General features: G+C 68.8%; 47 protein-coding genes and 1 pseudogene. 35 read left to right on the top strand and 13 right to left on the bottom strand.

The features are described 5' to 3' along the window. The 4 genes from FMQ63_RS22390 to xerD all read left to right on the top strand — a co-directional run. A partial coding sequence (locus FMQ63_RS22390) for a cation:proton antiporter (protein WP_194866443.1) occupies positions 1 to 618 on the top strand: 618 nt, incomplete at its 5' end. A gap of 53 nt (positions 619 to 671) precedes the next feature. Beyond that, the gene (locus tag FMQ63_RS22395; protein ID WP_011553858.1) at positions 672 to 1283 is read left to right on the top strand and encodes an L-threonylcarbamoyladenylate synthase; all 612 of its coding nucleotides are present in this window, start codon (positions 672 to 674) and stop codon (positions 1281 to 1283) included. Between the two features lie 22 nt (positions 1284 to 1305). Then, positions 1306 to 2286, top strand: a complete 981-nt coding sequence (locus tag FMQ63_RS22400) for a hypothetical protein (RefSeq protein ID WP_011553857.1) — start codon at positions 1306 to 1308, stop codon at positions 2284 to 2286. Between the two features lie 45 nt (positions 2287 to 2331). Next, complete coding sequence (gene xerD, locus FMQ63_RS22405; protein ID WP_011553856.1) at positions 2332 to 3264, top strand: site-specific tyrosine recombinase XerD; 933 nt, start codon at positions 2332 to 2334, stop codon at positions 3262 to 3264. A gap of 54 nt (positions 3265 to 3318) precedes the next feature. Here the strand turns inward: xerD and FMQ63_RS22410 are convergent, their stop codons facing one another. After that, a complete protein-coding gene (locus FMQ63_RS22410; RefSeq protein WP_011553855.1) occupies positions 3319 to 4491 on the bottom strand; it encodes a DUF4388 domain-containing protein in 1173 nt (390 codons plus the stop codon). Positions 4492 to 4749: 258 nt separating this feature from the next. Between FMQ63_RS22410 and trpS the strand changes: the two genes are divergently transcribed. From trpS to FMQ63_RS22440, 6 genes are all read left to right on the top strand, one after another. Continuing rightward, positions 4750 to 5793: a tryptophan--tRNA ligase gene (gene trpS, locus FMQ63_RS22415; protein ID WP_011553854.1), complete on the top strand. Its 1044-nt coding sequence runs from the start codon at positions 4750 to 4752 to the stop codon at positions 5791 to 5793. A 163-nt stretch (positions 5794 to 5956) separates the two neighbouring features. Beyond that, complete coding sequence (locus FMQ63_RS22420) at positions 5957 to 6826, top strand: ScpA family protein (protein ID WP_011553853.1); 870 nt, start codon at positions 5957 to 5959, stop codon at positions 6824 to 6826. Next, positions 6813 to 7802 (top strand): SMC-Scp complex subunit ScpB, encoded by a 990-nt coding sequence (scpB, locus tag FMQ63_RS22425; protein WP_011553852.1) that lies wholly within the window; start codon positions 6813 to 6815, stop codon positions 7800 to 7802. Before FMQ63_RS22420 ends, scpB begins: the two co-directional genes overlap by 14 nt. A 24-nt stretch (positions 7803 to 7826) precedes the next feature. Beyond that, entirely contained in the window at positions 7827 to 10064 is a 2238-nt protein-coding gene (locus FMQ63_RS38590) for a pseudouridine synthase (RefSeq protein WP_011553851.1), read from the top strand. A gap of 74 nt (positions 10065 to 10138) precedes the next feature. Continuing rightward, entirely contained in the window at positions 10139 to 12259 is a 2121-nt protein-coding gene (locus tag FMQ63_RS22435; protein ID WP_011553850.1) for a HEAT repeat domain-containing protein, read from the top strand. Further along, positions 12259 to 14406: a cyclic nucleotide-binding domain-containing protein gene (locus FMQ63_RS22440; RefSeq protein ID WP_011553849.1), complete on the top strand. Its 2148-nt coding sequence runs from the start codon at positions 12259 to 12261 to the stop codon at positions 14404 to 14406. Before FMQ63_RS22435 ends, FMQ63_RS22440 begins: the two co-directional genes overlap by 1 nt. Before the next feature lie 2 nt (positions 14407 to 14408). On the opposite strand, the gene FMQ63_RS22445 is transcribed toward FMQ63_RS22440, so the two are convergent. Further along, positions 14409 to 15107 carry a general secretion pathway protein GspE gene (locus FMQ63_RS22445; RefSeq protein WP_026114120.1) on the bottom strand — a complete coding sequence of 233 codons (699 nt, stop codon included), beginning with the start codon at positions 15105 to 15107 and terminating at the stop codon, positions 14409 to 14411. Between the two features lie 173 nt (positions 15108 to 15280). Here FMQ63_RS22445 and FMQ63_RS22450 point away from each other — a divergent pair, with 173 nt between their 5' ends. Then, positions 15281 to 16117, top strand: coding sequence for a hypothetical protein (locus FMQ63_RS22450; RefSeq protein WP_011553847.1), 837 nt, complete (start codon positions 15281 to 15283; stop codon positions 16115 to 16117). Between the two features lie 15 nt (positions 16118 to 16132). Here the strand turns inward: FMQ63_RS22450 and FMQ63_RS22455 are convergent, their stop codons facing one another. Continuing rightward, a complete protein-coding gene (locus tag FMQ63_RS22455) occupies positions 16133 to 17380 on the bottom strand; it encodes an SLC13 family permease (protein WP_043612733.1) in 1248 nt (415 codons plus the stop codon). A 121-nt stretch (positions 17381 to 17501) separates the two neighbouring features. Between FMQ63_RS22455 and FMQ63_RS22460 the strand changes: the two genes are divergently transcribed. The 3 genes from FMQ63_RS22460 (at position 17502) to FMQ63_RS22470 (ending at position 22107) form a co-directional block, all read left to right on the top strand. Next, positions 17502 to 19919: a DEAD/DEAH box helicase gene (locus FMQ63_RS22460; protein ID WP_171452306.1), complete on the top strand. Its 2418-nt coding sequence runs from the start codon at positions 17502 to 17504 to the stop codon at positions 19917 to 19919. A gap of 15 nt (positions 19920 to 19934) precedes the next feature. Continuing rightward, complete coding sequence (locus FMQ63_RS22465) at positions 19935 to 21506, top strand: ribonuclease H-like domain-containing protein (RefSeq protein ID WP_011553844.1); 1572 nt, start codon at positions 19935 to 19937, stop codon at positions 21504 to 21506. A gap of 118 nt (positions 21507 to 21624) precedes the next feature. Then, the gene (locus tag FMQ63_RS22470) at positions 21625 to 22107 is read left to right on the top strand and encodes a peptidylprolyl isomerase (RefSeq protein ID WP_011553843.1); all 483 of its coding nucleotides are present in this window, start codon (positions 21625 to 21627) and stop codon (positions 22105 to 22107) included. 82 nt (positions 22108 to 22189) lie between these two features. Here FMQ63_RS22470 and FMQ63_RS22475 read toward each other — a convergent pair whose 3' ends face one another. Together FMQ63_RS22475 and FMQ63_RS22480 are read right to left on the bottom strand one after the other, a co-directional pair. After that, complete coding sequence (locus FMQ63_RS22475) at positions 22190 to 23167, bottom strand: hypothetical protein (RefSeq protein WP_011553842.1); 978 nt, start codon at positions 23165 to 23167, stop codon at positions 22190 to 22192. Then, positions 23164 to 24087 carry a bile acid:sodium symporter family protein gene (locus FMQ63_RS22480; protein ID WP_011553841.1) on the bottom strand — a complete coding sequence of 308 codons (924 nt, stop codon included), beginning with the start codon at positions 24085 to 24087 and terminating at the stop codon, positions 23164 to 23166. Before FMQ63_RS22480 ends, FMQ63_RS22475 begins: the two co-directional genes overlap by 4 nt. 267 nt (positions 24088 to 24354) lie before the next feature. On the opposite strand from FMQ63_RS22480, the gene tesB reads away from it, so the two are divergent. The 5 genes from tesB (at position 24355) to FMQ63_RS22505 (ending at position 29937) form a co-directional block, all read left to right on the top strand. Beyond that, on the top strand, positions 24355 to 25224 hold the full coding sequence (gene tesB / locus FMQ63_RS22485) for an acyl-CoA thioesterase II (protein ID WP_011553840.1): 870 nt from the start codon (positions 24355 to 24357) through the stop codon (positions 25222 to 25224). Positions 25225 to 25383: 159 nt separating this feature from the next. Beyond that, positions 25384 to 26778 (top strand): DUF1552 domain-containing protein, encoded by a 1395-nt coding sequence (locus tag FMQ63_RS22490; protein WP_228556466.1) that lies wholly within the window; start codon positions 25384 to 25386, stop codon positions 26776 to 26778. A gap of 13 nt (positions 26779 to 26791) precedes the next feature. After that, on the top strand, positions 26792 to 28831 hold the full coding sequence (locus FMQ63_RS22495; protein ID WP_020478124.1) for a DUF1592 domain-containing protein: 2040 nt from the start codon (positions 26792 to 26794) through the stop codon (positions 28829 to 28831). Positions 28832 to 28916: 85 nt separating this feature from the next. Further along, on the top strand, positions 28917 to 29195 hold the full coding sequence (locus FMQ63_RS22500; protein ID WP_225909276.1) for a hypothetical protein: 279 nt from the start codon (positions 28917 to 28919) through the stop codon (positions 29193 to 29195). A 40-nt stretch (positions 29196 to 29235) separates the two neighbouring features. Continuing rightward, positions 29236 to 29937 (top strand): glutamine amidotransferase, encoded by a 702-nt coding sequence (locus FMQ63_RS22505; protein ID WP_011553837.1) that lies wholly within the window; start codon positions 29236 to 29238, stop codon positions 29935 to 29937. 18 nt (positions 29938 to 29955) lie between these two features. Here the strand turns inward: FMQ63_RS22505 and gspG are convergent, their stop codons facing one another. Then, positions 29956 to 30408 (bottom strand): type II secretion system major pseudopilin GspG, encoded by a 453-nt coding sequence (gspG, locus tag FMQ63_RS22510; protein WP_011553836.1) that lies wholly within the window; start codon positions 30406 to 30408, stop codon positions 29956 to 29958. Between the two features lie 313 nt (positions 30409 to 30721). Here gspG and FMQ63_RS22515 point away from each other — a divergent pair, with 313 nt between their 5' ends. From FMQ63_RS22515 to FMQ63_RS22530, 4 genes are all read left to right on the top strand, one after another. Further along, positions 30722 to 32197, top strand: a complete 1476-nt coding sequence (locus FMQ63_RS22515) for an ELWxxDGT repeat protein (protein ID WP_011553835.1) — start codon at positions 30722 to 30724, stop codon at positions 32195 to 32197. A 151-nt stretch (positions 32198 to 32348) separates the two neighbouring features. Continuing rightward, on the top strand, positions 32349 to 34712 hold the full coding sequence (locus FMQ63_RS22520; RefSeq protein ID WP_011553834.1) for a GMC oxidoreductase: 2364 nt from the start codon (positions 32349 to 32351) through the stop codon (positions 34710 to 34712). A gap of 12 nt (positions 34713 to 34724) precedes the next feature. Continuing rightward, positions 34725 to 36296, top strand: a complete 1572-nt coding sequence (locus FMQ63_RS22525; protein WP_011553833.1) for a GMC oxidoreductase — start codon at positions 34725 to 34727, stop codon at positions 36294 to 36296. Then, positions 36293 to 37336: an alpha/beta fold hydrolase gene (locus FMQ63_RS22530; protein WP_011553832.1), complete on the top strand. Its 1044-nt coding sequence runs from the start codon at positions 36293 to 36295 to the stop codon at positions 37334 to 37336. Before FMQ63_RS22525 ends, FMQ63_RS22530 begins: the two co-directional genes overlap by 4 nt. 30 nt (positions 37337 to 37366) lie before the next feature. Here FMQ63_RS22530 and FMQ63_RS22535 read toward each other — a convergent pair whose 3' ends face one another. The 3 genes from FMQ63_RS22535 to FMQ63_RS22545 all read right to left on the bottom strand — a co-directional run bounded on the left by FMQ63_RS22535 (position 37367) and on the right by FMQ63_RS22545 (position 40203). Next, the gene (locus tag FMQ63_RS22535; RefSeq protein ID WP_171452307.1) at positions 37367 to 38443 is read right to left on the bottom strand and encodes a hypothetical protein; all 1077 of its coding nucleotides are present in this window, start codon (positions 38441 to 38443) and stop codon (positions 37367 to 37369) included. A gap of 80 nt (positions 38444 to 38523) precedes the next feature. After that, positions 38524 to 39078: a DUF2378 family protein gene (locus tag FMQ63_RS22540; protein WP_026114121.1), complete on the bottom strand. Its 555-nt coding sequence runs from the start codon at positions 39076 to 39078 to the stop codon at positions 38524 to 38526. 126 nt (positions 39079 to 39204) lie between these two features. After that, a complete protein-coding gene (locus FMQ63_RS22545) occupies positions 39205 to 40203 on the bottom strand; it encodes a bile acid:sodium symporter family protein (protein ID WP_011553829.1) in 999 nt (332 codons plus the stop codon). Positions 40204 to 40507: 304 nt separating this feature from the next. Between FMQ63_RS22545 and FMQ63_RS22550 the strand changes: the two genes are divergently transcribed. Then, positions 40508 to 40702, top strand: coding sequence for a hypothetical protein (locus FMQ63_RS22550; protein ID WP_011553828.1), 195 nt, complete (start codon positions 40508 to 40510; stop codon positions 40700 to 40702). A gap of 13 nt (positions 40703 to 40715) precedes the next feature. Here FMQ63_RS22550 and FMQ63_RS22555 read toward each other — a convergent pair whose 3' ends face one another. Further along, positions 40716 to 42023 carry an MFS transporter gene (locus tag FMQ63_RS22555; protein ID WP_011553827.1) on the bottom strand — a complete coding sequence of 436 codons (1308 nt, stop codon included), beginning with the start codon at positions 42021 to 42023 and terminating at the stop codon, positions 40716 to 40718. Between the two features lie 74 nt (positions 42024 to 42097). Here FMQ63_RS22555 and FMQ63_RS22560 point away from each other — a divergent pair, with 74 nt between their 5' ends. Both FMQ63_RS22560 and FMQ63_RS22565 read left to right on the top strand, forming a co-directional pair. Next, a complete protein-coding gene (locus FMQ63_RS22560) occupies positions 42098 to 43459 on the top strand; it encodes a hypothetical protein (RefSeq protein ID WP_011553826.1) in 1362 nt (453 codons plus the stop codon). 46 nt (positions 43460 to 43505) lie between these two features. Further along, the gene (locus tag FMQ63_RS22565; protein ID WP_011553825.1) at positions 43506 to 44117 is read left to right on the top strand and encodes a YdeI family protein; all 612 of its coding nucleotides are present in this window, start codon (positions 43506 to 43508) and stop codon (positions 44115 to 44117) included. 331 nt (positions 44118 to 44448) lie between these two features. Here FMQ63_RS22565 and FMQ63_RS37525 read toward each other — a convergent pair whose 3' ends face one another. After that, the gene (locus FMQ63_RS37525) at positions 44449 to 44631 is read right to left on the bottom strand and encodes a hypothetical protein (protein ID WP_194866444.1); all 183 of its coding nucleotides are present in this window, start codon (positions 44629 to 44631) and stop codon (positions 44449 to 44451) included. A gap of 56 nt (positions 44632 to 44687) precedes the next feature. Between FMQ63_RS37525 and FMQ63_RS22575 the strand changes: the two genes are divergently transcribed. From FMQ63_RS22575 to rtcA, 4 genes are all read left to right on the top strand, one after another. Continuing rightward, positions 44688 to 46025, top strand: a complete 1338-nt coding sequence (locus tag FMQ63_RS22575; protein WP_020478127.1) for a PAS domain-containing sensor histidine kinase — start codon at positions 44688 to 44690, stop codon at positions 46023 to 46025. Beyond that, complete coding sequence (locus FMQ63_RS22580) at positions 46015 to 47448, top strand: sigma-54 dependent transcriptional regulator (RefSeq protein WP_011553823.1); 1434 nt, start codon at positions 46015 to 46017, stop codon at positions 47446 to 47448. The genes FMQ63_RS22575 and FMQ63_RS22580 overlap by 11 nt, the downstream gene beginning before the upstream one ends. 70 nt (positions 47449 to 47518) lie before the next feature. Next, complete coding sequence (locus tag FMQ63_RS22585; protein ID WP_011553822.1) at positions 47519 to 49456, top strand: CocE/NonD family hydrolase; 1938 nt, start codon at positions 47519 to 47521, stop codon at positions 49454 to 49456. 153 nt (positions 49457 to 49609) lie between these two features. Further along, the gene (rtcA, locus tag FMQ63_RS22590; RefSeq protein WP_011553821.1) at positions 49610 to 50692 is read left to right on the top strand and encodes an RNA 3'-terminal phosphate cyclase; all 1083 of its coding nucleotides are present in this window, start codon (positions 49610 to 49612) and stop codon (positions 50690 to 50692) included. Between the two features lie 19 nt (positions 50693 to 50711). Here the strand turns inward: rtcA and FMQ63_RS22595 are convergent, their stop codons facing one another. Then, entirely contained in the window at positions 50712 to 51035 is a 324-nt protein-coding gene (locus FMQ63_RS22595; RefSeq protein WP_020478128.1) for a hypothetical protein, read from the bottom strand. 78 nt (positions 51036 to 51113) lie between these two features. On the opposite strand from FMQ63_RS22595, the gene sppA reads away from it, so the two are divergent. From sppA to cdiI, 5 genes are all read left to right on the top strand, one after another. Next, entirely contained in the window at positions 51114 to 52931 is a 1818-nt protein-coding gene (gene sppA / locus FMQ63_RS22600; protein ID WP_011553820.1) for a signal peptide peptidase SppA, read from the top strand. 25 nt (positions 52932 to 52956) lie between these two features. Beyond that, on the top strand, positions 52957 to 54030 hold the full coding sequence (locus tag FMQ63_RS22605) for a lipid A deacylase LpxR family protein (RefSeq protein WP_011553819.1): 1074 nt from the start codon (positions 52957 to 52959) through the stop codon (positions 54028 to 54030). 105 nt (positions 54031 to 54135) lie between these two features. Continuing rightward, the gene (locus FMQ63_RS22610) at positions 54136 to 54783 is read left to right on the top strand and encodes a hypothetical protein (protein ID WP_020478129.1); all 648 of its coding nucleotides are present in this window, start codon (positions 54136 to 54138) and stop codon (positions 54781 to 54783) included. 402 nt (positions 54784 to 55185) lie between these two features. Continuing rightward, complete coding sequence (locus FMQ63_RS22615; protein WP_020478130.1) at positions 55186 to 56151, top strand: IS630 family transposase; 966 nt, start codon at positions 55186 to 55188, stop codon at positions 56149 to 56151. A gap of 119 nt (positions 56152 to 56270) precedes the next feature. Beyond that, positions 56271 to 56576, top strand: coding sequence for a ribonuclease toxin immunity protein CdiI (gene cdiI, locus FMQ63_RS38765; RefSeq protein ID WP_153881076.1), 306 nt, complete (start codon positions 56271 to 56273; stop codon positions 56574 to 56576). 148 nt (positions 56577 to 56724) lie between these two features. Here cdiI and FMQ63_RS38110 read toward each other — a convergent pair. Next, a pseudogene (locus FMQ63_RS38110) lies at positions 56725 to 56938 on the bottom strand (hypothetical protein); the annotation flags it as partial. Between the last annotated feature and the right edge of the window lie 280 nt (positions 56939 to 57218).

Raw genomic sequence — 57218 nt, forward strand, 5'->3', positions numbered from 1 at the left:
GGGTGGGAGCTGTTCGGCTCGGTGGTGGTGGGGCTGGTGCTGGCCGTGGGCATGCTCGTCTACATGCGCGGCGTGAAGCAGGAGCTGCCGCTGTTCCTGGTGGGCCTGTGCTTCGCCGCGGCGGAAGGGGGCACGCGCCTGCACCTGTCCCCGCTGTTGGTGTCGCTGGCGGCGGGGGCGCTCATCGCGAACCTGGATGAGCACGCGGGCGAGCGCATCCACAACGCCATCCAACAGGCGGGGCTGCCAGTGTTCGCGCTCTTCTTCGCCGCGGCGGGCGCGGGGCTGAAGCTGGACTCCCTGCTGACGGTGGGGCCGGCGGCGATGTTGCTGGTCGCGCTGCGCGGCGTGGCCATCTGGCTCTCCTGCCGCCGCTTCGCCCCAGCGGACGACCCGCGGCTCAAGCGCTACCTGTGGATGGGACTCATCTCCCAGGCGGGCGTGACGTTTGGCCTGGCGGCCCTGGTGTCCAGGACATTTCCGACCTTTGGCCCCCAGGTGGAGGTGCTCATCGTCGCCATGATTACCGCCCACGAGCTGGTGGGGCCGGTCCTCACCCGGCGCGCCTTGGCGGCCTCCGGGGAGATCCGCGCGGACGACGCGCAGGGAACGGCATAGGCTGTCAGGCATCCACACCTTCAGCAGCAGTCACAGGAGGCACGGAGGACATCATGGCCGCACCCATCCTCGAGGTGGACACGGAGCACCCATCACCCCGCCACATCCAGCGAGCGGTGGAGGTGCTGGAGCGCGGCGGCCTGCTGGCCTACCCGACGGACACGTACTTCGGGCTCGGCTGCGACTTGAGCTCCAAGAAGGGCATCGAGCGGCTGTACCAGCTCAAGGGACGCGACAAGAAGAAGCCCCTGTCCTTTCTCTGCCCCGACCTGTCGGACGTGGCGCGCTACGCGCACGTGAGCAACTTCGCGTACCGGACCATGAAGAGCCTCACTCCGGGTGCGTTCACCTTCATCCTGGAAGCGACGCGTCTGGTGCCGGACCTGATGATGTCCAAGCAGAAGCAGGTGGGCATCCGGGTGCCGGACTCCGCGCTCGTTCGCGAGCTGACCCGAGCCCTGGGCCGCCCTCTGGTGACGACCTCCGCGACCAATACGGAGGGTGAGCCCCTCACGGACGCAAAGGATATCAAGGCCGATCTGGGACACGGCCTGGACCTCATCCTTGACGGGGGCGTGACGCTCAATGAACCGTCGACCGTGATTTCACTCATCGGCGATTCACTTGAAATCCTCCGGCAGGGGAAGGGTAGGCTGGAGGACTAGAACCCGAGAATAGGGGGATTTCTTGGCACAGGGGGGAACACGGCCGAGCTCCGTGGATGCACCGGAGCAGGTCCCAGGGCTGCTCAAGTTATTGCTGTTGCTGCTGTTCCGGCCGGTGGACCTGCACTACCGGCTGCGAGCCGCGGGCATCCGCGTTCCGGGCGCACGGCTGGGGACGTTGTGTCGCGAGCAGTCCGAGGGAGACCAGGCCACGGCCGTCTATGTCCGGCGCATGCTGCTGGTGCTGCTCGTCGGCGCGCCGGTGGTGACGCAGGTGCTGGGCCTGGCGCTCATGACGGCGGGCCTGCCGCTGGAGCGCGGCTGGGTGTTGTCGGCGCTGTTCTGCTCGGCGGTGGGACTGCTGGTGGCGCAGGTGTTGGGGCTGGCCGCGGGCGTCCTGCTGGGCTCGCTGTCCAGTCTGGCCACGCTGGTGGGACTGCACGCCACGGCCGCGGATGCCTTCGGGCCGGAGCTGGGTGGAGTGGCGGGCATGGTGGTGGGCGTGTGCCTGGGGAGCGTGGCCGGGTTGGCGTGTGGGAGCATCAGCGGCATCGCCATTGGCCGGGGCCCCTCCGTGGTGAGGGTCCAGATGGCGGCCATCCTCGCCAGCCTGACGCCGATGCTGCTCTGGAGTGGGACGACGAATGCGTCCTACGCCGGCGCGGTGGCCGCCAGTGCGTTGGTGGCCTTCCTGGTGAGTGCGTTCCGGCTGCCGCTCTATGCGCTGGAGGTGCTGGCGTCCGCGGTGGCGTATGCCGTGGAGCGCTGGACGGGGCGGCCCACGCTGGGCTGGGTGCCGGTGCGTCACCACAACCTCAGCTATCTGCCGCATCCCTTCCTGGGGCGGCATCTGGCGCTGGCGGTGCGCTCGCGGCCGGCGGAGGTGCTGGCGGTGGCGGATGCCTGCCTGCGCTCGCCGGGGAACATCGTGGTGGGCTGGCCGTGGGTGGTGCAGGCGCTGGAGTCGGCGTCACCGGAGGGGGCGAGGGAGCCCCGGGCCTGAGCCGCTGAGTTGCCTCGCCGCGCGCCTCCGGTAGCCTGCGCGGCGATGGAAGGACTGCTCGACGCGTTCATCGCCTTCATCCGCGCGGAGCGCGGACTGTCCGGCAAGACGGTGGACGCCTACGCCGCGGACATCAACGTGTACTTCGAGGACCTGCGCTCCCGCGGCGTCTCAGACGTGACGCAGGCGCGGCAGGAGGACGTGTCCGCGCACCTGTCCGCGCTGGGCAAGCGGGGCTTGGGCAAGCGCAGCCAGGCCCGTCACCTGGCGGCCCTGCGCGGCTTCCACCGGTTCCTCGTCGCCGAGCGCATGGCGGACAAGGATCCGACGGAGGACCTGGACACGCCCCGCTCAGCCCGGAAGCTGCCGTCGTTCCTCACCCTGGAAGAGGTGGAGCAGCTCTTGGCGGCCCCGGACGAGCGCACGTCCACGGGCGTGCGTGACAAGGCCATGCTGGAGGTGCTGTACGCCACCGGCCTCCGCGTGAGTGAGCTGTGTGGGCTGGGCATCAACGACGTGCAGCTCACGGCGGGCTATCTGGTGGCGAAGGGCAAGGGCGCCAAGGAGCGGCTCGTCCCGCTGGGGAGCGTGGCCATCGAGAAGGTCCAGGCATACCTGGCGGAGTCCCGGCCGGCGGTGCTGGGGCGGCGCAAGTCCCAGGCGTTGTTCGTCACGCCACGAGGCTCTGGCTTCACGCGGCAGGGCTTCTGGAAGCTGCTCAAGCGGTACGCGCTGAAGGCGGGCATCTTGAAGCCGCTGTCTCCCCACAAGCTGCGGCATTCGTTCGCCACGCACCTGGTGGAGCGTGGCGCGGACCTGCGCGCCGTCCAGCAGATGCTGGGGCACGCGGACCTCGCCACGACGCAAATCTATACCCACGTGAACGCCGCCCGGCTGCGGTCCGTGTACGACGAGTTCCACCCGCGCAGCGATGTCTTCGTCCCCAAGGCGAAGAAGGCGCGGGCCGCCGCGCGATAGGGGTGGCAGCCCGGAGCCTCGGCGTCGTGGATGGAACGTTCCGTCCGCTGGCGCTCAGCTCCCCACGCCGTGGATGGGGAGGCCGAACGGGTCCGTGTGGGCCCGTCGGGGTCCGCTCCCTGGCAGCGGGGCTACGCGAATCAGCCCGGACGCCATCAGTCGGTGCACGGAGCGGGACGCGGCGAGCTCGCCCATGGCCGCTGTGCGCAGGGCCTGCCGGATGCTTCGGCTGCCGCGCAGCTTCGAGTACAGGTACAGGTCATCCGCCGTCAGGTCGGGCGGGGTGGGGCGCGGAATCGGCTCGAACACCAGGCGCCCGTCGAGCGCGAAGAGCTCGTCACTGAGGGCCAGCGTCAGGCGGATCTCCGCCTCGCGGTACAGGGCGTGGGCTTCGGGGACGGGGCCTTGCTCCAGGATTTGCGCGGCCAGGGCGACGGCATGGTCATACTGGCCGGCTTCCAGGAAGCGCTTCACCAGTGTGAGCAGCTCCTCCAACTCGGCGGCTTCACCCAATCGGGGGCCGAGGGCCTTGCGCGGGGCCAGGGCCCCCCGCCGGTACAGGTGAAGCACCCAGCGCGCGGCGAAGAGCGGGGCCTCCCGGGCGCTCGCCAGCAGCTCTCCCAGCGTGGCGCCGCTCGCCGCCAGGTCCAGCAGGACGTCCTCTTCCTCCGAATACGTCTCCACGGCGAACTCGCGGAAGACGCGGAACGTCGTGTCCATCCGAGGGAAGATGTCGCGGAACATGCTCCACTCGCGCTGCCGCGACACCGCGTCACGGTGCAGGGTGGACAGCGACAGCTTGAGCCCAATCGCCCGGGCTGAGGGCGGCAGGCCAGGGGTGAACCCCACCTCGCCGGACTCCCAGGCGTAGCAGTCGAACAGGGACTCGCGCGCCTTGTGCTCCAGGGCCTCGATGAGGCGGGGCAGCTCCACGAAGCAGCGCTGGACCAGGAAGGTGCCGTAGGGCATGCCCGCACCCTCGGCCGCTTCGAAGGCCGCCGCGGCGCGGGGGGCGTCCAGGATGCGGAGGTTCACCAGGATTTGGGCCAGGTGCTCGCGCGGGTCGTTGGAGCTCTCGCCCACCAGGTAGCCGTCCTTGACGTGGAAGCAGCGCCGCACCGCGCCACGCTCCACGCTCAGCACCCCTTCAACCCCGGGCGCGCTGAACAGCGGCGGCATCACCAACTGCAAGCGATAGTTGGCGAGACTTCCGTTGAATGGCTCCATACAGGTGCTTCCTCCAAGGTGGGTTGCCCGCGTGAGGAACCCCCAGGGTACCGGCGCACCCCACTGTGATTCAATTGCAAGTACTTGAATTTGCTCGGGATTTCCTGATGGGGCGCAAAGTTCCAGGGAGAGTCCGTCTTGACTTCGGATACTGAACGGGCGCAGGACACGGGCAACGGACGGTTGCAGGGCCGCGTCGGGTGTGCGAACGAGCCCCGTCCGATTCCCGATTCCGCCCAACCGAATCAGAGCGAGTCCATGCGAATTCTTTCAGGAGTGCAGTCGTCCGGCAGGCTGCACATCGGCAACTACTACGGCGCGCTCCGCCAGTTCGTGCAGCTCCAGGATGAAGGCGAGGGGTACTACTTCATCGCCAACCTGCACGCGCTCACCACCGTGAGGGATCCCAAGGCCGCGCTGGCGCTGACGCGCGAGGCCGCCATGGCCTACCTGTCGCTGGGGTTGGATCCGAAGAAGGCCGTGCTCTTCCGGCAGAGCGACGTGCGTGAGGTGCTGGAGCTGTACTGGATTCTGGGCACCGTGACGCCGCACGCGCACCTGGAGCGGGCCCACAGCTACAAGGACAAGGTGGCCAAGGGCATCAGCCCGGACTTCGGCCTCTTCGCCTACCCGGTACTGATGGCCGCCGACATCCTGCTCTACAGCGCGGACTTCGTCCCGGTGGGCAAGGACCAGATTCAGCACATCGAGTTCGCGCGCGACTGGGCGGTGAAGTTCAACACCCAGTACGTGCCCGGCTACGACCCGGCCGATCCGGAAGGCAAGGAGCGGGGCCATGCGCCCGGCATCCTCAAGCTGCCCGCGGCGCGCATCCAGGAGACCACCCAGACGGTGCCCGGCGTCGACGGACAGAAGATGTCCAAGTCCTACGGGAACACCATCGAGCTCTTCGGGGACGAGAAGGAAATCAAGAAGCGGATCATGTCCATCAAGACGGACTCGACGCCGGTGGACGCGCCCAAGCCGCTGCCCACGCAGTCGCCGCCGCCCGGGCTCGTCAGCGATGCGCCGCTCTACGACTTGCTGAAGCTGATGCTTCCCGAGTCCGAGTTCGCCGAGGTGGACGCCACCTGGAGGGCGGGCGGGAAGGGCTACGGCGACTACAAGAAGAAGCTCCTGGAGGCCTACCATGCGGCCTTTGGCCCGGCCCGTCAGCGGTACGCCGAACTGGCGGCCGACCCGGGCGAGGTGGAGCGCATCCTCCAGGACGGCGCCAGCCGGGCCAGGGCCGAGGCGAGCCGCCTCATGGACCGGGTCCGCAAGGCCGTGGGAGTCCCATGAGTCCGTGTGCCTGAACGGGCTTTCACTGCCGATTGTTTGACCCTCCTGGGGGGCACTGGTATGGGTGTGTGTCCTCCAGGCTCGTGCCCGCTGCCTAAGAAAGTCGGGCCCTTACGCGATGACGCGCCCCCACCCACACCGTTGACGCCATCCAGGACATCCGGTGAGTGAGGACCGTCGCTCGCCGACCGATGAGGCCCCTCGGGAAGGGGAGTTGCCGCGGAGTCCTGGCGACAACTTCCGCATCGCGTTGCCCAATTTCGAAGGTCCGCTGGACCTGCTGCTCCATCTCATCAAGGAGCATCGGGTCGACATCTTCGACATTCCGCTGGCGCTGATTACGGAGAAGTACCTCGAGCACCTGGAGCGGATGCGGGAGATCAACCTCGACATCGCCGGGGAGTTCCTGGTGATGGCCTCCACCCTGGCGCACCTCAAGAGCCGCATGCTGCTGCCCCGGCAGGACGTCGCCTCGGCGCAGGAGGGGGCGGAGGTGCTCGCGGTCGCCGAGGAGACCGAGGACCCACGCGCGGAACTGGTGCGGCGCCTGCTGGAGTACCAGAAGTACAAGGACGCCGCTGAACAGCTCGCCACGCAGGACCTGCTCGGCCGCGACGTCTTCGCCCGCAACGTCCCGGTGGAGGCGGTGCCCATCCCCGAGGAGGAGGTGGGCCTCCAGGAGTTCAGCGTCCTCAAGCTGGTGGAGGCGCTCGACCGGGTGCTGGAGCGGTTGCAGCCCAAACTGCAGCACGAGGTGGTCCGGGAGCGCGTGACGCTGTCCGAGGCCATCCTCCGCGTAGTAGAGCGCCTGCGCCCGCATGGACAGGTTCTGTTCGAGAGCTTGTTCACGGAAGAGGAAACCCCGTCGCGACAGGAGGTGGTCATCACCTTCCTGGCCATCCTGGAGATGGTGAAGCGGCGGCTCATCCGGGTGGTGCAGGACGAGCCGCTGGGGCCCATCTTGCTGCTGCCCAACGGGGACGCGCTGGAGAAGCTGGCTCCCACGGAGGTCGACGACAGTGACTACCGGTAGCAACGGACCGCAGGACGAGACTCCCGAACCGGGCACGCCCGGTGGCCCCGGCCCGTTCTCCGAAGAGGAAATCGCTGCTGTCACGGGCCCCGGCCCGGCGGATGAGCTGGACGAGTTGGAAGCGGCCTCCATCGAGGAGGACTCGGACGAGGCGCCTCCGGATCTGGAGACGTCGTTCGAGAAGCTCCTCTCCAAGAGCCGCAAGCTGTCCACGGACCGCATCCGCACCGTCATCGAGAGCGTGCTCTTCGTGGCGGAGCGGCCGCTGTCGGTGGACGAGCTGTACATGGCCACCGGCATCGAGCGGGAGCTCATCGCCGAGGCCCTCAACCAACTCTCCGGCATTCACCGCGACGGCATCAGCGGCATCGTGCTGTATGAGGTGGCGGGCGGGTGGCAGTTCCGGACGGACCCGCATTCGGGTGAATATGTCCGGCGTTACCTGCGGGTGAAGCCACAGCGGCTGACCCGGGCGGCGGTGGAGACGCTGGCCATCATCGCGTACCGGCAGCCGGTGACCCGGCCAGAAATCGAGGACATCCGCGGCGTGGACTGCGGCGCGGTCATCAAGGCGTTGATGGACCGCAAGCTGGTGAAGATCCTGGGCAAGCGTGAAGAAGTGGGGCGGCCCATCCTCTATGGGACGTCGCGCGAGTTCCTGGAGTTCTTCGCACTGAAGGACCTGTCGGCCCTGCCCACGCTGCGTGAGTTCCACGAGCTGACGCAGGAGCACCGAGAGATCGTCGAGAAGGAAGACAAGCCGGCGCCCCCGGCTGCGGGGACGGTGGAAGCGCTGTCGGACCCGGCATTCACGAAGCGGATGGAGAAGAGCGCGGCGGCCAGTGAAGCCGCGCTGGAGGACCTGGAAGAGGCCATGGCGGCCGCGGACCGGACACAAAAGGTCAGCTCCAGCGTCCTGGACACGACGCCCCCGGAACCCGAGACGGGTGATACGACGGGGCCCAAGCCCGAGTGACGGGCAGCATGGAAGAAGGATGGTATGGCGGCCGAACGACTACAGAAGTACCTGGCCCGCGCGGGAGTTGCTTCGCGCCGGCATGCAGAAGAGCTGATTACCGCGGGCCGCGTCGCGGTGAACAACAAGACGGTGACGGAGCTGGGCAGCCGGGTGGAGCCCGGCACCGACCTGGTGACGGTGGACGGGACGCTGGTCACGCCTCCGGATGAATCCTCCTACTTCCTGCTCTACAAGCCCGTGGGCGTCGTGACGACGCTGTCGGATCCGCAGGGCCGGCCCACGGTGGCCAACTACGTGGAAGAGACGGGCAAGCGCCTGTTCCCGGTCGGCCGTCTGGACTACGACGCCGAGGGCGCGCTGCTGTTCACGGATGATGGGGCGCTGGCGCACAAGCTGACGCACCCCAGCTTCCAGGTGCCGCGCACCTACCTGGCGAAGGTGAAGGGCGCTCCGGACACGGCCACGCTGGACAAGTTGCGCGGCGGCGTGCGGCTCGAAGACGGCATGGCCACGCCGGTGTCGGTGAGCGTATTCGAGGCGGCGGAGCGGAACACCTGGCTGAAGATTGTCGTGGCGGAAGGACGTCCGCACCTCATTAAGCGGCTGTGCGCGGCGGTGGGGCACCCGGTGGTGCGTCTGTTCCGTCCGTCCTACGCCGGCGTGGGCGTGGAAGGCCTGCGCCCCGGCGAGCTGCGCCCGCTCAAGACGAGCGAGGTGGAGCTGCTGAACGCGGTGTCGGATGGCAAGGCCGCGCCGCCGACGGGGGAGCTGAGGCTGCCTCCGCGCCGGCATGGCCGGGCGGCTCCGGGCTTCGACTCTGACGATGAGGCGGAGCTGTCCATGGATGATGATGCGCCCGTGGCCGCCAAGCCCGCGCGCAAGGCGCCGGCCCGTGCGGCCAAAACCGCGACCGTGGGTGGTTCGAGCCTGGCGCGTTTCGGTCGGCCCAAGGGGGCTTCGGCCGAGGGCAAGCCCGCGCGCCGTTCGTTCGGTGGCGATGAGGGCGCGCCGCGTGGCCGTTCCTTCGGCGGTGACAAGGCTGGCGCTCCGCGTGGCCGCTCCTTCGGTGGTGACGAGGGCGCGCCGCGTGGCCGCTCCTTCGGCGGTGACAAGGCTGGCGCTCCGCGTGGCCGTTCCTTCGGTGGTGACGAGGGCAGGCCCGCGCGCCGTTCCTTCGGCAGTGACGAGGGCAAGCCCGCGCGCCGCTCCTTCGGCAGTGACGAGGGCAGGCCCGCGCGTCGTTCCTTCGGCGGTGACGAGGGCAAGCCCGCGCGCCGCTCCTTCGGCAGTGACGAGGGCAGGCCCGCGCGTCGTTCCTTCGGCGGTGACAAGGCAGGCTCGCCGCGTGGCCGTTCCTTCGGCAGTGACGAGGGCAGGCCCGCGCGCCGTTCCTTCGGCGGTGACGAGGGTAAGCCCGCGCGCCGCTCCTTCGGTGGTGACGAGGGCAGGCCTGCACGCCGCTCCTTCGGTGGTGACGAGGGAAGGCCCGCACGCCGTTCGTTCGGTGGCGATGATGGCGCACCGCGCGGCCGTTCCTTCGGCGGTGACAAGGCAGGTGCTCCTCGCAGCCGTGGTGCGGGCCGGTCCTTCGGCGGTGACGAGGGCGGACCCGCGCGCCGCTCCTTCGGCGGTGATGCGGGCAGCGGTCCGCGTAGCCGCGACACGGGCGCACGCGGTGCGGGTCGCGCATTCGGTGGTGCTGGCGGCGCCCGTCGCTCGTTTGGCGGTGACGAGGGCGGAGCCCCCAAGAGCCGTGGCGCGGGTCGTCCGGAGCGCCGTGAGTGGAGCGCGGGCGGAGACGCCGCGCCGCGGACTCGCGCACCGCGCGCGGGTGGCGAAGGCCGTCCGGAGCGCAAGTCGTGGGGTGCTGGCGCCGGCGCCAGCCGTGCCCCGCGGGGTGAAGGCCGTCCGTACTCGCCCCGTTCCGGAGGAGCGGGTGCTGGCCGCCCGGAGCGCCGTGAGTGGAAGCCTCGCGCCGAAGGGGCAGACGCTCCGCGTGGCCGGGGTGGTCCTCGCCGTGAGGGCTCCGAGGGCGGACGCCCCGCACGCAGCACCTGGACGCCCACCGACGAAAGCGGGAATCCCCGTGAACGCGTCGTCCGGGCCGGGGCTCGCAAGGGCCCTCCCGCCGAGAAGTCCGGCGGATTCCAGGACTGGGGCAAGAAGAAGGAGCGGGCGAGCGCCCCGAGCTGGAGCAATGAGCGTCCCCGAGGCGGCGCGGGCCGGCCTCCTCCCCGGGGGCCTCGCCGTCCGCGTTGATACATGACGCGGTGGATTGGGCGGGAATCGAGGGGGATTGATATAACGGGCGCCAACTCCTACACCGGAGACCGATGCGAACCGGCGCGCGCCCCCTCATTCTCGCACTTGCCCTGCTTCTCGGCTGCAACGGCAGCAGGGACCAGCTTCTCGCGGACCTCCAGAGTCCTCGTCCGGAGGTCCGCGCTCTCGCGGTGAAGAAGCTGGCCGGGCAGGGCAACCCGGATGACCTCGTCCTCTTCACCCGCGCGGCGAAGGACTTCGCCGCCATCGTCCGGGCCGAGGCCGCCGTGGCGCTGGGAGAGAGCCAGGACGCCCGCGTCGTGGACCTCCTGGGCGAACTGCTCGAGGACCAGGACGAAGAGGTCCAGGGCCGCGCCGCCATGGCGCTGTCCAAGGTGAACAACGAAAAGGCCAAGGCGTACCTCACGCTCCAGTACGGACGGCGGGGCCGGGCCACGCGTCAGGTCATCGTCCAGGCCCTGAAGAACGCCAACGTTCCGGGGGCCATGGCGGAGGTGGTCGCCGCTGAGGCCCGCTCCCAGTGGGACCGCAACCAGCTCGCGCTGACCGAAGGCGCGCTGCCCGAGCGCGTGGGCGCCGCCGAGGAGCTGGGCAAGAGCGGCCGTCCCGACGCCGTCAACCGGCTGCTGCCCTTGGTTCGCGACAGCCAGGTCATCCTCGCCGCCGCCGCCGTGCGCGGGCTGGGTGACGCCGGCGACAAGCGCGCGGTGAGCCCCATCGCGTTGCTGTTGGAGGAGAACTTCCCGGAACTGCGCGAGTCCGCCATCCACGCGCTGATGAAGCTTCAGGATCCGGTGGCCACGCAGCGCCTCCAGTTGGTGGCGGTGGAGAAGAGCGCCGTCAGTCCGCTGGCCATCGACGCCATCGTGTCCTTCCCCCGGACGCCGCAGACGGATGCTTCGCTGTGCGCCATCGTCATGGAGGGCGCACCGGCGGAGGCGCTCGTCGCGGGCCGGAGCATGCGCACACGCGGCGGCTGTTCGGTGGACACCATTGGCGAGCGGCTGGCACGTCCGGCCACGGCCGCCAGTGGCCTCCAGGCCGTCGAGGGGCTGGGACCCGCGGCGCTGCCGCTGCTCGGCAAGGTGGTGCCGTGGCTGAGCCATTCGGACGCCACGCTGCGCCTGCTCGCGGTGGAGGCCGTGGCGGAGGTGGGGGATGCCTCCGTGGTGCCCGCGTTGCAGAAGCTCTACGAGCAGGAGGTCAAGGGACTGGAGGCGCTGCGCGCCGACTGGGTGACCCAAGCGCTCCCGGAGAAGTTCGGCGTGGGGTTCGACCCTTCGACCATGCCGCCCACCCCGTCGACACCTGGCCTGAAGGATGAGCGGCCGTCGCGGCACGCGGACCTGCTGGGGCGGGTGAAGGAGCTCAATGCCGCCCGGGTGCGTGAGTCCGGGCGGGACGTGGTGCGGCACCGTGTGCCCACCGAGCTGTATGACGACGTGGCGCCGGAGCGGCTGGTGCCGCTGGCGACGCTGCTGCGCGCGTTGGGGGCGCTGAAGGCGCCCGGCGCCCTGGAACTGCTCACCGGCTACACCCAGGACTCCAGCGCCGCGCTGCGCGTGGCGGCCCTGGTGGGGCTGGCGCGGCTGGGCCCCGAGGGCGTCAACGTGGCCAAGGCCGGGCTCGTCGAGCCGGACCGCGACCTGCAGAAGGCCCTGGCCCAAGTGCTGGCGGAGGCCGGCGAGGCGGGGCAGGCCGCGCTCATCGAGATGCTGCCGAAGATGGGGAGCGAGAAGCTGCTGGTGTTGGATGCGCTCACGCGCGCCGGCGCCGTGCCGGGCTCCGCTTCCACGCAGCTCCAGGCCGTGGTGCGCGAAGGTGGACCGGAAGCGGCGCTCGCGGCGGCCCTGCTGGGACGGATTCAGGCGAAGGACGCCGTGCCCACGCTGGTGAAGGCGCTGGACGAGCCCAACAGCGTGGCCCGCCGCGACGTGCTGCTGGCGCTGGGGAGCATCGGCGACGCGCAGGCGGCGGACGCGGTGGCCAAGGACCTGTTCCACGACCTGCCCGAGATTCGCGCCGCGGCGGCTTCGTCGCTCCGGAAGCTGGGCAGCGCCGCGCATGCGGACCAGTTGGAGGCCCTCAAGGCGGACTACTTCCGGACGGTGCGTGAGGCCGCGGGCGCGGCACCGGCGTCCGCGAGCACCGCGTCGGAGGGCGCTCCCTGATGGAGTTGCGCAAGCTCAAGGACAAGGCGTCCGAGGCATTCACCAAGGGACGCTTTTCCAAGGCGGCGGAGCTCTACGAGGACTACTGCCGGGCCGAGCCCAAGGACCATCAGTCACGCCTGCGCTCCGGGGATGCCTGGGTGAAGGCGGGGCAACGGGACCGGGCCATCTCGGCGTATCAATCCGCCGCGGAAGGCTTCGCGCGCGAGGGGTTCCTTCCGCGCGCCATCGCCGCGAGCAAGCTCATCCTCGAGCTGGACCCCGCGCACCGTGGCGTGCAGCAGATGCTCGCGGACCTGTACGCGCGCCGGGGAACGCCCATGGGCGCACGTGCCCGGGGCCCGATGAGCAGCGCGTCGTCCGTGACGGTGAAGACGTCCTCCGAGCCTGCTGGGGCGTCGCGTCTGCCCGAGGCAGTGCGCGCGGCCGTCGCCGCCATTGATTTGGGGGAGAGGGGGGAGGGTGCTTCGCCAGCCCCGTTGGCGGCTGGTGGTCCCGCGGTGGACCTGTCTGCGGAGCTGCCTCCAGAGCTGTCGTTGTCCACCAACGCGTCCACGCGTGGCACCGAAGAAGTCGTCCACTCGGTCGAGGTAGGACTGGCGTCGGAAGAGGGGACCGCTGGCGTGGAGTTGACGCTGGACGTGGAGCCCGTCGTGGCAGGGACGCTGGTGGACGACGCGTGTGGAACCGATTCGATGACGTCCGAATTGGCCACGTCTGTCGAGGCATCCACGATCGTGGCGGCCTCAATCCCGCCCGCGATGGCCCTCCGTGAGCCAGAAGCGCCGCCGCTCGCGACCCGGATTCCCGCGGTTCAACCCGGAGGCGCGCGTCCGGCGACGAGTGCGTTGCCGCCAGGACTGGCACCGCGCGCGTCGCAGCGGCTGCCCGCGGTGGGCGCTGCTCGCGCGCCCGAACCCGCGCCGTCCGCACCGCCACGGTCCGTCTCGAACAGCGGCCGCTGGCAAGCCCTGTCGTCGCCCATCACCACGCAGGCAGCGCCCGCAGCTTCTGAAGCCGCGGCCGCCTCCGCGCCCCCAGGACTGCGGGCGCGCCGTGCCGACCCACCGGTCCCCGCGGGCGCCACCGCGCTCCCGGGCCACGACCTGTCACCCGCGCTGGGCGCCTCCTTCCGGACGGCGGCGAGTCCGTCCTCCTTCACCGAGTTGGAGCTGGAAGCCGACTCCCTGTTGCACGCGGTGGAGCTGGCCGCGCAGGCGGGCTTGGATCGGCAAGGCCTGGGGGCCACGTCCATCAGCGACGGCCTCGAGGAGGAGCTCTACAGCCTGACGGAGGAGGTCCCTCCCGACGCGGGTTCCCTGGACGCGCTGCCCACGATTCCGCTCTTCTCGGACCTGCCTCGCGACGCCTTCATCGAGCTGTTCGAGCGCTGCCCGCTGCGGCGCTTCGGCCCGGACGAGCGAATCATCGACCAGGGCAGCCACGGCGATGCTTTCTACGTCATCTGCGAGGGCGCGGTGCGCGTCTTCCGGACGGAGGAGGGCCAGCGCCAGGACATCGCGACGCTCGAAGGAGGCACCTTCTTCGGAGAGATGGCCCTGCTGTCCGGCGCGGCGCGCACGGCCTCGGTGGAGTCCGCGTCCGACGACACCCAGCTCCTGGAGATCTCCGCCAGCGTGCTCGCCGAGCTCTCGGGAAGCCACCCGCAGGTGGCCCAGGCCCTGAAGAAGTTCTGCCGTCAGCGCATGCTGACGAACGTGATGAACACGTCGGAGCTGTTCCGCCTCTTCGGGCGAAAGGACCGGCGCGCGCTCGTGGAGCGCTTCCGCTCCCGGGACGTGGAGCGTGACACCGTCATCATCCGTGACGGCGACCCGACGGACGGCCTCTATGTGGTCCTGTCCGGCGAGGTGGAGGTGCGCAAGGACGGCCACCTGCTGACGCAGCTCCGGGAAGGGGACGTGTTCGGAGAGATTTCCCTGCTCCAGAAGACGCCTGCCACCGCGACCGTCACCGCCACCCGGCACACCACGCTGCTGCGGTTGCCGCGCGCCGACTTCGACGCGCTCATCTCCAGCCACCCGCAAATCCTGGCCCTGATCTCCGACCTGAGCGACGAACGGCTCCGGCGCACGCAGCGCGTGCTGACCGAAGCCGGCGTCGAGGAAGACCTCATCCTCGTCTGACGTCAGCGCACCTTGGCGAGGTAGTCGTCTCGCGTCACCAGGCCGCGCGTCTCCAGGAGCTCCAGCATGGCCCGCAGCGAGCGGGCCTGCTGGGCCACCATCCGCTCCAGCCCCGCCACCTGCTGCGTCAGCTCCTCCACGCGCTGGGTGAGCTCCGTCTCACGGCCGGGCTGCGCCAGGGTCGCCGAGGCCGCGCGCACGGCCATCGACACGGGAGCGCTTTCGGCCGGGGGCGCCAGCTCGAAGGTGGGCTCGTCCATGCCGAAGGACAGCGGGGTCGCCGTCGTGGAGGTGACCTCCCCGTGGTAGTGGCGGCGGATGGCGCGCTCGATGGACGAGGCGCTCGAGACGACCACCTGGAGGCGCTGGCCACAGTGGAAGGCCAACTCCTGGAACGCCTCCACGTTGGTGGGGTCGGCGGTGGCGACGGTGAGCGTCTTCGTGGCCGGATCCGCGGCGATGGGGAAGACGGTGTAGCGCTCGGCGATGTCCGCCCGGAGCGCCTGCAGCACCACCGCGGACGCTGCGTGCTGCTCCAGATCCACCGTGGGAATGGCGAGCTGCCGCGACAGGGCGTGGACCATGGAGCTTTCGTCCACGTACCCCATCTGCACCAGGGTGAGGCCCAGCTTGCCGCCCCATTTGCGTTGTTCCGCGAGGGCGGAGCGGAGCTGGGTTTCCGAGAGGAGCCCGGCGTCCATGAGAATCTCCCCAAGCCGGCGCTTGCGGCCAGGGAGCGAGACAGAGGGTGTGACAGGCGGCTGTTTCACGGCTGTGAAGCATAGCAGCCAGTCAGGCACGACCGCAGACCAGCCAACACCCAGGAGGCCGGGGAGGAGCGTGAGGGACGGGAATGGGGTAGAACAGTCCCTACATGACGCGACGGATACTGCCGTTTCTCGCACTGCTGCTGGCTTCGGGCTGTGCATCGCAGCGCCTGGCTGGCGCGGACCTGGACCGCGTCCGGCGTCCGGCCTTCATCTCCCGCATCGAGGACGGGGCCGGCCCCAAGAGCCACGTGTTCCGCGAGGACTCGGCGTACCGGAACAAGCTCAAGAAGTTGGAGCCGGTGGAGGCGGACCGGCGGCTGACGGTGAAGCTGCTTCAAGCCGTCACGCGCTTCGAGATCTCCGAGCGCCTCCGGGTCACCACGTTGTCGCAACTGCCGCGTGAGTTCCCGTGGACGCACGTGGTGGACCCCGCGCGGGTGGCCTCGGTGCTGGAGAGCTTCCTGGTGGAGGAGGTGCCGGCCAACGCGCCAGACTACGACCTGGTGGCGTCGCTGGGCGCGGACACCATCGTCGAGTTCGTCATCCAGGACTACGGCATGCGCAGCGATGACGGCCGCGCGGGCGCGTACCTGCGAGGCTATGGCCGCATGTTCACCCTGGACGGGCGCACGGAGGTGTGGCGCCGGCCGTTCGCCATGGACCAGGTGGCCGAGGGCAAGGAGCACCTGGACCCGTTCAAGGTGGGCAAGGACCCGTCACTCTTCCGCGCGGCGATGACGTCCATGCTGGACGAGGTGGCGCGAATGTTCGTGAAGGACCTGACGCCCACCGACCGCGCCGGCGCGCCGCCGCCCCGGGCTTCCGCGGCGGCTTCGGACGTGGTTCCCGGCAAGGCGGGCGCCCCGGCTCCGGCACCCGAGGCGACGAAGCCTCCGGAAGACGAGCTGGCGCCCGGCGAGCTGCCGGACCCCGACCCCTGAGTCACACGGCCTGATTCAGAACAGCGCGTGCTCCACCAGGAGCACGCTCAGCCCCACGACGAAGCTGACGAGCGTCACCGGGAGGCCCACGCGGAGGAAGCGGAGGAAGCTCATGTTGACCTTCCCGCGCGCGGCCTCGAACACGATGAGGTTGGCCACGCTTCCCACCAGCGTGAGGTTGCCCGCCAGCGTGGAGCCCAGCGCGAGCACGTGCCAGCCCAGCTCCACGTCGTGCAGCGTGGGCACCCACGTCCGCGCCAGCATGACGAAGGGCACGTTGCTGAACAGGTTGGACGCCACCAGCGTCAGCCCCGCGAAGCCCAGCGTCTCCCTAAGGGGCGGACCCGCCATGAGGGGCTCGAACAGGACGCGGATGTCCTCCGCGTAGCCGTGCTTGTTCACGCCATAGACGACCACGAACAGGCTCGCGAAGAAGAGCAGCAGCACCCAGTCCACGCGCTCCAGCGCCTCGCGTGGCTCGCGGCGCGCCAGGGCCATCACCAGGGCCGCGCCGGCCAGGGCGCTCCAGCTCATGGGCAGCCCGGCGAAGAAGGCCACGACAACCCCGGATAGCACCGTCAAGGTGAGCACCAACAGGCCCCGGTCCACGGGCGGAGGTGGAGGGTTGGGCTCGAATTGCTTCACGGGCAGGTCATGCCGGAACAGATACAGGAGTCCGGCGGCGACCACCGCTGTGGAGAGCAGGGCAGGCAGGGCCATGTACGCCGCGAAGCTGGCGTAGGACAGCCCGGAGGCGCCCTGGATGAGCATGTTCTGCGGGTTGCCGGTGAAGGTCGCCACCGAGCCGCTGTTGCTGCCCATGCACACCGCGAGCAGGTACGGAGCCGGCGGCAGGCGCGCGTCCTCCACGGTGGCCAGCACCAGGGGCGTGAGCATCAAACACACGGTGTCATTCACCAGGAACGCGGACAGCGCGGCCGAAATGAACGTCACGGCGAGCAGCAACCGCCGGGGCGTGTGCGCCCTGCGCACGGCCCACGCGCCCGCGGTGCGGAAGAAGGACGCCTGGGACATGTACGCCGCCAGCAGCATCATCCCCAGCAGGAGGACGATGGTGTCCGCGTCGATGGCGTGACGGTTCGCGTCGGCGCTGTGGTTGAAGACCTCGGCCGGAGTGACGACGCCGAAGACGACCATCAGCACGGCCCCCAGCAGCGCGCCCCCGGGGCGGTCCAGCTTCAGGTACGGAAGGCGCGCACCGGCGATGAAGACGTAGGTGAACAGGAAGATGGCGAGGGCCACGGCGCGGCACACTAGTGGAGTGCCCGCACGTCCGCCTCTGCGCGTATTGGCTGGAGCTCAAACCAATGAGGTGCGCTCCCGCGTTGTTTGCCTCGGTATACGTCTGTACAGTGCCCGGCCCATGAAGCCAGAGAAGGAACCGGGCGCTTTCGGAGGGGCCCGTCGCACGCCGTGGAACGCGCCTCGCGGGTTGGACTCCGTGCTGGAGGGGTGGCGGTCGGACCGGCAGCTCCGCTCCTGCTTCGTCCTGGATGAGGCCACCCCCGCGCGGGCGGGCGTCTTCGCGCCCATACCGGAAGAGGTGGCGCCCCAGGTGCGCGACGCGCTCGAGAAGCGGGGCATCCAGCAGCTCTTCTCGCACCAGGCGGAGGCGTACCGGCTGGCTCGGGCGGGCCAGAGCCTGGTCATCGCCACGCCCACCGCCTCCGGCAAGAGCCTTTGTTACAACCTGCCGCTGCTGGACCGCTTCGCGCGGGAGCCCCAGGCGCGGGCGCTGTACCTGTTTCCCACCAAGGCCCTGTCCAGAGATCAGGAAGAGTCCCTGCGCGCGCTGATGCGCGAGGCGGGCTTGTCCCATGGCGCCATCACCTTCGATGGTGACACGCCGGCGGATGCGCGCCGGGCCGCGCGGGAGCGCAGCGGCGTGCTGCTCACCAACCCGGACATGCTGCACACGGGCATCCTTCCGCATCACGCGAGCTGGGCGCGCCTGTTCTCCAATCTGCGCTACGTCGTCATCGACGAGCTGCACACGTACCGGGGCGTCTTCGGCTCTCACCTGGCCAACGTGCTGCGCAGGCTCCAGCGCGTGGCGCGCTTCCACGGCGCGGACCCGGTGTTCGTCGCGGCGTCGGCCACCATTGGCAATCCGGAGGCCCACGCGAGGCGGATGCTCGGGCGGGACGTGACGCTGGTGTCGGAGAGCGGGGCGCCTTCCGGCGAGCGCCGCGTCATGGTGTTCAACCCGCCCGTGGTGAACGCGGAGCTGGGCATCCGGGCCAGCTATCTCAAGACGGCGGTGCGGCTGACGGCCGACTTGGTACGCGCGGGCGTGTCGACGCTGCTCTTCGGACAGTCGCGCAACAACATCGAGGTGATGCTCAAGTACCTCCGCGACCGCTTCGTCGAGGAGAAGTTGGATCCGTCCCTCATCCAGGGCTACCGCGGTGGGTATCTACCGGGCACGCGGCGCGCCACGGAGGCGGCGCTGCGGGCGGGTGAAGTCCGCTGCGTGGTGGCCACCAACGCGCTGGAGCTGGGCATCGACATCGGCTCGCTGGACGCGGTGGTGTGCGCGGGCTACCCGGGTTCGGTGGCGGCGCTGATGCAGCGATTCGGCCGGGCAGGGCGGCGCGGTGAGGGGAGCCTGGCGCTCCTGGTGACGTCGAGCGCGCCGCTGGACCAGTACCTCGCCGGCGACCCGCGCTTCCTCGTGGGCTCGCCGGTGGAGCACGCGCGCATCGACCCGGACAACGTGGAGATCCTGGTCCAGCACCTCAAGTGCGCGTCCTTCGAATTGCCGTTCGAGGAGGGAGAGCCCTTCGGGGACGTACCGCCGGAGTCCACCACGGAGGCGCTCGGGTTCCTCGCGCAGCACGAGGTGGTGCACCCCACCGTGGGCGAGGCGGGTCGTCGCGTGTTCCACTGGTCCACGGATGCCTATCCGGCCAACCACGTGTCACTGCGCAGCGTCGGCTGGGACAACGTGGTCATCATCGAGAAGGGGACGGACCGGACGCTGGCGGAGATGGACTTCCGTTCGGCGCACACGATGCTGCACGAGCAGGCCATCTACCAACACGAGGCCGAGCAGTATCAGGTCGAGCGCTTCGACTACGAGAACCACAAGGCCTTCGTGCGGAAGGTGGCGCCGGACTACTTCACCGACGCGATGACCTACGTGCGCGTGCACGTCATCCAGGAGGACCAGGCCGCGCCCATGGGCCCGGACCTTCAGGCGGGCATGGGCGAGGTGAGCGTCATCGAGAAGGTCGTGGGGTACAAGAAGATCAAGTACCACACGCATGAGAACGTCGGTTACGGCGACGTGGCGTTGCCGGAGATGCAGATGCACACCACGGCGCTCTGGCTGACGGTGCCGGAGACGGTGGTGCGCGCCATGCGGGCGCCGCGACCGGCGGTCATCGACGCACTGCGCGGCCTGACCACGGCGCTGCGCACGGTGGCGTGCGTGGGGTTGATGATCGACCCTCGGGATATCGGCAAGACACTGGGGAGCCGGGATGACGCGGAGGGGCCGCCACGCAAGGATGGTGGCGTGGGCTTCGACCCGACGCTGTTCTTGTACGACAACGTGCCCGGCGGAGTGGGGCTGGCGGCGCGGCTGTACGACCAGCGGGACGAGCTGCTGAGCCGTGCGCGCCGACTGCTGGAGTCGTGCGCGTGCGAGGATGGCTGTCCGGCGTGTATCGGCCCTGCCGCGGGGGCGATGCCGGGACAAGCGCCCGTGGACCCGCATCCGCGCAAGCGACTGGCGCTCGAAGTGCTATCGGCGCTGGGCATCGCGGGAATGCAGTAACCGGGAGGCGCGGCCGTGGACCTCAAGCGCAAGCTGGCGCGCCTGACGAGCGTGGGCCCCGGGGGCAAGTCACCCCCGAAGCCCCCCGTGGCGGAGCCACAGGCCGAGCCCGCCGCGCGCGCTGATTCCATGCCCGCGCCTGCGGCCGAAGCGGGCGTACCCGACGCGCTCGCCGCGCAGTTGGCGAAGTTGGTTCAAGCCCGGCGCATGGAAGCGCCGTCCACGCCCGCCGGCGCGGAATCGCAGGTCGCCCGCGCGGAGGGCACGGTGGAGGCCGCGGCAGCACGCCCCGTCACGGCTTCGCCTCCAGCCGCCCCCCGAGATCCCCGCATCGACAGCCTGCGCCGGATGCTGTCGGACTGGTCGGAGCGTCAGGGTCTGGCCGCCGCGCGCCGGGGCACGCCACCGCCAGCCCCCCCTGGCCCGCTGCCCGTGGAGTCCCGTGCCACGGCCCACGGCACGGTCCACATCTCCGAGCGCATCCTCTCCCCGGAACACCACCACGGCTCCGCGCCTCTCGCCGCGGCCCTGGACGTGGAGGGCCCCCTGGTCGCCAGCCTCGCGCTGCACGCGGACCTGGCGGGCGTGGACTTCCAACGGATGCTCTTCCTGGACACGGAGACCACCGGGCTCGCGGGAGGAACGGGCACCGTGCCATTCCTCGTGGGGCTGGCATGGTTCGAGGGCCGCTCGCTCAAGGTGCACCAGCTCTTCCTGCGGCGCCTGGGAGAAGAGGCCCCCATGTTGCGCTCGCTCGCCGAGCGCATGGCCGCGTCCTCCTGCCTCGTCACCTTCAACGGCAAGAGCTTCGACTGGCCGCTCCTGCGGACGCGCTTCGTCCTCAACCGCGTCCCCGCACCCGTGGAGCTGCCCCACCTGGACCTGCTCCACTGCGCCCGCCGCGTCTTCAAGCACCGGGGCGCCGGCACGCGACTGGTCCACTTGGAAGACCAGGTCCTCGGCTTCCGGCGCGTCGACGACGTGGACGGCTCGCTGATTCCCGACCTGTACTTCCGCTACCTGCGCGGCGGAGACGGCTCGGCGCTGACGCCCGTGCTGGAGCACAACGTCAACGACCTCCTCCTCCTGGCGGCCCTGCTCGGTGAGCTGGTCCGCCGCTTCCGAGCAGGGGGCGCAGACGCCTCCGTGCCCCGGGACGCGGACCCTCGCGACCTGCTCGGCTTCGCGGGCGTGGCGCTCCGGGCCCGCGACTACGCGCGCGCCCAGGCCTTCGCTCGGGCCGCCGCGGCGGGGGACACCGGCGCCGTGGGCATCGAAGCCCTGGCCCTGGCCTCCCGGCTGTCACGCAAGGCGGGTGACGCCTCGACCGCTGCGGCGCACCTGCACCAGGCACTGAAGACCGCCCAGGGCTTCCAGGCCGCGACGCTGCACCTCCAACTCACCAAGCTGTACGAGCATGGCCTCAAGGACCTCGCGCGGGCGCTGCACCACGCGAAGCTGGCCTCGGCGGCGGAGCTGCCCGTGGACCACCACCGCCGAATCCTTCGCCTGGAGACGCGCCTGGCCCGGAGCACCCGAGCGGCCTCGCTGGACCTGGGAATGGGGAGCCCTCGCTCAGGAACCTGACGATTCTGGGCTTCCGCACCACTGGAATCGGACAGTCGATCCGGGCGGGACGCTCGCCTCATTGTCAGACAGGCACATGATTGAGGCACACGCCACGGCCGTGCGCTATGAGGGCCCCATGAAAATTACCAAGGACAGCGTCGTCTCCATCGATTTCCGCCTCCACCTCGGCGACGGCAAGGCCGTGGACGAGAGCGAGCCGGGGGAGCCGCTCGTCTATCTGCAGGGGCACGAGGAAATCGTCCCGGGCCTGGAAAAGGCGCTTGAGGGCAAGTCGCGTGGTGACACCCTCCAGGTGACGGTGGGTCCCGACGAGGGCTACGGCGACTATGACCCGGAAGGCATCGAGGAAGTCCCGAAGACGGAGTTCCCGGAGGGCCTGGAGCTGGTGGCGGGCGGCGTGCTCAGCGCCACCGACCCGGACGGGGACGAGGTGGACTTCTTCATCAAGGAAGTGAAGGCCGACTCCGTGCTGGTGGACTTCAACCACCCGCTGGCCGGCAAGACGCTGCACTTCGAGGTCACCGTGCGGGACGTCCGCGCCGCGACGGCCGAGGAGCTGGAGCACGGCCACGCCCACGGGCCCCACGACTCTCACTGATTCGGACGGGCGCCTTCGCGGGCCCCTCCTTGCTTCGACGCCGGGCGTCCCCAAGACAGGACGCCCGGCGGAAGTCCTCCGCCTAGCCGCCCAGGAAGTCGGACGTGAAGGCGAAGGCGCCCATCATGTAGGGCAGGGCGCCGCCACGGTTCGGGTGGTTCAGGTACCACGCGAAGTTCAGCAGGATCGTCGGCCGGTTGAACGACGAGCCCTCGCGCGTGTTCAGGGCGTACGCCAAGATGGGGCCGATGCGCGTGTGGCTGTTGTCCACGTTCTGCGCTCCGCCCGAGCCATTCTCGTAGCGCGGCCACACTCCGCTGAAGCGGGCCCCCAGCGTGAGCTGGGGCGTCGTCAGCATCATCAGGTCGGTGTCATTGGTGAACACCCAGCCCCGGCCGGGGATGAGCGTGTCCAGCAGCGCGTCGTAGAAGGACGCACCGTTGCCCTCGCGCAGCGCCACGTTCCAGTACTCGATGGACGCCTTGCTCCGCACCACGAACGAGCCGAAGCGCGCCTGGAGCGTGGGCTCCACCATGTAGTGGTGACCGGAGGTGCTGTACGCGGCGTCCTCCGTCAAGTCGCGCGCGTCGTCGGAGAAGTCCAGCATCGGGTTGTTGTACGACTGGAGGAACCCGAAGGTGCCGAAGTACCGGACGTACTCATAGGTCGCCCGCAGGTTGAAGATGGCCAGCGGCTGAATCTCGAAGACGGGGCCAATCTTCACCGAGGCCGGGTTGGCCTTGATGGCGAACGCGCCGTTGACGAAGTTGTCGCGCGTCAACATGGACTCGCCGTCGAACATCCGCTTCTGGAGGATGAGCCGGTTCTGGGTCTCCATGCCCAGCGGGTTCCAACGCAGGAAGTTGATGTTGGCGAAATACAGGCGGGTGTCGGGCCCCAGCGGCGGGAGCGTGGGGGCCGTGGGTGCGTCGGTGGGCTTGGGGGCTGTCTGCGGAGTCGACGGCAGGGCAGCGGCTTCGGGCTCTTCGGCGGCGGCTGGTGCGGAGAATCCCAGGCAAAGTGACAGGGAAAGCACAGACAGCGGTCGACGCAGCGTCATCGAGACACCTTCTCGGGGAGTGACGTGGGGGTGCGGTGTACAGCGGGGTCCTGCTCATCCGCGTAGCGCCGGCTGACATAGAAGCCGAAGGCCGCCGCGGTGAAGTACATGATGAGGCTGTAGATGGCCGGGGGAATGGCCATGGTCGAGTTCGCCAGCAGCGTCGGGCTGAGCGCGATGGCAATCGCAAGCATTCCGTTGTGAATGCCAATCTCCATGCCAATGGCAACCGCTTGCCGCCGGGGCAGGCGCAGCAGGATGGGCACGAAGTAGCCCACCCCGAGGCTCACCAGGTTGAAGGCCAGCGCCGCCGGGCCCACCTGGCGGAAGAAGCTGAGCGCATTCGCGCGCTCCGTGTACACGGACGCTGCAATCACCGCGACGAGGAAGAGGGTGGACAGGATGCGAATGGGCTTGTCCATGCGCTGCGCGACGGCCGCGCTGCGCGAGCGGATGAACATGCCCAGGCTCACCGGCCCCAGCACGATGAGCACCACCTGCACGATCTTCGCGAACTGCATGGGAACCGCGCGGCCCTCGTCCATGAAGTGCGCCAGCGACAGGTTGATGATGAGCGGCAGCGTGACGAGCGACAGCGCGCTGTTCACCGCCGTCAGCGTGATGTTGAGCGCCACGTCACCGCGGGCCAGGTGGCTGAAGAGGTTCGCCGTCGCGCCGCCAGGGGAGGCCGCCAGCAGCATCAGCCCCACCGCCAGCTCCGGCGGTAGACGGAAAGCGTGGGCGATGAGCAGGCACGCCACCGGCAACACCAACATCTGGCTGCCGAGGCCCACCAGGATGGCGCGCGGATAGACAATGACCCGCTTGAAGTCCGCCAGCGTCAGCGTCAGGCCAAGCCCGAGCATGATGACGGCCAGCGCCAGCGGCATGAGTACCGCCGTGAATACATTCGACTGCATTCGCCCCCCGGATGGAGTGTCCAGCGTTGAGCATTAGCGTCGCGCAAGAGGGCGGGGCGCTTCAAGCGTCTCCGCTCTCAAAGGTTGCTAAAAGTGGAGGCTACCCATGACGCCGTATGTCATTGATGCACTGCGGCGCTGCGCATGAGTCGTCTATTCTCATCGTGAACCGACACGGCTCCGCGGTCGGGCGGGACCCGGCAAGGGACCATGCACAGGGCGCCGCTTCCCGAGACACCGGTGCCCGGGTCGATTACGACAGGGGCCATGAGCCGAGTCCTGGATGAGCTGTTGGCGCTCCTTAAACTGGAGAAAATCGAGGAAAATCTGTTTCGTGGCCGGAGTCAAGACCTGGGGTTCCGCCAGCTCTTCGGCGGCCAGGTGCTGGGGCAGGCGTTGTCCGCGGGCAGCCAGACGGTGCCCGCCGGCCGGCATGTCCACTCCCTGCACGGCTACTTCCTGCGCCCGGGCGACGCGACGCTTCCAGTCGTCTACACGGTGGACCGGGTGCGGGACGGCGGCAGCATCACCACGCGCCGCGTCGTGGCCGTGCAGAAGGGCGAGCCCATCCTGACGATGATCGCCTCCTTCCACGGGGACGAAGAGGGCTTTGCCCACCAGGCGCCCATGCCGGAGGTGCCAGGCCCGGAGGCGCTGGCCTCGGAGCAGGAGCTGCTGAGCCGCGTGTCCGCCCGCATCCCGGAAGCCCTGCGGGAGAAGTTCCTGGGGGAGAAGCCGATTGAGATCCGGCCCGTGGCGCCGGAGGATCCGTTCAACCCGGAGGCGCAGGCGCCCATCAAGCACGTGTGGTTCCGGGCCAACGGCGACCTGCCGGAGGATCCGCAGGTGCATCGGTACGTGCTGGCCTACGCGTCCGACTTCAACCTCATCAGCACCGCGCTCCTGCCCCACGCGGCCAGCTTCTTCCAGCCCCGCATCCTGGGCGCCAGCCTGGACCATGCCCTGTGGTTCCACGGAGACCTGAAGGTGAGCGACTGGCTGCTGTACTCCATGGACAGCCCGTGGGCGGGCAACGCGCGCGGCCTGTCGCGCGGCAGCGTCTACACGCGTGACGGCCGGCTGGTGGCCTCGGTGGCCCAGGAAGGGCTGCTGCGCATCCGCAAGCCCACGGCCTGAGAAACGGGGACGACACCCCACACCGGCGTGTGGGGTCGAGCCCCCCGCCGCGCCCTCGGGAATCCACGAGGACTGCAACTCTCCGGAATTCCTGGTGCTTTCAGGGGTGGCACCCTCGTTGCTGAGCAATGCGGCGGCTCAGACAACAAGGACCCCCCCGTGCCGAAATCGAGAACCTGGGAGCTGTCGCGACGCAGCCTGCTGCGGGGTGCCGCGGGAGCGGCGCTTGCATTGCCCTGGCTGGAGGCCATGGCTCCCTCAACGGCACGCGCGCAAGCGTCCGGTGCGAAGCCGCCGCTGCGCTTCGTGGGCATGTTCCACTCCGCGGGCGTCGTCCCGAACCAATGGTTTCCGACGACCGAAGGCGCGAACTACGCGCTGACGCCCACGCTGTCCCCGCTGGCCCCGGTGAAGGATGACGTCCTGGTGCTGAGCGGCATGCGGCTGGGCGCGTGGGACTACTATGAGCGCACGCACGAAGGCGGCTTCTGGATGATGCTCACCGCGTCCGAGCGCATCGTCGCGGGCAGCACGGACTCCATCGATCAGGTGATCGCGCGCGCCACGTCGGCCCAGGTGCGCGTGCCGGCGCTCACGCTGAGCGTGGAGAACAACGGCTACTACAACCCCGGCTACCGCGACGCGAACGGGGATGGCTTCATCGACCCGAAGACGTCGTCCTATGACGACACGCAGGACCATTGCAGCGGCGAGGACCACTGCATGGTGACGTTTTCCCGCGGCCGGCGGCTGCCCAACGTCTACAACCCACGCGTCATCTTCGACCGGCTCTTCGGTTCGCTTCCAGCCGAAGGACCCACGGACGCGGAGCGGCGCCTCTGGATGTACCGGCGCAGCGTGCTTGACCGGATGACGGGCCAGGCGAAGGCGCTCCAGGCGAAGGTGGGCCAGGCGGACAAGCTCCGGCTGGACGAGTACCTCACGGGCATCCGCGAAATCGAGGTCGCCATCCAGAAGGCAGAGCAGGGTGCTCCGGCCGCCGCGTGCACCACGGGCGCCCGGCCCGTGGGCATCCCCATGGATGGCACGGCCTACGCCAACCTGATGTGCGACCTCATCGTGAAGTCCTTCGAGTGCGACGCCACCCGCGTCGCCACGCTGATGCTCGGCATGTGCGTCAGCCCGATGATGTTCACCGTCAACGGCCGGGCCTTCTCCCACCACGGCGATGCCTCCCACCACGGTAACGATCCGGTGAAGCTGGCGGCCAAGGTGGAGATCGACCGGTGGCAGGTGGCCCGCTTCGCGCACCTGGTGCAACGGCTGAAGGCGGTGCCGGAGGGGGAGGGCACGCTGCTCGACAACGTGGCGGTGTTCTACTCGAGCGACATCTCGCACAGTGACTGGCACAACCACTACGACATGCCGGTGCTGCTCGCGGGGCGCGCGGGCGGAGCCATCCGGCCGGGCCGGCACATGCGGGCACAAGGCAAGCGGTGTGGAGACGTGCTGCTCTCCATCCTCCAGGCCTTCGAGATTCCACGAGGCACCTTCGGACCGCTGGCACAGGGACCGCTCGCCGGGCTGGCGTGAGGGGAGACCGCACATGAAGACCCGCTCACTGCTCTTCGGCATCCCGTTGCTGCTCACCGCGTGCTCGGACGAACTGCCCGTCGCGCGCACCCAGGACCCCAAGCCCGTCGTCGCCGCGCAGAACTGCTCGGATGGCGCGCATTCGCTGCGCCGGCTGAACCGCGCGGAGTACGACAACACCGTGCGCGATCTGCTTGGCGAGACGGGCCGGCCCGCGACGACCTTCCCGGCGGACCCCACGGGCCACGGCTTCGACAACGAGGCCAGCCTGCTGGGCATGTCCCCCGCGCTGGTGGAGGCCTATGAGGCCACCGCGGGCCGTCTCATCGACCAGGCCTGGGCCCGGGACGGCGCCGCCAGCGCCGGAGGTGGCACCGTTCGCATCGAGGCCGAGTCCGCCAGCGCCACCACCGGAGCCAGCGAGCAGAACGGCACCGTGTGGAACCTGTGGTCCAACGGCGACCTCTCCGCCACCTTCACCTTCGCGCAGGCCGGCGAGTACCAGCTCTCCGTGCGCGCGTGGGGCACGCAGGCGCCGCCGGACCCGGTGCGGATGCAGTGGCTGCTGGATGGCGTCGTGGTGGCGTCGCTCGACGTGCCGGCCACCACGCCCACGGTGTACACGCAGCCGGTGCGGGTGGACTCGCCGGGGCAGAAGCGCTTCACCGTGCGCTTCACCAACGACACCTACGACCCGGCCACGTCCACGGACCGCAACCTCCTGCTGGATTGGATGGAGGTCCGCTCGCCCGCGCCCACGTCGGTGGCCACCCAGCGCCACCTGCGAGTGTGCGAACCGGCCACCACCGGGGAAGAAGCCTGTGCCCGGCAGATGGTGGAGTCGCTCGCGAACCGCGCCTGGCGGCGTCCCGCGAAGCCGGACGAGGTCGCGGAGTTGATGAGCGTCTACACGCTCGTGCGGGAGTCGGGGGACGGCTTCGAGCTGGCGGCGAAGTTCGCGCTCCGTTCGGTGCTGCTGTCGCCGCACTTCCTCTTCCAGGTCGTGGAGACGCAGGCGCCAGGGACGGGCAAGAGCGAGCTGTCCGCGCGCGAGCTTGCATCGCGCCTGTCGTACTTCCTCTGGAGCAGCCAGCCCGACGCGGAGCTGACGTCACTGGCGGACGCAGGCCGGTTGGCCGACCCCGAGGTACTGGAGGCGCAGGTGCGCCGGATGCTGAAGGACCCGCGGTCCGAAGCGCTGGTGCAGAACTTCGCCGGCCAGTGGCTGGGCCTGCGGAAGGTGGACGGCATCACCGCGGACCCGGCGCTGTTCCCCGGCATGGATTCCGAGCTCAAGCGCGCCATGCGCGAGGAAGGGGAGAGCTTCTTCCGCGCCTTCCTCAACGAGGACCGCAGCGCGCTGGAGTTGCTGGACGCGGACTTCACCTACGTCAACGACCGGCTCGCGGACTACTACGGCCTGCCTCGCCCGGGCTCCACCTCCGTCACGCGCGTGAGCACGGGCGACGGACGGCGCGGCGGTGTGCTGGGCCAGGCAGGTGTGCTGGCGCAGGCGTCGCTGGCCACGCGCACCTCGCCGGTGCTTCGCGGCAAGTGGGTGCTGGGCAAGCTGCTGTGCCAGGAGCCTCCTCCTCCGCCTCCGGGTGTGGAGGCGCTGCCCACGCAGGTGCCGCCGGGCTCCACGCTGCGGCAGATCACCGAGCTGCATCGCGCGAACCCCGCCTGCGCGGGCTGCCACGACACGCTGGACCCCATCGGTTTCAGCCTGGAGAACTACGACGCGGCCGGGGCCTGGCGGGAGACGGACAACGGCTCGCCGGTGGACGCCACGGGCAACTTCAAGGGCGTGTCGTTCCAGGGACCGCGTGAGCTGGCGACCATCCTCAAGGGCGACCCGGCCTTCGCGACGTGCATGACGCGGCAGGCGCTGGCCTATGGCTTGGGCCGCGCGCTGACGGACGAGGACGAGGCCACCGTGCGCTACGTGGACACGCGCTTCTCGGCGGGTGGACACCGGCTCCCCGAGCTGCTGGTGGCCGTGGCGCTCAGCGACAGTTTCCGCAACCGCTGCCCGGTACCGGCCGCGGAGTAGAACGGCGCACGGGCCGTGAATACGGCGCTCGGACGGCCGTCGGGAGCAAGCGGGCATCCTCCGCTTGCTCCCGAAAGGTATTTCGATGCGTACCCGTCTCTGGCCCGCTGTCATTGCCCTGCTCGCACTGGGAAGCAGCGCCTGTGTCATGGCGCCCCTTCAGCCCGGGTACACCGAGTGCGGGGATTTCATGGGCGATGACCCCTGCCAGCCGGGGCAGTACTGCGCGGACGCCACGCTCAGCTATTGCGAGCCCGGCTGTACCAGCGACGTGAACTGCGCCTCCAACCAGGAGTGTGTGAAGGAGTACAGAGAGCAGGTGGGGACCTGCCTCAACATCTGCACGTCGTGCGCATACGATTGAGCCGGCGGGCAGGGCGCCCGCGGCTTTGGAGGTGACGTCGATGCGCGCGGTGGTGTTCCAGCACGAGGAGCACGAAGGGCCCGGCCTGCTGGGGCCGGTGTTGCAAGCGGCGGGCTTCACGCTGGTGAACCGCTTCCGCACCGTGCGCCGGGAGGACGTGGACGCGGAACTGCTGGTCGTCATGGGCGGTCGCATGGCCGTCTACGAATCCGAGCAGCATCCCTTCCTGCGGCAGGAGTTGGGCATCCTCATGGAGCGGCTCGCCTATGAGCGCCCGTGCCTGGGCTTCTGCCTGGGCGCCCAGATGCTCGCTGCAGCGGCGGGCGCGGACGTGTTCCCCGGGAAGAATGGCTTCGAGGTGGGCGTGGGCCCGGTGCGATGGACGCCGGAGGCGCAGAAGGACCCCGTGCTGTCCGGGGCCCGTCCGCGCACGGTGGTGGCGCACTGGCACGGTGATTCCTATGCGCCCGTCCCGGACGCCACGTTGCTGGCGTCCACGGACCGGTACACCCAGCAGGCCTTCCGGTTGGGCACGTCCTACGGCTTCCAGTTCCACCTGGAGCTGACCGCCAGCGAGCTGGGGCGATGGATTGACATCGAGGCGGACAGCCTCCAGCAACGCGGAAAGAACCTCCAGGAGCTGAAGGCGCAGTTGCCCAAGCTCAAGGCGGCCGAGGCCGACAACACGGAGGTGCTGCACCGCCTCGCGCACCACTTCGCGCGCGTGGCGGCGGGCCGCTGACGTGCTCGATGGCTTGGACTAACGGAGCCCCTTGGGGCGGCGGGCCGCGCTCGCGGACGGTGACGCCACCTGGGAGGAGATGTCCGCGTCGCTGCCGTCGCCCCCTGGGACACCGTCCGCGCCGTACGACAGGATGACAGGGTTGCCGCCCTCATTCATGTACACGTAGTCGCGGTTCCACGGGTCCTGGGGCAGTCGCTCCAGCGAGCGCGCCTGGAGGAGTTCTTCCAGGCCGGCCTGGGTCTCCGGGAAGCTGCCGGTCTTCATGTAGTGGAGCTTGAGCCCCGTCTCCAATGTCTTGATGTCCAGGGCGGCGGTCTTCTGCTTGGCCTCCTCCAGGTTCGACATCACGGAGACGCCCACCGCCGCGGCGATGAGTCCGAGGATGGTGATGACGACCATGATTTCAATCAGCGTAAATCCGCGAACGTGACGACGCCGAGCGTTCAGCTTCTGCTGGGTTGGATTCATCTTTGAGTTGTGACCTCGTGTGACGTTGTGTCTGGCGCGTGCGTGCCCGACGTGTCGCCATGTCTGCCGGTGCAAGGGCGTTGCACATGCCGCGGGTTGCGTGCGCCTGGAGCAGGACTTCGACGCCAGGCGCGGACGTTCGTCAGTGCAGTCGCCGTGCCTGACCGGGCGCGCCCTGTCCCCGTTTGCGCAGCGTGAGCGACTGTCGCTTTCCACCCGCGGAGTGCCACTCCTGCGCAGGTGGATGCGGGTACGCATGACTCTCACCCTCCGGATTCGGCGCGGATGGACCGCGCACTCAACGGAGGCCGTCATGAAGCCCCATCTCCCACTGCTCATGCTCCTGGGCGCCGCAGGTTGTGGCACCGAAGTCGAGGATGCTGACTTCACGAGTCAGGAGTCCGCCCTGAGTCAGAAGTGGGAGTTGTGCGGGAAGGAGGCCGTTCGATTGGCGGACATCCACCCTGGCCCCGTGGGGTCCAATCCGGCCGATCTGATCCACGGCGACCGAGTCCTCTTCTTCACGGCGGACGACGGGACACATGGACGCGAGTTGTGGCGAAGCAGCGGAACGGAAGGAAGCGGCACGTCGCTGGTGAAGGACATCTACCCAGGGCTGGCGGGGTCGGAGATCTCGAATCTCACTCGGGTGGGGAACCGGGTGTTCTTCGCCGCGGATGACGGCGTCCACGGCTACGAGTTGTGGGTGACCGACGGGACGTCGGCCGGCACGTACCTGGTGAAGGACATCTACCCGGGGCCGGAGGATGGGATTCGCCGTCCGGACCCCTTCTACTGGATAAACGATCCCATGCTGGTTGAGTTCGGTGGTGTCCTGTACTTCGGCGCGAACGACGGCGTGCACGGATACGAGCTGTGGCGCAGTGATGGAACAGACGCGGGGACGTACCTCGTCGAGGACATCGAGCCCGGACCCGCTAACTCCTTCCCGCGAAGGCTCGTTCGCGTGGGTAACGAGGCCTTCTATTTCGTCGCGTCCAAGCGGGGCCCCTGGAGCGATGAGATTCATCTCTGGCGTAGCACCGGAGTGCCAGGGGCCATTCCCGTCCTCAGCCTGGTAGGAGATAACGTCATCTTCGACTTGCTGGCTGTGAAGTCGCGCCTCTATTTCCTCGTGGATAACGACGAGGGCGAAGCCAGCTTGTGGAAGACGGATGGGGCCGCCTCGAACACGCACGAGCTGCGGTACTTCTACGGAGAGTATCCGCACGACCTGGTCGCACTGGGCTCGCGTGTCGTCTTCAGCGCCGGGGCAGGTGAGCCAGAGGGTGAGGAGCTCTGGAGCAGCAACGGCTCGACCTCAAGCACGAAGCTGGTGAAGGACATCTGGCCAGGGCCCATGAGCTCCTCACCGAGCTCTCTGGCGGTTCTGAAGTCGCGAGTCTTCTTCGCCGCGAATGATGGCTCCGGAGAGGGACGTGAACTCTGGGTGAGCAACGGTACCGGTTCGGGGACCAGGCTCTTCAAGGCTCTGGCGCCCGGTGGTGGCTCATCGGATCCCGAAGCGCTGGCCTCCATTGAAGGCACGCTGTTCTTCTCCGCGAGCGATGGGGTGCATGGACACGAGCCCTGGGTGAGCGATGGCACCCGTTCGGGCACGAAGGCGCTGCGAGGTCTGGCGCACGGGAGCGCTTCCTCGTCGCCGCGCGACTTCGTGCGCTCAGGCTGGGACGTGTTCTTCTCGGCGGATGACGGGAAGACTGGACGCGAGCTGTGGGCCTTGCCGTTCCGTCCGAAGGGGGAGTGCAAGCAGCACCACGCCTACTGAGCTTCGGCGCCCACGCCCAGCCCCTTTTGGTAACAACGATTCCAAGGGGTTGGGTTCCCCGGATGGGTGGAGGTCGAAGGATCAGACCCTCGTGCGTTAATAAGGTGTCAGTTGAAACCTGCCGCGGGGACAGGTCTCGACGAGGGGGAACATGGCGCCGACGTACGACGCGCTGGTCATTGGCACCGGCTTTGGGGGAGCGGTGGCGGCTTGCCGGCTGGCACAGGCGGGCTTGACCGTGCGCGTCCTGGAGCGGGGCCTGCGCTACCAGAAGGGGAGCTTTCCCCGCGACTGGAGCAACCCGCTCAACGGCTGGCTGTGGCGGTACGACCAGGGCCTCTTCGACGTGAAGCTGCTGCCGGGGATGAGCATTGTCCAGGCCGCGGGCTACGGCGGCGGCTCGCTCATCTACGCCAACGTCCACCTGCGCCCGCCCGCGGAGACCTTCGACGCCGACTGGCCGGAGGGCTACAGCCGCGCCGCGTTGGATCCGTACTACGACCTGGTCGCGTACATGCTGGACCTCCAGCCCATCACCGCGTCCGCACGTGGCCTGCCCACCAAGGCGAAGCGGATGCGGGAGGTCGCGCGCAAACTCGGCCGCGAGCAGCAGTTCTTCTACCCGGACCTTGCCGTGCGCTTCGCCCCCGCCGGCGAGCCGATGCCCAACAAGTTCGGCGTCGCCCAGGAGGGCTGCAACTACTGCGGCGAATGCGACATCGGATGCAACGTCCGCGCGAAGAACACGCTGGACCTGAACTACCTGGCCGTCGCTGAACAGCAGGGCGCGGAGATGACCACCCAGGCGGAGGCCACGCGCATCGAGCCGCTGTCTCCCATGGGCTATCGCGTCACCTATACCGACCATGCCGCGGGCGGCGCCGAGCGCACCGTGGAGGCCCGCCGCGTGTTCCTGTGCGCCGGCACGGTGAACACCACGGAGCTGCTGCTGCGCTGCCGCGACCAGTGGGGAACGCTCCCGCGCATCAGCGACCGGCTGGGGTGCCGCTATTCGGCCAACGGCGACTTCCTGGCCTTCGCCTTCGAGACGCGCGAGGTGTGGGACCCGTCCGAGGGCCCCACCATCACCACCAGTCTGGTGGTGGACCAGGGGCAGGGCGCGGACAAGACGTGGTTCCTCTTCCAGGAGGGCGGGCACCCCGGGAAGGCGGCGGGGCTGCTTCAGGTGCTGGACATGGGCCGGGACTTCCGTGTCCCCGCGGACCTGCTCCAGAAGCAACTCGTCCGCGCCCTGCGCCGGCGCTCCCAGCCTGAAACCGTCATGGGCAAGGAGCGCGGGCGTTTCCAGGCCGTGTTCCTGGCCATGGGGAGGGATCGCGCCAACGGGCGGCTCGCGCTGCGGCCTTTGACTCGGGACATGGAGGTGCGCTGGGACGTGCCTTCCAACCTGCCGCTGTACCGGACGCAGGAGCAGATCTGCCAGGACATCGCTCGGGCGCTCGGGGCGCGCGCCGTCTTCAACCCCCTGTGGGATCGGCTTCACATCCCCGTGTCAGTCCACAACCTGGGCGGCTGCACCATGGCGGAGGAGCCGGCCTACGGTGTGCTGAACCCGGACGGTGAGGTGCACGGCCACCCTGGGCTGTACGTGCTGGATGGCGCCGCGCTGCCCGCGAGCACCGGGGTGAACCCTTCATCCACCATCGCCGCGGTGGCGGAGCGCAACGTCGAGGCCGCCATCCGGCAGGTGCTGGGGAACCCCACCTGGACCGCACCTGAGCGGGCCGGAACGGCTTCGGGCCGGGCGTCGGCGGAACCGTTCCGCGCGTCGATGCGGATGAGCACGAGTGTGGCACCCACGCGGGTGGTGCCAAGAGAGGATCCGATGCGGAGCGTGGTGATTCCAGAGGGAGGCACAGTGCTGTCGCCAACGCCCGTGGTGGGGCTGCGCTTCACCGAGCGGATGCGCGGCTTCATCAACCACGGCCACCTGCCGGACACGGATTACGCGGGCGCCGAGGAGGAGGGCAAGTCAGAGGGCAGGGTGGCCGAGTTCATCCTCACCATCACCTTGCCCAATCTGGACCGCTTCCTCGCGGAGAAGGCCCATTCAGGCATCGCGCAAGGCACCGTCCACGTCCACGGCCTCACACCTCCTGGCGGAGCGAAGGTGGACCACGGCGTCTTCAACCTCTTCGTGGACACGGACAGCTACTACGAGCGTCGGATGCTCTACCTGCTGCCCTTCACCGGCATGGACGGCCAGCAGTACCTGCTGGATGGCTACAAGCATGTCCGGGACGACGACGGCTTCGACATGTGGTCCGACACGTCCACGCTCTACACCGTCATTCGCCGGGGCAGCGACCGGCACGCGCCCGTGGTCGCCAGCGGCATCATCCGTCTGGGCATGCCGGACTTCCTGCAGCAGCTCACGACCTTCGCCGTGCTGGGAACGACGTCACCGCTGGCGAAGGCCCAGGCCCTGAAGCGTTTTGGCAGCATGTTCATGGGCAACCTCTGGGACGTCTTCGCGCGAACCAAGCTGGAATAAGAGAGGCGCATCGTGGCGAAGGCATCGCGGTACGACGTGGTCGTCGTGGGCTCCGGCTTTGGGGGCTCCATCAGCGCGCTGCGCCTGGCCCAGGCAGGCAAGTCCGTGCTGGTCCTGGAGCGCGGCAAACGTTACCGGCCCGGTGACTTTCCCCGGGACGTGACGCGAACGGACGAGGTGCTCTGGCGCCATGCCACGCGGCGCAAGGCGCAGGGCCTCTATGACGTGCGCTTCCTGTCCGGCATCGGCACGGTGACGGCCAGCGGCGTCGGCGGCGGCTCGCTCATCTACGCCAACGTCCACGTGCGGCCGGACGCCGAGGTGTTCGAGGACCCGCGCTGGCCCCGGACGTACCGCCGGGACTCGCTGGAGCCTTACTTCGACAAGGTGGCGCGGGAGCTGCGGTTGAATCCGGTGCCGCCCTCGATTCCGCTGCGCAAGCGTGACCTCTTCCAGCGCGCGGCCCGGGGCATGGGGCGCGAGACATTCGACCCGCCCGTGGCCGTGGCCTTCTCGGAGCCGCCGGGACCGGGCCGGCGCGTGTGCCAGCTCTGCGCCGAGTGCGAGTTCGGCTGCCAGCACGGCGCGAAGAACACCATGGACCTGACGTACCTGGCGCGGGCGGAGGCGCTGGGGGCGCTGGTCCTGGCCCGCACGCTCGTCTCCCACGTGGAGCCGGTGCGGGATGGGTACCGCGTGCACTGCCAGGACCTGGTGTCGGGGGCGCGGCACACCGTGGAGAGCTCGCGGGTGGTGTTGGCCGCGGGGACGCTGGGCACGGTGGAGATATTGCTGCGCAGCCGGGACGTCGCGCGGACGCTGCCTCGGGTGAGCCGGCGGCTGGGCCATGGCTATTCGGGCAACGGGGACTTCCTGGCGTCGATGCAGGGCGCGCGCGAGGACATCCAGCCCTGGGTGGGCCCCGACGTGTCCACCGTGATGCGCTTCACCGACCGGCAGCCGCGCTTCACGCTGGTGACGGCCACGTTCAACCAGCCCGCCACGGAGGTCCTCGCGGGCCTGGGGCAGCCGAACCTCGGACGGCTCCAGGGCCTGGGGGCGCCGCTGTGGACCTGCCTGGGCCCAGCCGTTCACGCGGCGCTCAAGAAGGGGCTGATGAGCCGGCCCCTGCGTGCCGACGTGGATGCGGCCCGCACGTCCAACCTGTTTGGCATCGGCCAGGACAACGCCAACGGCCGGATGCACCTCGATGACGGGCAGCTCGACGTGTCGTGGGACTTCGCCGGGGAGAACGCGGAGTTGGTGCGGCGGATGACGGACGCGATGCGGGACCTGGCGGCCCAGTACGGTGCCAGCTTCGCGCCGCTGATCACCTGGCAGCTCTTCAAGCGGCCTTTCACGGTGCATTCGCTTGGCGGTGCCCATCTGGCGGAAGCTCCCGAGCGCGGCGTGGTGTCCACCGAGGGAGAGGTCTTCCACTATCCCGGGCTGCACGTGGCGGACGGCTCCGTCATCCCGACAGCCATCGGCTTCCACCCCGTGATGACCATCAGCGCGGTGGCCGAGCGCATCGCCGAGGCCGTGGTGCACGGATTCTCATCCCATTCGAGGAGCGCTTCATGAACACGCTTCCCTCCGCCGAAAGGCACGACTTTCCCGCGGGCGACGGCGTGCCGTTGCAGCTCACGCGTTACCAGGGCGGCGCGAAGGGGCCTGTCCTCCTCGTCCATGGCGCGGGGGTGTGGAGCGGCATGTTCATGCTTCCCACGGTGCGGGAGAACTTCGTGCAGCACCTGGTGCGCCACGGCTACGACACCTGGCTTCTGGACTGGCGCGCCAGCGTGGAGCTGCCGCTGCGGCAGTTCACGCTGGATGAGGCCGCCCGCCACGACATGCCCGCCGCCGTCCGACTGGTCCGCGAGCACAGCGGCGCGGACTCCGTGCAGGCGGTGGTGCACTGCGCGGGCTCGGCGACGTTCTTCATGGCGATGGCGGCGGGGCTGCTTCCGGACGTCCAGAGCGTGGTCGCCTCGCAGGTGGCGCTGCATCACATCGTCCCGCCTTCAACGCAGCTCAAGGCGATGCTGCGGTTGCCGGACGTGCTGGACATCACCCGCGACTACCTGACGCCGGACGAGGACCCGAGCAGCCCCTTGTTCCAGGCCGCCTTCGGCGCCTTCGTGGACCTGTGGCGTCATGAATGCGACAGCACCGTCTGCCGCCGTCTGACGTTCATGTACGGGCAGCTCTTCCGGCACGCGCGCATCAATCGGGAGACGCATGACCGGCTCGACGAGCAGTTCGGCCCTTGCAACATGCTGACGTTCCGTCATCTGGCGCAGATGGCCCGCTCGGGCTACGCGGTGGGCTTCGACCATGGCCGGGAGGAGAACCTCCGGCGCTATGGCCGTGAGCGGCCGCCGTCGTACCTGCGCGCGGAGCACCTCAAGCGTCCCATCACCTTCGTGTCCGGAGAGCAGAATGGCACGTACATGCCCGCGTCCACGGAGCTCACCTACGAGTGGCTGCGCGAAGAGAACGGTGCGTCGTATTACCGGCGGAAGGTTCTGGCGGGGTACGGCCACCTGGACACCTTCATGGGAAGCACTGCGTCGCAGGATACGTATCCGGTGATACGCGACGCGCTGGAGGCCATGGCCTGAGCGGATACGGCGCCCTGCGCACTCGCGCCGCTACGCGCCTTCGGCCACCGCGGGCGGTGCCTCGCCCGGTGCATCCGAGACAGACGTCTCATCCCATCCGATGTAGCGCACGCCCTCCAGGGGCTCGGGCGCGTGGAACTCCAGGGCGCCCACGGTGGACGTGAGCCGTCCGTCCGGTCTCCACGCCGCGAAGGGATGGGGGCGGGTGAAGCGCTCCAGCTCACAGGTGGCCACGTCGCTCTGGGCCACGTGGACGTCCCAGCCCGTCGGGTCCCGGTAGACGTAGCCCACCAGTGTCTTGGGATCGCACCACGCGCGGCCCTTCACGGCCACGGTGGCCGAGCGGGCCTGGAAGCACAACTCACCCGGCCGAGGCGATTGCAGGCGTGTGAGCAGCATGTCCGGGGCCTCGTGGAACCGGTGTTCCCGCCGCGCGGTGCGCAGGTAGATGGGCGACAGCCGGGGACTGAGCGGATGCTGGCGGGAGCGCACGGACAGCACCTCCAGGCGGGCCTCCAGGTCCTCCTGGAAGCGTGGCACGTAGAGCCACGTCAGCTCCTCCAGCCGACGGTGTCCCCACAGGTGTTTCTGGAGCCCCGGTGCGCCCTGGACGTCATATCGGCGCCCGTCCACGGTGACGGCGCCGGTGAAGGCGATGTCGTCATGGGCATGGGCCACGTGCGTCGTGAGTGGAAGCAGGTCGGCGCCCCGAGGAGCGCGTCGCACCGCCTCCGCAGTCTCCGGCGTGTAGCGCAAATCCCATTCGATGGAATGGCCTCCCGAGGCGACGCGGCCATGGCACCGGCCCGGCGCGAGCTTCGCGTCACCAATCCGGATGCCGAAGCGGCCCGGGGCCTCGATGGAGAAGCGGGAGAGGGGATGGATGGCCTTCAGCCCCAACGCGGGCGTGGCGGTGGCGCAGTCGAAGGCCGCCGCCCACAGCAGGGCGCGAGGCTCACCGGGTGCTCCCGGCGCGGGGGTAAAAATCGTGTAGCGGAACCACCAGGCGCGCTCGCCCCCAGGGTCGAGCACACACAGGAACCAGATTTCGAAGAAGCCTTGCTGCCCCTTCCAGCGCGGAAGATTGGCGCGCTCGCTCGACGGCATATCGTCCCCCCTCACCAACGGCGCCGGAGCGCCATCGCGGGACTACCGTCGCAGAGGGGCGGCTCCCAGGGCAAGCCGCCTCAGCGGCCCGAGTCCTTCCAGGAGACGCGGTACGTGACGCAGTGTTCGTCGAAGGCGCGGACATCCACCGACGCGGCCACGCCACCGGCGGCCCGGGACATGGCGAGCATGACGCCCTGCTTGAAGTAGCGCAGCATCCCGGGCTCGTTGAGCCAGACCTCGGCCTCCGTCGGGCCCGTCTCCGTGATGCGGACCTCGGTGTAGTTGTTGCTCGTCCGGAATCCGTGCTGTGCCTTCGACAGCATCCGCCAGGGCCCCAGCAGCTTCATCACCCCGAGCAGGGCGCGGCCCATCAGCGTGTCGCGGTAACCGTCAATCATCCGCTCGCCGAGCATCCGCCACGCCACCTCGTCGGGCTCCTGGGGGTGCAGCGCCTTCGCTGTCAGCGTGACGCAGCGAATCCACGCCTCCAGGGAGTAGGCGGGGAGGAGTGGCCGGTCCAGGTCCAGTCCCTCGCTTCGCAACTGCTCCTTGAGCAGAGGCGTCACCCGCCCGGAGAGCCCCCGGACGAAGAGCCCTTCCACGATGGGCGGGAAGACGAGTCGTTCGGCCATGAAGTGCATTCCAGCCCGGGCTGTACCGGCTGGGTCAAGCCAGGCCCCTGACGTTCTGTGCGGCTCTGACATACGTGGTTTGCGCACCTATCACAGTGCCGGTCCGCCGGGGATGCGCACCGAGGCCTACGCGGAAGGTTGTCCCGCCGGGCGCTTCGCGTAGCGTTCCGCCAGGAGCGAGCACACGAGGAGCTGGGCCTGGTGATAGAACATCAACGGTAGGACGATGAGCCCCAGTGCGGGATTGGCGCCGAAGAGCAGCCGCGCCATGGGCACCCCTGAGGCCAGTGTCTTCTTCGACCCACAGAAGACCACCGTGATTTCGTCCTCCTTGGAGAAACCCAGCGCCCGAGCCGTCCGCGTGGTCAGCATCAGCACGATGGCCAGGATGAGCACCGCGCCCGCGAAGGCAATGCCGAGCACCGCCGCGCCGTAGTCGGAGAACAGGCCCGAGGCGATCGAGTCACAAAACGACGAATAGACGAGGACCAGGATCACCACCCGGTCGAAGGCATTCGTGTAAGGCCGGTAGCGGGCGAACCAGCCGCCCACCAGCGGGCGCAGCAATTGCCCCAGTGCCAGGGGGAGCAGCAGGAGGGCCGATAGCTTGAGGATGGCCTGGCCCATGGACAGGGAGTGCCCGGTGGCGCTGGCGAACAGGCCGATGATGAGCGGCGTCAACACGATGCCCAGCAGGCTGGACAGGCTGGCGTTGAAGATGGCGGCGGGCACGTTGCCTCGGGCGACGCCTGTCATCGCGACCGAGGAGGAGATGGTCGACGGCACCGCGCAGAGATAGAGCAGCCCCAGCGACAGGTCCGCTGGCATCCAGCGGCCCACCAACACGTCGCCCAGCCACCACAGCAGCGGAAACACCACGAATGTGAAGGCCTGGACCACCACGTGGACGCGCCACGTCACCACGCCCGCGCGGAGCTGAGCCGCGGGCAGGCCCAGGCCGTGGAGCAGGAACACCGCGAAGATGCCCACGTCGGCGACGACGTCCGCGTGCATCGGTCCGCCCGACGTACCGAACTCCGGGAAGAGCGCGGCCAGGATGACGGCCGCGAACATCCCCGGCAGGAACCAGTCCCGGGCAAGTCGTTTCACGAGACGAAGGGGCATGCTTGCCCCCCCTTACTCCGGGCATCGGCGGACCTCCACCGCGGAGTGCGCGGGGCGGGCTCGTGGAGACATTGCCGGCGCCGGCGCCATGTTTGACCATTCCGATATGAACATGAAGCCGCATTCATGTCGGTGCCCGCTGGTCACGGGTGTGGCTCACGGAATCGGCCTCGCGGTGACGGGAATCCCCACGGCGTAGGGAGTGCGGGCGCCAGCGGCCTGCTAGACGTGCCCAGGACAGTCTGCACGCCAGCACGCCTGGCCGGCTGCTTGCGGCGACGCGCGACTGCGTTACCTGAAATACATGACCGAAGTGAACGCAACCTCGCGTGACTACACGCTTCCCGAGGGGTGCCCCGTCTGCGCGGCGGACCTGCCCGTGCGCGTCACCGCCGCCGGTCCCAGCGCCGTGTGCCGCCATTGTGGCTGGCTGGGCCGTCCCCTCATCACCGTGACCCATCGCGGCCTGCGCGTCAGCTACGACGGCGCGCAGGCTTGAGCATCGCGGGACATCAACTCGCGGGCGTCGCTGGAGGCTCCTTCGTCCTCGCGAAGGACTCCAGGCGGTCCACCCGCCGCAGTTCGGGAAAGGCCCACGCCCAGAGCGCGACCACCGCCAGCGTGCCCACCGCGCCCGCGACCACCGCGGGTACGGCGCCCAAGTACTCGGCGAACCCGCCCGCTCGGAACTCGCCCAGTTCGTTGGAGGCGCCAATGGCCATCATGTTCACCGCGCCCACGCGGCCGCGCATGTCGTCCGGGGTGGCCATCAGCTCCAGCGTGTGGCGGACCACGACGCTGATCATGTCCGCGGCGCCTGCTATCGCCAGCGCCGCCAGCGACAGGGGCAACGAGCGGCTCATCCCGAAGACGAGCGTGGCCGCGCCGAAGATGGCGACCGCGATGAACATCTTCCGGCCGGTGTTGCCGCCCATGGGCCGCATGGCCAGGAAGACGGCCACCACCGCGGCGCCGAACGCGGGCGCACAGCGCAGCAGCCCCAGGCCCCATGGCCCCGTGTGCAGGATGTCCCGCGCATAGATGGGCAGGAGCGCCACCGCGCCACCGAAGAGCACGGCGAACAGGTCCAGGGTGATGCTGCCCAGCAGCAGGCGCTGCCGTCGAACGAATCCGAGTCCCGCGACCAGGGTCGACAGGGAGAGGGGCTCGGCGGACGCGCGCCCGGTCCGCACCTTGAGGATGAGAATCCAGATGACGGAGAGGGCGCACAACGTGGCGGAGGCCGTGTAGGCCCCCGCGGCGCCGATCCAGCCATAAAGGATGCCGCCCACGGCCGGGCCGCCAATGGTGGCCACCTGCCACGTGGTGGAGTTGATGGCCACGGCGCGGGTCAGGTGCTCGGGCGGCACCAGATGCGGAGTGAGCGCGGAGCCCGCCGGGGCATGGAACGCGCGCGCCGCGCCGAAGAGCACCAGGACGCCATAGACGAATCGCACGTCGCGGATATGGCCCAAGGTGAAGGCGAGCAGCAGCAGGCTGCAGACCAGCATCACCGTCTGACACACCGCCAGGATGGTCCGCCGGTCCACGCGGTCCGCCACCTGACCGCCCACCAGACACAGCGACAGGAACGGCAGGAACTGCGCCAGACCCGTGTATCCGAGCGCGAGCGCGCTGCCCGTGAGCTCGTAGACCTGCCAGCCAATGGCCACCGACTCAATCTGGACGGCCAGCACCGCGCACAGGCGCGCCAGCAGATAGAAGCGGAAGTCTCGATGTTGGAAGATGGAGAGCCCGGAAGCCGCAGCCTGATGAGTCATGCTGGCGGCGCTGTAATCCACGGGCCCGTCGCGCGCCACCGTCTGACTGTGTCGCCTCCCAAGGCGGCAGGGGCATGGGTACGCCAAGGTCGCCGTGATACCTTCCTTTCCCGATGAACAAGGACGCGAAGGACGGGGTGAACCAGGTCTCCACACCACGCTCGGCTTCACGCCTCTTGGGACGCGTCATCGCCGTGATGCTGCTGACGGTCCTGGGCGGCTGCCGCAAGTCCGATGCGGAGCGAGCCGCACAGGAGCGGGAGGAAATCGAAGCGCGCATTCGCGACGCCTACTCGCTGGTCCCGTACCGGGCGCTCAAGCTGACGATGCGCGCGGAAGGTCAGCCGAACGCTCCCGCAGAGATCGCCGCGCTCTGGCAGACGCTGGCGGACACGCGGGATCTGCCGGCGAAGGCTGCCTCCGAGGAAGAAGCGCTCCGTGTGGCGAAGGCGTACCTGGACCTGGGCGTCGCGTTCTACAAGGCCAAGAAAACACTGGAGCAGCGTGACGAAGACGAGTTCCCCCTCCTGTGGAACCGCTTTCAGCCGGACCAGCAGCCTCCGCTGCCGGGCTACGACGCGGGCCAGGAGCACGCGTTCCTCTCCGCGCTATGGTTCGTGCTGGATGCGGCGGACTCGGGCAACCGTGTCCCCGCGACCGACCTGGTGCTCTATGAGCTGTCGCGCGCCACGCTTCAGCCCGCGTGGCCGCCAGGGCTTCGCGTGTCGGTTCGCGGCAGCCGGGGAATGGCCTTCTGCGGCGCGGGCTATCACTACGCGGCCGAGGAGGAGCTGAATGCGTTCCTGTCCGAAGCCGAGGCGATGCCCGCCAGCGACTTTCCAGCGATGCGGGAGGCCGCGCCGGCACAGGTTCGCGAGACGCTGCTCGCCACGGGCTACTTCCTGCGGGCCTGGAACCGCATGGGTCTCAAGCGCGAGCGTGCGGCGGAGGACGACCTCGAGCGGGGCCTGGGCTCCCTGGAGAAGCTTGGCATCGAGAATGAGCTGACGTGGTGGGGCTGGGCCTTCATCCACTTCCGCCGGGAGCGCTACGACGAATCCGCGCGCTACCTCGACACCCTGGCGAAGAGTCCGTACCTGGGCGAGACCGAGCGGCGTGACCTCCAGGCCAGCGCGGACGCGATGCGCAAGCACGGCGAACGGCTCCCCATCTTCCTCCAGGCGCGGGCCGCCGCCATCCTGGGACAGGCGCTCGTGGCGAGGGCAGGGGGCCCGGAGAAGATCCTCGTCACGCTCCTGGGACCGGAGCGGGCAGGGCAGGTCCTGGCGCCCATCCTGTGGATGGACCGGGTCCGTCAAGGCCTCGCGCAGCGCTCCATGGACGACATCGCCCGCGCGGCGGGGGATTCCTTCGAGGGCGTTCGGGCCGCCGGTAGCAAGGGCCTGAGCGCATTGAAGGAGAAGCTGCTGGGCGGTGGAGGCGACACGAAGACCGCGGCGGAGAGTCCTCCGTAGGTTGTTGGCGGGGCGCTGGCGGCCCGTGCTATCCGCTGACGCCGCCATGAGTCCGACGAAGAAGGCCGCCGCGAAGAAGGCCCCCACCGCTGAGCTCCCCACGATTGCCTTCGCGTCGCCCGCGGAATGGGCGTCCTGGCTCGAAGCGAACCATGCCTCGTCGCGCGGCCTCTGGTTGAAGCTGGCGAAGAAGGGCTCGGGCATCGAATCCGTCACCTACGCCGAAGCGGTCGACGTCGCGCTCGAGTGGGGCTGGATTGACGGTCAGAAGAACGCCTTCGATGACACCGCGTGGCTCCAGAAGTTCACTCCCCGGGGCGCGAAGAGCGTCTGGTCCAAGATCAACTGCGAGAAGGTAGAAGCGCTCATCGCCGCAGGCCGAATGAAGCCGTCGGGCATGGAGGTCGTGGCGCTCGCCAGGCAGGATGGCCGCTGGGACGCCGCCTACGAGTCCCCGAGCAAGGCCACCGTGCCCGAGGACCTGGCCCGCGCCCTGGCCGCGAATGCGAAGGCGGCCGCGTTCTTCGCCACGCTCAACGCGGCGAACCGGTACGCCATCCTATGGCGCGTCCACACCGCGAAGAAGGCGGAGACGCGGGCTCGGCGAATCGAACAGTTCGTCGAGATGCTGGCCCGGCACGAATCGCTGCACGCATGAACGGGGACGAGCCCCGGCAAGTCCCATGCCGATACCCGGCGCCGCCCGTGTGCCGGAGGGCCGTGCGGCGGACCTGCCGGAAATCCGGCACCCTGCCGGAACCCCGGCGGTGACCTGACCCCGCGGGGTGGTTTCACGCGCACGTCACCTCCGCGCTTGCCTCACGCAACTTCATCCTTTTTCACGAAAGAGCGTCTGGAGCCCATGGCACGGTGCGTTTCGCCGCTTCCTCGTGAAGTGGCGCGCCCCGGTGAACGGCCGGACAGCCGGTGGCATCACCATTGCTCCAGGCCGGATGCGTTTCAGCGTCCACGCATCCGCCAAGGGGAAGTCAATCCATGTTGCTCGACATGTACCTGTACTTCGGCTTGCCACTGCGGCCCGCGCCGCGCCGCGCTGCGTCCCAGGCCAGCCAACCCCGCACGTCCTCCTCCGAGCGCACGGCGACGGGAGGGCAGAGCGTGTCCGGGGCCCGCGCCCCGGAGCGAAAGGCGGCGCCCCAGTTGACGGTCATCGAGGGGGGCGCGGCTGACATACGATGAGCGGGGAGGCGTGAGCGGGAGAGGCCCCATGGACTCGCGGACCCAGCGCTACTTCGAGGACATCCAGCTCAAGCACTTCGGGCGCCTCTTCGGCCGGCTCGTTCGTGTCCGCCTGTTCCTGTCGCTATTGCTGCTGCTGTCCGCCGTGTGTGTCGCCGTCATCGACGGCGCGCCCTGGCGATGCGTGTTCATGAGCGTGGTGGGGGTGGGCGCCTTTACCTACTTCTTCCATGAGTTCCGCCGCTTTCAGCGCGACGGCGTTGACGCGCGCAGCGTGCCGCTCAATCTGTGGATGGGGCAGATCATCCTGACGAGCATCATCGTGGGGACAGGCGGCATCGCCAGCCCCGTGCTGCCCGCCGCGCTGCCCCTGGGCTTCTTGTCGAGCCTCGCGGCGACGCCCCGGGATCGCTCGCGGCTGTTGATGGCGCAGTTGTCCACGCTGATGGCCGTCTCCTTCTTCCAGATTTCCGGGCTGGTTCAGGGGCTGCCCCTGTGGTTCCTCGGCGCGCCGTCGGCCGTCCTGCTCGTCGCGGGCGCCCTCGTCACCGCCATCATGCTCTGCGTGTGCAGCGCCGCGGGCGGCGCCATCCGGACGACCTTCGACAACATGCTGAGCGAGGCGCTCGCCAGCCGCGACGAACTGCTGGCCACGCATCGCTCGTATGCGGGCGCCCTGGAGGCCATGTCCGGAGAGATTGCCCACGAGCTGAAGAACCCGCTGGCCACGGTGAAGGGCCTCACCCAGCTCATGGCACGCGAAGCAGGTCGCGCCCAGCCCGCCGAACGCCTGCAGGTGCTGTCGGGCGAGGTGGTGCGGATGCAGGGCATCCTGGAGGAGTTCCTCAACTTCACTCGGCCGCTGGTGCCTTTGACGGTGAGCCCCGTGGACCTGGGCGCGTTGTGCGACGAAGCCCTGGTGCTGCACGAAGGACTGGCGGCGGGCCACGGCGTGCGGCTGGAGCGCAAGGGCACGGAGGGCGTGGAGGCGGTGTGTGACTCGCGCAAGGTGAAGCAGGTGTTGATGAACCTGCTGCACAACGCCATCGAGGCCTGTCCCACGGGCGGGCGTGTCACCGTGGAGGTCCGCGCGCTGCCCGTGGGCGAGGCCCGCGTCTTCGTGCGCGACTCAGGGCCTGGACTGGCCTCCGATCTCGAGGCCCGTGTGTTCGACGCGGGCGTGACGACCAAGGCCAAGGGCTCCGGGTTGGGCCTGACGGTGGCGCGAGCCCTGGCGCGACAGCACGGCGGAGACGTCACGCTGGCGAATGCGGTAGGAGGCGGATGCGAGGCGGCGTTGACGCTTCCGCGAGAGCTGCCAGCGGAGATCCTGCGGCCACTGCACGGAGTCGCGAATGTGGGATGAGGCCAAGGAGGGTGGCACCACGCGCGTCCTGGTGGTGGATGACGACGCGGGCGTTCGCTTCACGCTGCGGGAGATGCTCAAGAGCCTCTCCGGCGTCGAGGTGGATGAAGCCGTGGATGGCGAGGACGCGCTGGAGAAGCTGTCGGCCAGGCCCTACGAGTTGGTCATCTCCGACCTGCGCATGCCTCGGATGGATGGCATGGAACTGGTGCGCCGGCTGAGTCTGTTCTCCCGGTCACCTCGTGTCATCGTCATCACCGCGCATGGTTCCGAGCGCTTCGCGGTGGAGGCCATGAAGGCGGGGGCCTACGACTACTTCCGCAAGCCCTTCGATGTGGATGAGCTGCTGGCGGTCGTCTCCCGCGCGCTGGAGTCGGTACGGCTCCGCGAGGAGAACGCACGGCTTTCAGGTGAGCTGAACCTGTCCCGCTCGTTGGTGTTCGTCTCGGAGCCCATGGCCCGGCTCGCGCAGCTCGTGCAACGGGCGGGCTCACGGGATGTGACGGTGCTCATCACCGGCGAGAGCGGCACGGGCAAGGAGCGGGTGGCGGATGCGCTCGTCCGCGCCTCGCCGCGCGCGAACCGGCCCTTCCTGCGCTTCAACTGCGCCGCACTCACCGAGGAACTGGCGGAGGCCGAGCTGTTCGGCCACGCCCGGGGCGCCTTCACTGGAGCCCACCGCGCGCGGCCTGGGCTCTTCCGTGAGGCGGATGGCGGCACGCTGCTGTTGGACGAGGTGGGCGAGCTGGCGCCCACGCTCCAGGCCCGGCTCCTTCGCGTGCTTCAGGAGGGCGAGGTGCGCCCGGTGGGGGAGGACCGGCCGGTGACGGTGGACGTGCGCATCATCGCCGCCACCCACAGGGACTTGCGCCGCCTGGCCCTGGAGGGGGCGTTCCGCGAGGACCTCTACTACCGGCTCAACGTCGTCCAGCTCCGGGTGCCGCCGCTGCGCGAGCGCCCCGAGGACATCCCCGTGCTGGCGCGGGTGTTCCTGGACCGCTTCATCGACCGGTTCCACACCGGCCCGCTGAAAATCCCCGACGGCTTCTTCGAGCAGCTCCGTGCCTTGCCGTGGCCGGGTAACGTGCGCGAACTGGAGAACACGCTGGAGAGCCTGGTCGCGCTGTCCAGCGAGGGGCGGCTGGACCTGGGTCAGTTGCCTTCCGCCGAGCCGGCAGGAGCGGATAGTGGTTTCCCGGGGGCGTCATCGGACCCGGTCCGTCCAGGGCCGCAGGACGGGGCTCCCGGCGCGGGGCTCAAGGAGCGCGTGGAGGCGTACGAGCGCGGCCTGGTCCTGGACGCGCTGCGCATCGCGGGCGGAAACCGCAGTGAAGCGGCGCGGCGGCTGGGCATTGGCCGGGCCACCCTGCATGACAAGCTGCGCAAGTACGGGCTGGACGACGGCGGGGAAGAGCGGAGCTGATTCCGGGAACAAGCGGGCCGCTCGCGGTGTTGCGGGCCGGCCTTCCAGCGTCATCGTTCCAGGAGCGTGCATGCATCCCGTGACCCGATGCCTCGCGGCTGTCCTGCTGGCCACCGTCGCAGGCCCGGCGCAGGCGCAGTCCACCCCGCCAGCCCCGAAGCGCCCTTACAGCATCTCTCCCGAGCGCACCGAACGCGTCCGCTCGCAGTACACCAAGTTCGAGTACCGCATTCCCATGCGGGACGGGACGCGCCTGTTCACCTCCGTCTACGTCCCCGCGGACGCGTCACCGGGGAAGCGCTATCCCATCATCCTGGTGCGCACGCCGTACAGCGTCGCACCCTATGGCGTGGACCGGTATCCCCCCGCGCTGGCCCCCACCGAGGCGTTCGAGAAGGACGGCTTCATCTTTGCCTTCCAGGACGTGCGCGGCCGAAACATGTCCGAAGGCGAGTTCGTCAACGTACGCCCCTACAAGCCGAAGAAGGCCGGGCCCAAGGACTTTGACGAGAGCACCGACACGTACGACACCATCGAGTGGCTGGTGAAGCGCGTGGCGAACAACAACGGCCGCGTGGGCCAGTGGGGGATTTCGTACCCCGGCTTCTACGCGTCGGCGGGCGCCATTGATTCGCACCCGGCGCTCAAGGCGGTGTCACCGCAGGCCCCCATCGCCGACTGGTTCTGGGATGACATGCACCGCCACGGCGCCTTCAACCTGGCGCTGGCGTTCAACTTCTTCTCCACGTTCGGCAAGCCCCGGCCCCACCCCACGGACAACGAGGAGTGGCAGCGCTTCGAGCACGGCACGCCGGACGGCTACCAGTTCTTCCTGGACCTGGGCCCCCTGGGCAACGCGGACGCGAAGCACATGAAGGGGGACGTCGCCTTCTGGAAGGACGTCACCGCGCATCCCAACTACGACAGCTTCTGGCAGGCGCGGAACCTGCTCCCGCACCTGAAGAACATCAAGGCGGCGGTGCTCACGGTGGGCGGCTGGTACGACACCGAGGACCTCTACGGCCCCCTGCGGACCTACGCCGCCATCGAGAAGCAGAACCCCGGCATCTCCAACAGCCTCATCATGGGCCCGTGGCCGCACGGCGGCTGGCAGCGCGGCGGTGGCGAGTCCCTGGGCGACGCGGACTTCGGCTTCGCCACCAGCGAGACCTACCAGACGTTGGCGCTGGACTTCTTCAAGCACCACCTCAAGGGCGGCGCGAAGCCGGACGTGCCGGAGGCCATGGTGTTCGAGACGGGCGCCAACCGCTGGCGCCGCTTCGACACGTGGCCGCCCAAGGGGCTGCGCGAGACGCGGCTGTACTTCCAGCCCAAGGGTGGCTTGGCCACGACGGCGCCGAAGACGACGGGCGCATCCTTCGCCGAGTACGTGAGCGACCCCGCCAAGCCCGTGCCGTACACGCAGGAGATGATGACGGGCTGGAGCAAGGACTACATGACGGAGGACCAGCGCTTCGCCGCGCGCCGGCCGGACGTGCTGGTGTTCGAGACGGAGCCACTGGAGCGCGACCTCACGCTGGCGGGACCGCTGGAGGCGGAGTTGTGGGTTTCCACGACGGGCACCGACGCGGACTGGGTGGTGAAGCTGGTGGACGTCAACCCGGGCAAGGTGCGCGGGTGGCGCAAGGGCGATGAAGAGAAGGGGCAGAAGAACCGGGGCCATCAGCAGACGCTGGTGCGTGGCGAGCCCTTCCGCGGCCGGTTCCGCGACAGCTATAGCGAGCCCAAGCCCTTCAAGCCCAACGAGGTGACGAAGGTGCGCTTCGTCATCAATGACGTGTTCCACACCTTCCAGCGTGGGCACCGCGTGATGATTCAGGTCCAGTCGAGCTGGTTCCCGTTCATCGACCGCAATCCGCAGACCTACGTGCCCAACATCTTCGAGGCGAAGGAGGAGCACTTCACGCGCGCCTTCCATCGCGTCTACCACTCCGCGGCGAACCCTAGTTTCATCCAGGTGGGCGTGCTGCCCTCGTTGGACGAGTAGCGCGAGGGCCCCCACGCGGAGCCCTCCGTTCGCCGCCATCAGGGCTGCTTCTGTGCAGCGGCGAAGGGAAGGGTGTTCTCGTGGGGGTGCCAGCCTTGCGTTCCTGTTACCCTGGGCCTTCATTCACGCGGTGGCACCTGAAACGGGAGGGACATGACCGGCACCCAGGGGCCCGACACCGGGCTGGTGCGGCTGGATGGGAGTGAGGGCGAAGGGGGCGGCCAGATTCTCCGCTCCGCGCTGTCGCTGTCGCTCATCACCGGCCGCCCGTTCCACATCACGCGCCTGCGCGAGCGACGTGATCCGCCCGGTCTGCGTCCCCAGCACCTGGCCTGCGTACGCGGCGCCGAGGCCCTGTGTGGCGGTGCCGCTTTTTCCGAGGGCGCCACCGTCGGCGCCTCCGAGCTCTCCTTCACCCCGGCCCCCGTGCGCGCCGGCGACTACCTGCTGGAGGTGGGCACCGCGGGCAGCACGCCGTTGCTCTTCCAGTGCCTCGTCTATCCGCTGGCCCTGGCCGGCGGAGGACGGCTGACCTTGCGAGGCGGCACGCACCTGCCCCATAGCCCCAGCTTCCACTATGTGGCCACCGTCTGGCAGCCGGTGGCGCATGCGTATGGCCTGCCGGTGCTGCTGTCCCTGGTGCACGCCGGCTTCTACCCGGAGGGCGCGGGGGAGATTGTCGCGGAGGTGGGGCCACCGCAGGAGCCGCCCCGGCTGGTGGAGCTGCCCGCGCGAGGCATGTTGCGCGAGGTCCGCGTGTCGTCCTTCACCGGCGGGCTGCCGTTCACCATCGCCGAGCGTCAATCCAGGGCCGCCGTGGGGGCGCTGCGTGAGCGCGGCATCCTGGCGGAGGCGGACAACCGCCCGCTGGCGGTGACGCGCTCGGTGGGGACCGTCACTTTCGTCCTGGCCCAGTTCGAGCACACCATCGCGGGCTTCACCGCGCTGGGAGAGCGGGGCCGCCCCGCCGAGGACGTGGGTCGCGAGGGCGGAGAAGCCCTGGCGCGGTTCATGGAGACGGGTGGGGCGCTCGACGAGCACCTTGCCGATCAGATTCTCCTGCCCGCCGCACTGCTGGCCGCCGGACGCCTGGGGCCGGCGTCACCGGGCACCACGCGCTTCACGGCGGCGCGAATCACCGACCACCTCACCACCCACGCCCGTGTCGTGGAGCGCTTCCTGCCCGTGCGCGTCACGGTGGATGCGGGAGGCTCCGTGGAGGTCCGGCCCGCCTGAAGTCCGGGCCGGAACCCGCTCAGGCCACTTCGTCGTCGCCGCGGTTGGCTCCGAAGGTGTTCTGCCCGGCGATGTCCTTGGACGTGTTCCGGTAGGCGCGGATGCCGAAAGGCACGGCGACCACGAACACGAGCCCCGCGAGGCCGATGGCCATCCACGGAATCGGCTTCTGCTTGAGCTGGACGTCCTTGCCGTAGGAGTTGAGGTTGTTGCCCATGGCGCGCTGCTTGGCGGCCTCACGCTCCTCGGCGGTCATCTCGCGGGGGGCCTGGAAATCCTGGACCTGCTTGCGAGGCTGGGCCAGCGCGGCACCACCCGAGCTGAGCGCGAGGACGAGGAACATCCGGGGAACAAGGTATCGCATATGGCGGGGGAGGCTATCACGACCCAACGGATGGACTGAACAGGGCTTGCACGCTGAGTGAGCGTCCATTACGGGCCGGGGACCCACATTTCCATTCCGGACGCCATGCTGCGCCTGCCCTTCATCGCCCTCGCCAACCTGTACCTCCTCCTGGTCTCCCTGCTGGGCGCGCCCTTCCGGATGATGGCCGCCAGCCACCGGCCCGCCTACGTCCGCTTCCGGCTGACGGGGGATCCGCCGTACCGCGAGCGACGCCGGCGCCGGTTGCAGTTGGGGGGCAGCCGCCCCGAGCCGTCGGATGTCACGTCCGTGGAGCGCCTCCGCGAGTCGTTGGAGCTCCTGGCCAAGGACGGCCGGGTGAAGGGCATCCTCCTGGAGGTGGAGGACCTGGCCGTGCCCGCGGCGAAGCGGGATGCGCTGGTGGCGGTGTTGAGGGCCTTCCGAGCCCAGGGGAAGCGGGTGGTGGGCTGGGCGGTCCACGTGGACAACGAGGGATATGCCCTCCTGTGCTCGGCGGACGAGGTGCTCCTGCCCCCCATGGGCCGCGTGGAGCTGGTGGGCTACGCCGCCGAGTCCACCGCCCTGGGCGTGGGCCTGTCGCGCGTGGGCATCCGGCCGCAATTCATCCGGCGCGGGGATTACAAGACGGCGCCGGAGCTCTTCACCAGGCCCGTCGTGTCGGACATCCAGACGCGGACGGTGGAGTCGTTCCTGGATGAGCGCTACGCGGACCTGTTGGACGTAGTGGCTCGGGGGCGGCGCAAGACGCCGGAGGAGGTCCGGGCGCTGATCGACCAGGGGCCCTTCAGTGCTCGCCGGGCGGTGGACGCGGGGCTGGCGGACGCACTGGTGAGCGAGGCGAACCTGCCCGCGTACCTCGGGCTGGCGAAGCCGGGGGACGGGGAGGAGGAGACGGAGCTGGAGCCGATGGAGACCTATCTCTCCACGATTCCGTTCCCGCCGGTCCGTTGGAAGCGGCTGCGGCGGAACCCGCGCGTCGCGGTGGTGCCCGTGTCTGGAATCATCATCCCGGGCAAGGGGGCCAGCGGGAAGATGGCGACCTCGGAGACGGTGGTGAAGGCGCTGCGCGCCGCGGGGCGGGACAAACGGTCGAAGGCGGTGGTCGTCTACATCAGCAGTCCGGGCGGGACGCCGCTGGCGTCGGAACAGATGCTGGAGGCAGTGCAACGCGTGGCGCGGAAGAAACCCGTCATCGCGTACATGGACCGGGTGTGTGCCAGCGCGGGGTACATGGTGGCGGTGGGCGCGAAGGAGATCTGGTCCGCGCCGCACGCCATGGTGGGCTCGATTGGTGTCTTCGCGGGCAAGTTCGACATGTCCGGGCTGATGGAGAAGCTCGGGGTGCACAAGACGGTGCTGGTCCGGGGGCAGAACGCGGCCATGCTCTCGTTCTCGCGTGGCTTCACGCCGCAAGAGGAGGCCACGCTGGAGGCCGAGGTGGAGGAGATGTACCAGGCCTTCCTCGACATCGTCGCGAAGGGGCGGGGACGGACGAAGGAGGAGATCCACCAGTTGGCGGAAGGCCGCGTGTACTCGGGCGTGCGAGGCAAGGCCGTGGGGCTGGTGGACCAGGTCGCGGGCTTCGAGGAGGCCTGCCGCCACGCGCTGTCGCTGGCGAAGGTGCCGGCGGCGGAGCGGTTCGAAATCATGACCTATGGTGCGCCCAAGCAGCGGGTGAACCTGCTGAAGCTGTTGATGGGGGCATCCCATGCGCAGACGTATGCGCTGTGCCCCACGGCCTTGAGCCTGAATGGGTTGGGCGGCACGGAGGCGTTTGAAGATGCCGCGCGCTTCGGGGTGGCCGACGTGGTGGGTAGAGTGTTTCCTGATGACCAGTGGCCATTCGGGGGCTGACGGGCGCGAGCGGTAGACTGGAGGGATGCTGAAGGCACTCGCGCTGCTGACCGCATCCTGTCTGGCCCAGGCGGAGGCTTCTTCCGCCGCGAAGGTGGAGGAGAAGCTGCCGTTCGTCACGAGCCTTCACTTCGAGAATGACGTGTTGGCCAAGAGCGACCGGCTCTACACGAACGGCGTCCGCATCGAGCACTTCGGGGAGTACGACGGGTGCCGTTCCATCGCGCGGACGCTGCGACTTCCGGACGGCGTGCAGCACCGGTACCTCTGTGGCGGCTCGCTGGCGCAGAACATGTACACGCCCAGCCGCATCGTTCCGCTGCCGGAGCAGGAGGTGTTCCCGGACCCGAACGACCGGCCCTACGGGGGCTGGCTGCACGGGGGCATCTTCTTCCAGCACATCTATGCGGGGAGGGCGCCCGCGGATTCGTCGAGGCTGACGCTCCAAGCCACGGTGGGCGTCACGGGCCCGGCGTCCGGGGCGGCACAGACGCAGCGCTGGCTGCACCGGACGCTGAACGACATCTTCGGGCACACGGTTGCAAGGATTCCGGTGGGTTGGGAGAAGCAGTTGCCCACCGAGCCCGCATTCCACTTCTCCGCGCTCCGCGAGCAGCCGCTGCTCTGGAGCCCCGTGGTGGACGTGACATGGTCCGCCGGGGCGATGCTGGGCACGGTCTTCGTGAACGCGAGCCTGGGAGGAACGGTCCGTGTGGGCTATCTGGCCCGGCCGTATGGCCTGGCGCCCATCATGCCGTCTGTGGTCAAGGAACTGGAGGCTCAACGGACTCCAGGGGAGGCCTCCTCGGAGCTGATGGCCATTCGAGATGAACGCGCCTGGGAGGCCTACCTGTACGCCCGGGGGCAGGTGAGGGTGGTCGCGAGGAACCTGTTCCTGGATGGCACGCTCTTCCGGCCGAGCATCAGCGTCCGGAAGGCGCCCATCGTCGGGGACAGCGAGTTCGGCGCGGCCTTCCGCACGGGCGGGTTCCAATTCGGCTTGAGCATGGTCTTCCGCTCTCAGGAAATGGCCGACCCGCCGAACCCGCTCCTGTCAGGCCATCGGTTCACCCAGATTCAGCTTTCGTATCTCCACTGAAGTCTGGGTGCCCCATATCCCATGTTGCCCTCAACAAGGCTTCATCTGGTGTATTTCACAGGTGACGTTCGCGGAAATGCACGGACTGATTCGGGTGGGCAAGTCATGCTTCGAGTAATGATCCTCATACCACTGCTGCTGGTGGGGGCAGCATGCCAGCGCCCGTTGACGCCAGAAGAGGATCGGGCGCAGGCGCTCGAAATCGTGAGGAGCCGCGCGAGCGTCGCCGAACGTGAGGGGTGCCCTGCGGAGGCCATCCCTGAGCGGCAGGCGCAGCTCGAGAACTTCTTCATCTACTGCGATGCGCGACTCTCGTGGTGTGCAAAACAGTGTTTCAAGTCGGATGCCACGGCCTGCTATGCCCTCGCCGTCATCTTCCAGAATGACGACGCCACGGACCAATTGGCGGAGCCGCTCTTTTATCGCTCCTGTACTCAGGGCGTGATTTCGGGCTGCTCGAACCGGGCCGCAGGGCTCCAGATCCAGCAACAAACCGACGACACTGCGATGACATGTGCAGTACGTACGTTCGAGAAGACGTGTGCGTTGAGAGATCCATGGGGATGCGCCATGCATGGCTTCAATCTCGTGCAGGGCACGCACACGCCGCGAGACCTGAAGAAGGCACGCGAGGTGCTGGGGCAATCTTGCAGAGATGGGGAGGATGACCCCGCGTGTCAGGCGGCGAGGGGCCTGCAGTCGCAACTCGATGCCTTCGACCTGGAGCAAGCGACAGAGCCGCGCCCGAAGTGAGGATGGGTTCCCCTTTAGACTCAACCAGTCCAGGTTCTCCGCGACGAACATCAGGCTCACCGAGGAGTAGATGGTCCGCATCCTGCGCGAGGCAGCGTACGAAGCCCACTACGCTGGAAAGCTGACCCGAGAATGGGTAGGGACAGCTCGGAATGGAGTTCGGTTCCGCAGGTATCTAAACCACCGCTCGTGATTCTCGATCGGGGTTGGTGAGCGGGCGGGCGCGCGGGGCGACAGGAAGAGGCAGGGGCACATCCCGTTCGGCTCTGTGTGCGCAGAAGACCAGGAATCAGAAAGGCCCCGCCCAGGGACAAAGGTAGTCCCCGTCTTTCGCGGCTGCAGCGCCGCTCTCTCATCCGCTGGGGTGAAAGGAGCGGCTGCCCGCTCACCCTGCGGCGGTGCATGGCGGTGGTGGGAGTGTCGCGCGGCGAATCGTGCAGGCAGGTAGCGCGTGCTCTGGCGTGCGCCACCTCCACGGTCGTCTCCGCGGTCAATCGCTACCAGACGGGACGGCGTAAAGCCCTGTTGGACCGCAGGGCGGCCAATGGCGAGGCGAAGGTGGATGAGCGCTTCCTCGCCATTCTCTCGCGCGTGCTGGCAGGTACTCCCGAAGAAGTGGGCTGGTGCCGCCCGACGTGGACACGGGAGTTGCTCGCGCTGGAAATGGAGCGCCGGGGCCTGGCGCGGGTGTCGGTTGCCACTATTGGCCGTGCGCTTGCCACCCTCGGTGCGAGCCTGAAGGCGGCCAAACCCGTGGTGGGCTGCCCTTGGCCGGGCTGGAAGCGGCGCCGGCGTCTCTTCGAGTTGCGGTGCCTGGAAGCCTGTGCCCGGTCCGACGAGCCGGTCCTCTACGTGGACGAGGTGGACATCCATCTCAATCCGAAGGTGGGACGCGACTGGTGCCTGCCCGGCCAGCGCCGGGTGGTGCTCACGCCAGGCAACAACAAGAAGCGATACCTGGCCGGCGCCCTGGACTCGAAGACGGGCCGCCTCATCTGGGTGGAGGACAAGTCGAAGGCCAGCTCACTCTTCATCCAACTGCTTTGGCGCATCGCCGGTGAGTACCCTGGCGCCCCACGAATCCACCTCATCCTGGACAACGCCTCCATCCACAGCAGCCAGAAGACGAGAAAGGCGCTCGAGAAACTCGGCGGCCGGATTGTCCTCCACTTCCTGCCGCCTTACTGCCCGGACGCCAATCGCATTGAGCGCGTCTGGCTGGACCTCCACGCCAACGTCACTCGCAACCATCGCTGCCGCACCCTCCAGAAGCTCATGCGGCGCGTCCATGCCTACCTGCACGCTCGCAACGTCCAGCGGCGTGCCAGTCCTATCCTCCGCATGGTCCATCTGCGACACGCCGCCTGAGCGCGTGCGAGATTCATGATCGGGCGTTTAGATACGTCAGGCGCAGTAAGAAGCTTTTTCCCGAAATTTTAGGTGCCACCATTCCGAAGAGACTTAATCTCGTTGGGGATGACGACCCATTGTTCCCAGTCCAAGCATTCTTCAACTCAATAAGTGAGCGTGGATTTGTTGAGAAGATTCGACAACTCGTAGCGAGGGTGGGGGCGGGGATTGATGGCGCTCAATGTGAATTCCCGGGAGGTTTAGAGCCCTGGGAGCAAGAGTTCGAAGGCGTCCGGTTTTCGTTGTATGAGGATGTTGTGGTGGTGGAGGAGCCCGTGTTTCAAATGTTCCTGCTGGAGGCGTGCAGAATGTATGTGAAAGACCATCCAGAAGATAGGGCACGCCTAGCGCAGATCCTTGGCGAGGGGGCCGATTCCTTGTAGGGCTCACATCTCCCCTCCGAAGAGGTTTCGGACGGAGGATGGCCGTGTTTAGCGAACGTCGCGAGAAGCGAGCTGTTCAGTGGCTGGGCTGGAGGGTTGAATCGGACGGGGCGTCGACGCGTCGCCGCTTCCTCTCGTGGGGCAGCAGCTAACCGATGCGCGAGTTGGGGTGCGTCTGCACCCGCAGCGGCATGTTGGCCAGGTACGCCCCGGGATTGACGCCGTTGGCCTCGCAAGTGGCCACCAGCGCGTAGAGGCCGACCAGGTTCTCCCCGGCAGCCTCGTGGCCTACGAAAAGAAGGTCTTTTGCGGCCCAAGGCCGCCGCCCTCAACGCGCACGTCCGCGTAGACACAACAGGAAGCGTGCTTTTATGTGGGCAACGACCGTGCGGTTCGGCGCGCGATCGAAGACGTGATGGCCGCAACTCAGCAATCGAGAAGCCCTCAGTGCCCTCGTCCCTCCGTCTGGGCCCCGCACCAGCCCTCCTGATAGGCCCGTTCAGCGGGCTGACAGTCGGCCTCCGTTCCCGAGACCTACAGGGTGCGCTGGGCGTACAGCCCCGTTAAACGACGTTGACAGCCCCCCCTGGGCTGGCAGATTCCGCGCCCGTTGGCGGCTGACAACCGCCCGTTTTCCAAAGG

This window comes from Myxococcus sp. CA005 (genome assembly GCF_006518205.1).
GTDB lineage: Bacteria > Myxococcota > Myxococcia > Myxococcales > Myxococcaceae > Myxococcus > Myxococcus xanthus.

What these genes read in the sequence shown, in the direction of transcription:
- FMQ63_RS22395 (WP_011553858.1), top strand. Translation starts at nt 672, where the DNA reads ATGGCCGCACCCATCCTCGAGGTGGACACGGAGCACCCATCACCCCGC.
- xerD (WP_011553856.1), top strand. Translation starts at nt 2,332, where the DNA reads ATGGAAGGACTGCTCGACGCGTTCATCGCCTTCATCCGCGCGGAGCGC.
- FMQ63_RS22410 (WP_011553855.1), bottom strand. Translation starts at nt 4,491, where the DNA reads ATGGAGCCATTCAACGGAAGTCTCGCCAACTATCGCTTGCAGTTGGTG.
- trpS (WP_011553854.1), top strand. Translation starts at nt 4,750, where the DNA reads ATGCGAATTCTTTCAGGAGTGCAGTCGTCCGGCAGGCTGCACATCGGC.
- FMQ63_RS38590 (WP_011553851.1), top strand. Translation starts at nt 7,827, where the DNA reads ATGGCGGCCGAACGACTACAGAAGTACCTGGCCCGCGCGGGAGTTGCT.
- FMQ63_RS22435 (WP_011553850.1), top strand. Translation starts at nt 10,139, where the DNA reads ATGCGAACCGGCGCGCGCCCCCTCATTCTCGCACTTGCCCTGCTTCTC.
- FMQ63_RS22440 (WP_011553849.1), top strand. Translation starts at nt 12,259, where the DNA reads ATGGAGTTGCGCAAGCTCAAGGACAAGGCGTCCGAGGCATTCACCAAG.
- FMQ63_RS22445 (WP_026114120.1), bottom strand. Translation starts at nt 15,107, where the DNA reads ATGGACGCCGGGCTCCTCTCGGAAACCCAGCTCCGCTCCGCCCTCGCG.
- FMQ63_RS22450 (WP_011553847.1), top strand. Translation starts at nt 15,281, where the DNA reads ATGACGCGACGGATACTGCCGTTTCTCGCACTGCTGCTGGCTTCGGGC.
- FMQ63_RS22460 (WP_171452306.1), top strand. Translation starts at nt 17,502, where the DNA reads ATGAAGCCAGAGAAGGAACCGGGCGCTTTCGGAGGGGCCCGTCGCACG.
- FMQ63_RS22470 (WP_011553843.1), top strand. Translation starts at nt 21,625, where the DNA reads ATGAAAATTACCAAGGACAGCGTCGTCTCCATCGATTTCCGCCTCCAC.
- FMQ63_RS22475 (WP_011553842.1), bottom strand. Translation starts at nt 23,167, where the DNA reads ATGACGCTGCGTCGACCGCTGTCTGTGCTTTCCCTGTCACTTTGCCTG.
- FMQ63_RS22480 (WP_011553841.1), bottom strand. Translation starts at nt 24,087, where the DNA reads ATGCAGTCGAATGTATTCACGGCGGTACTCATGCCGCTGGCGCTGGCC.
- tesB (WP_011553840.1), top strand. Translation starts at nt 24,355, where the DNA reads ATGAGCCGAGTCCTGGATGAGCTGTTGGCGCTCCTTAAACTGGAGAAA.
- FMQ63_RS22495 (WP_020478124.1), top strand. Translation starts at nt 26,792, where the DNA reads ATGAAGACCCGCTCACTGCTCTTCGGCATCCCGTTGCTGCTCACCGCG.
- FMQ63_RS22500 (WP_225909276.1), top strand. Translation starts at nt 28,917, where the DNA reads ATGCGTACCCGTCTCTGGCCCGCTGTCATTGCCCTGCTCGCACTGGGA.
- FMQ63_RS22505 (WP_011553837.1), top strand. Translation starts at nt 29,236, where the DNA reads ATGCGCGCGGTGGTGTTCCAGCACGAGGAGCACGAAGGGCCCGGCCTG.
- gspG (WP_011553836.1), bottom strand. Translation starts at nt 30,408, where the DNA reads ATGAATCCAACCCAGCAGAAGCTGAACGCTCGGCGTCGTCACGTTCGC.
- FMQ63_RS22515 (WP_011553835.1), top strand. Translation starts at nt 30,722, where the DNA reads ATGAAGCCCCATCTCCCACTGCTCATGCTCCTGGGCGCCGCAGGTTGT.
- FMQ63_RS22520 (WP_011553834.1), top strand. Translation starts at nt 32,349, where the DNA reads ATGGCGCCGACGTACGACGCGCTGGTCATTGGCACCGGCTTTGGGGGA.
- FMQ63_RS22530 (WP_011553832.1), top strand. Translation starts at nt 36,293, where the DNA reads ATGAACACGCTTCCCTCCGCCGAAAGGCACGACTTTCCCGCGGGCGAC.
- FMQ63_RS22535 (WP_171452307.1), bottom strand. Translation starts at nt 38,443, where the DNA reads ATGCCGTCGAGCGAGCGCGCCAATCTTCCGCGCTGGAAGGGGCAGCAA.
- FMQ63_RS22540 (WP_026114121.1), bottom strand. Translation starts at nt 39,078, where the DNA reads ATGGCCGAACGACTCGTCTTCCCGCCCATCGTGGAAGGGCTCTTCGTC.
- FMQ63_RS22545 (WP_011553829.1), bottom strand. Translation starts at nt 40,203, where the DNA reads ATGCCCCTTCGTCTCGTGAAACGACTTGCCCGGGACTGGTTCCTGCCG.
- FMQ63_RS22550 (WP_011553828.1), top strand. Translation starts at nt 40,508, where the DNA reads ATGACCGAAGTGAACGCAACCTCGCGTGACTACACGCTTCCCGAGGGG.
- FMQ63_RS22560 (WP_011553826.1), top strand. Translation starts at nt 42,098, where the DNA reads ATGAACAAGGACGCGAAGGACGGGGTGAACCAGGTCTCCACACCACGC.
- FMQ63_RS22565 (WP_011553825.1), top strand. Translation starts at nt 43,506, where the DNA reads ATGAGTCCGACGAAGAAGGCCGCCGCGAAGAAGGCCCCCACCGCTGAG.
- FMQ63_RS37525 (WP_194866444.1), bottom strand. Translation starts at nt 44,631, where the DNA reads ATGACCGTCAACTGGGGCGCCGCCTTTCGCTCCGGGGCGCGGGCCCCG.
- FMQ63_RS22575 (WP_020478127.1), top strand. Translation starts at nt 44,688, where the DNA reads ATGGACTCGCGGACCCAGCGCTACTTCGAGGACATCCAGCTCAAGCAC.
- FMQ63_RS22580 (WP_011553823.1), top strand. Translation starts at nt 46,015, where the DNA reads ATGTGGGATGAGGCCAAGGAGGGTGGCACCACGCGCGTCCTGGTGGTG.
- FMQ63_RS22585 (WP_011553822.1), top strand. Translation starts at nt 47,519, where the DNA reads ATGCATCCCGTGACCCGATGCCTCGCGGCTGTCCTGCTGGCCACCGTC.
- rtcA (WP_011553821.1), top strand. Translation starts at nt 49,610, where the DNA reads ATGACCGGCACCCAGGGGCCCGACACCGGGCTGGTGCGGCTGGATGGG.
- FMQ63_RS22595 (WP_020478128.1), bottom strand. Translation starts at nt 51,035, where the DNA reads ATGTTCCTCGTCCTCGCGCTCAGCTCGGGTGGTGCCGCGCTGGCCCAG.
- FMQ63_RS22605 (WP_011553819.1), top strand. Translation starts at nt 52,957, where the DNA reads ATGCTGAAGGCACTCGCGCTGCTGACCGCATCCTGTCTGGCCCAGGCG.
- FMQ63_RS22610 (WP_020478129.1), top strand. Translation starts at nt 54,136, where the DNA reads ATGCTTCGAGTAATGATCCTCATACCACTGCTGCTGGTGGGGGCAGCA.
- FMQ63_RS22615 (WP_020478130.1), top strand. Translation starts at nt 55,186, where the DNA reads ATGGCGGTGGTGGGAGTGTCGCGCGGCGAATCGTGCAGGCAGGTAGCG.